We start from the raw sequence: 56,535 nt of genomic DNA, 5'->3' as shown, positions 1-56,535 counted from the left end.
GTCGTGCCGGGCCGGGTGCTCGTCGCCGTCCGCCGTCACGAGGACCACCTCGTCGGCGAGCGGCCGCAGCACCCGGACCACCGCCCACACCCCGCCGTCCGGCCCGGCCTCGACCGGGTGCGGCCCGAGCACCGCGTGCGGGTCGTGCGTGGTGCCGTGCGTGAGCGCGGTGAGCACCTCCGGGTCGACGGCGGGCGCTGCCGGCCGGCCGCCGGGCGGGACGCGTGAGCTGGCTCCGGAGGTCATTCACACACCTTGGCACCGCTGGCGCGTCGCCGCGTGCCGAGCGCACCTCCGGCGACGTTCGCCGCCCGGCCTACGCGCCGCCGTCGAGCACCCGGTCCACGGCGGCCAGCGGGATGTGCACCCAGGCGGGGCGCTGCCGCGTCTCGTAGACCACCTCGTACAGCGCCTTGTCCAGCACGAGCGCGCGCAGGACCAGGTCGGTCGTCGGCGGGTCCGTCTCCGGGCTGCCACCGCCGTCGCGGTAGGCGGCGACGAAAGCGTGCGCGGCCTCGTCGCGCCACGCCGCGGGCTCCGGGGCGCCGCCGACCGCGGCGGCGTAGTCGAACGAGCGCACCATGCCCGCGACGTCGCGCAGCGGCAGGTCGGGGACGGCGCGCTCGGCGACCGGCCGCTGCGGCTCGCCCTCGAAGTCGAGCAGCTTCCAGCCGGTCGCCCCGTGCAGGGCCTGGCCGAGGTGGAGGTCGCCGTGGATCGTCTGCAGGTGCGCCCGTGGCAGGTGCCGCCGCAGGTCGTCCAGCAGCGCCGTGATCCGCGGCAGCCGGTCGGCCAGGGCCGGCGCCTCGGCGACGGCGGTCGCGGCGCGCCGCCGCAGCCCCGCGACGAAGGCCGCCGGGTCCACCCGCGGGCCCGGCGGCATCGTGCGGCGCAGCGTCGCGTGCAGCTCGGCGACCACTCGCCCGAGGCCGCCCGCCAGGTGCGCGAACGACTCGCCGTGCGCCGCGTGCTCGCACGCCAGCTCGAACCCGTCCCGGGCGTCGGGTACCCGCTCGCTGACCACGGCGAGCGCCGTCTCGCCGGCGGCGCCGAGGTCGACCGTCGCGGCGCCCGGGACCGCCGGCTCCAGCGGCGGGGTGCTGACCTGCAGCGCGCCGAGGAAGCGGGGCACGCCGTCCCAGCCGGCCCGGGTGAGGGCCTGCGGCACGACGACGTCCGGGTGGGGGCCGGGCCCGACGGTGCGCAGGATCTTGAGGATCGCGCCCGCCCCGGACGGTGACGGCACCCCCGGCAGCAGGACGCTCGTGTTCGACTGCTCGCCGCCCACAGGGCGCCCGCCCGCCACGAGGTCGTCGTCGGGCACGTCGCCCGTCGCCACCCCCGCCGCGTGCAGGAGCGTGAGCCAGCACGACGGGTGCTCGCCGCCGTCGTGCACCGCGACGTCCCCGGTGGCGGTGCGCACCACCGCGATGAGGCCCGGGCCGGCATCGGCCGGCGGGGTGAGCACCAGGGGCACCTGTGCCACGACCCCACCGCCGGGCAGCCCCGCGCCGGTCAGTCGGACCAGCAGCAGCACGACGTCCGCCCCGTGGCCGCCCGCCGCGCCGGTCGCGTCGAACGTCACCGCGAGCCACGGCTCCGCGCGGACGTCGCCGGCGCCCGGGAACCAGCGCCGCCCGGGCAGCCAGGCCGCGAGGAGGTCCGCGACGCTCGGGTCCGGACCCTGCGCGGCTGACCGCACCGCGACCCCGGTCACCGCTCCCCACCGCCGTCGGACGGCCCCGGCGGGGTCAGCAGCAGCCAGTAGAAGTCGCGCGACCCCCACGTCATCGTCACCGTGCCGTCGGCGGCCACCGACGGGAAGCGGCCGCCGCCGAACAGGTCCGTGAGCGACCATCCCGCGAACCCGGGCAGGTGGACCCGGGTGGCGCGCGCCGTCGCGGCGAGGTTCGCCGCGACCAGCACCGTCTCGGTGTCGGAGGCCCGCGTGTACGCCAGCACGGCGTCGTCGTCGGCCTCCAGGGCCCCCAAGTCGCCCAGCCCGAACGCCGGGTGCAGCCTGCGCACCGCGAGCATGCCGTGCACCCAGTGCAGCAGGCTCGTGGTCTGCGCGAGCTGCGCCTCCACGTTCCGGTGCTCGTAGTGGTGCACGAGCGACTGCACCAGCGGCAGGTACAGCTTGCCCGGGTCGGCGGTGGAGAAGCCCGCGTTGCGGTCGGGCGTCCACTGCATCGGCGTGCGCACCGCGTCGCGGTCCGGCAGCCAGATGTTGTCCCCCATGCCGATCTCGTCGCCGTAGTACAGGCAGGGGGAGCCCGGCAGCGACAGCAGCAGCGCGTGCGCCAGCTCGATCTCCTTGCGCGAGTCGTCCAGCAGCGGTGCCAGCCGACGCCGGATGCCGACGTTCGCGCGCATCCGCGGGTCGGGGGCGTACCAGCCGTACATCGCGGCGCGCTCCTCGGTGGACACCATCTCGAGGGTCAGCTCGTCGTGGTTGCGCAGGAACGTGCTCCACTGCCCGCCGGGCGCCGGGATCTCCGGGGTGTCGGCGAGGATCTCCAGGAGCTGGCGCGCCCGCTGGTCGCGGATCGCGTAGTACAGGCGCGGCATCACCGGGAAGTGGAAGCACATGTGGCACTCGGGCTCGTCCGCCGTGCCGAAGTAGTCCACCACGTCCTCCGGCCACTGGTTCGCCTCCGCGAGCACGATGCGGCCCGGGTACTCGTCGTCGATCAGCCGGCGCACCCGCCGCAGGAACGCGTGCGTCTCCGGCAGGTTCTCGCAGTTGGTGCCCTCGGCCTCGAACAGGTACGGCACCGCGTCGAGGCGGAAGCCGTCCACCCCGACGTCGAGCCAGAAGCGCGCGACGTCGAGCATCGCCTCGCCCACGTGCGGGTTGGTGAAGTTGAGGTCCGGCTGGTGGCTGAAGAAGCGGTGCCAGAAGAACTGCCGCCGCACCGGGTCGAACGTCCAGTTGCTCGTCTCCGTGTCCACGAAGATGATGCGGGCGCCCTCGTAGCGCGTGTCGTCGTCGGACCACACGTAGAAGTCGCCGTACAGACCGTCCGGGTCGCTGCGCGACGCCTGGAACCACGGGTGCTGGTCGCTGGTGTGGTTCATCACGAGGTCCACGACCACCCGGATGCCGCGCGCGTGGGCCTCCGCGACCAGGTCGGTGAAGTCCGCCAGCGTGCCGTACTGGCCTGCGACCGACGTGAAGTCCGCGACGTCGTACCCGCCGTCCCGCAGCGGCGACGGGTAGAACGGCGGCAGCCACAGCGCGTCCACCCCCAGCCACTGCAGGTAGTCGAGACGGTGCGTGATGCCACGCAGGTCGCCGGCGCCGGCGTCGCCGGAGTCGGAGAACGCCCGCACCAGCACCTCGTAGAAGACGGCCCGCCGGTACCACTCGGGGTCGTCGGAGAGTCCGGGCTTGTCCAGCGGCGGCGGCACGGGCTGCCGGCGGGGCGGGATGGCCTGCACCGGGATCTGCCGGGTGATCGGGCGCGGGACGGCGGCGCCGGGCTGCCGCGGCTCCCCGGGGGAGCCGTGCGGCGGGACCGGCGCCGCCGAGGTCACGCCAGGCCCACCCGCAGCAGGTGCGCCACCTGGACCTGCGGGTCCAGGCGGACGTACGGGTGCGCGCCCCACGGGTACGCGGCACCCGACAGCTCGTCGTGCACGACGAAGAACGGCTGGTCCTCGACGTCCTCGGGGCGGGACAGGCCCAGCGCCTCCAGGTCGAGGAGCACCGTGGCCTCCTGCGTCGCCCACGGGTCGAGGTTGACCACCACCAGCACCACGTCGTCCTGCGTGCCGGGGTGTCCGGTACCCGCCAGGTGCTCGGAGCGCACCCGCCGGGAGAACGCCAGCACCTGGTCGTTCGTCGTCGGGTGGACCGTGAGGTCGCGCAGCTGCCGCAGCGCCGGGTGCGCGCGGCGGACCTCGTTGAGCCGGCGCAGCAGCGTCGAGATGCCGACGACCTCCGCCTGCGACCAGTCGCGCGGCCTGAGCTCGTACTTCTCGTTGTCGATCTGCTCCTCGACGCCCGGCCGGGGCACGTTCTCCACCAGCTCGTAGCCGGAGTAGATCCCCCACGTGGGGCTGCCCGTCGCGGCGAGCACCGCACGCACCGCGAAGCCTGCGACCCCGCCGTGCTGCAGGTACGGCGGCAGGATGTCGTGCGTCGTCGGCCAGAACGACGGGCGCAGCACCGACCCCTCGGGTCCCGAGACCTGCCGCAGGTAGTCCTCGAGCTCGGTCTTCGTGTTGCGCCACGTGAAGTACGTGTACGACTGGTGGAAGCCGATGCGGGCCAGCGTGGCCATCATCGCCGGCCGGGTGAACGCCTCCGACAGGAAGATCACGTCGGGCCGCTCCGCGTGCACCCGCGCCAGCAGCCACTCCCAGAAGTCGAGAGGCTTCGTGTGCGGGTTGTCCACCCGGAACGCGGTCACCCCACGGTCGATCCACAGCCGCACGATCCGCAGGATCTGGGTGCTCAGTCCCTCGGGGTCCGTGTCGAAGCTCAGCGGGTAGATGTCCTGGTACTTCTTCGGCGGGTTCTCGGCGTAGGCGATCGTGCCGTCCGCGCGGATCGTGAACCACTCCGGGTGCGCGGTCACCCACGGGTGGTCCGGCGAGCACTGCAGCGCCAGGTCGAGCGCCACCTCCAGGCCGTTCTCGCGGGCCGCGGCGACGAACGCGCGGAAGTCGGCCTCCGTGCCCAGGTCCGGGTGGATGGCGTCGTGGCCGCCGTCGGACGAGCCGATCGCGTACGGGCTGCCCGGGTCGCCCGGCTGCGGGTCGAGCGTGTTGTTGCGCCCCTTGCGGAACGACGTCCCGATCGGGTGCACCGGCGTGAGGTAGACGACGTCGAACCCCATCCCCGCGATCGCCGGCAGCCGGCGCGCCGCCGTCGCGAACGTGCCCGACCGCCAGGTGCCGTCCCTGCGGCGCACCGCGCCCTCGGACCGCGGGAACATCTCGTACCAGGCGCCTGCCAGGGCGAGCGGACGGCTCACCCGCAACGGGTACGTGGCGCTCGTGGTGACCAGGTCGCGCAGCGGGACACGGCGCAGCGCGTCCTTCACCGCGGCCGTCGTCGCCATCGCCAGCCTGGCCTCCGGGGGGCGGCTCGGGTCCGCGAGCTCGGTCGCGGCGTCGGCCAGCAGCCGGGCGTCCTCCGCGGTCCGGCGCGCCTGCAGCTCCGGCGCCATGACGCGCGCGAAGAGCCGCTCACCCTCGGCCAGGACGAGGTCGACGTCCTGGCCCGCCTCGAACTTGATCACCGCGTCGTGCGCCCACGTGCCGTACGGGTCCGACCACGCCTCGACGCGGAAGGCCCACTCGCCGACGGCGTCCGGCTGCAGGAACCCGCGGAACCGGTCCAGCCCGGGCGCGACGTCCGCCATCGGGGCCGTGGCGTGGTCCGTGCCGTCCGGCGCGACGAGCACCGCGGTCGCGCCGACGGCGTCGTGCCCCTCGCGGAACACCGTCGCCTCGACCGGCACGACCTCGCCGGCAGCGGCCTTCGCCGGCCAGCGCCCGCCCTCGACGACCGGGGAGACCTCGAGGACCGGGATCCGGCCGATCGGCGCGTGCGGTGTGGGCTGCGGAGACGTCACGGCTCCACGCTAGCCAGGCACCCTTCCTGACGCCTGCCGAGGTCGAACCGAGGGCTCGAGGTCGATGTGCGGGGCCTCGATCTCGAGCCCTCACCTCGACCTCGCGGCGCTCATCGCATGGTCGACCCGGGCCACCAGACGGGCCACGTCCCGCAGGTCGTCGAACGTCACCCGCAGGATCGTCCATCCGGACTCGACGAGGGCGTCGTGCCGGCGCTTCTCACGGAGCAGGGCGGCGCGCCCGTCCTCGTCGTACTTGACGGCGCCGTCAGCCTCGATGCCGACCCGGAGCCGGGGCCACCCCAGGTCGACCCAGAACGTGCCGGCCCAGGTCGGGACGTCGATCGCGTGCACCGGACGCGGAAGCCCGGCGTCCACCAGATGCCAGCGGACCAGGGACTCCAGCGGAGACTCCGACGCGCCGTCGGCAGCGGCGAGGACACGCCGGGCACGGCGGACCCCTCGCGCCCCGCCCGCGCCCGCGAGACGGTCGTCGAGCTCCGCGGAGGTGAGGCCGAGCGCCAGCGCCGAGTCGGCGACCACCACGGCGGACGGTTCCGGCAGCGTCCGCGCACAGTCCAGCACGGTGCGGCCGAGCGACGTGACCGGTAAACCGTCGACCACCGCGCGGTCGGCGTCGGGGACCGGAACGACGTGCCGGCGAAGCACGTCACCGGGCAGGCCCGGGGCAGGACGGGTGAGCTGCGTGACGTGCACCTGAGGTCCCGGCTGCCACGTCCAGCAGCCCCAGGCGACGGCGGCGCTCGTGTGGCTGAACCAGAACGGTGTGGTGAGACGCTCGGCGACGGCCCTCATGTGGGACAGGAGCTCCTCGCGACGCCGTCGGCCCGGGGACAGGGCCGGGTCGACCGTACGGACGTAGACGCCCCGGCGGAGCCGGACGAGACCGCGGTTGCGGACCTGCTCTCGGATCCAGCTCCGTCGCTCGGGTGCGGACAGAACGGCGTCGGGCAGCCGGGGCCTGGTCGGGACCGGTGCGCCGGGACGCCGTCGTCCCGGGCGGACCGAGGAAGGCTGTGTCGTCATGGCCCGATGGTGCCCGCGGAGGGCTCCGTTCGTCGGGCCGCGGCCGGAATCTGTGGATGGTTGCTCGCCGAGATCGAGGCGAGGGTTCGAGATCGAGGTCCGGAACATCGATCTCGAGCCCTGGGTTCGACCTCGGTGGCGTGTCAGGCGGCGGCCAGGGCGCGACCGGTGACGCGACCGGTGTGCAGGCACCCGCCGAGGAACGTGCCCTCCAGGGCGCGGTGGCCGTGCACGCCGCCGCCACCGAACCCGGCCGCCTCGCCGACGGCCCACAGACCCTCCAGGACGTCGCCGTCGGGGCGCAGCACCCGCCCGGACGGGTCGCACCACAACCCGCCGAGGGTCTTGCGGGACAGCACGGACAGCCGCACGGCCAGCAGCGGCCCGTCCTTCGGCGTCGTCAGGGGCCGCGGCTTCGCGACCCGGATCAGCTTGTCGACGCGGTAGTCGCGGGCGGCCCGGGTGGCGACGACCTGCGGGTCCTTGCCCAGGCCGGAGGAGACCTGGGCGTCGCGGGCGGCGATCAGCGCGGCGAGCTCGCCGGCGTCGACGTGCCCGCGTGAGCCGGGCGTCGCGTCGGTCAGCGCGTTCATCGCGGCGGCCAGCTCGGCGGGGGAGTCCGCCCACAGGAACTCGGGGGACTCGGCGGCGAACCGCGCCACCGGGCCGACGGCGCCCGGCAGCACCCGCTGCGCCAGGAGCTTCACGTCCCGGCCGGTGAGGTCCGGGTTCTGCTCCGAGCCGGACAGCGCGAACTCGGACTCCATGATCGCCTTGTTGAGCACGAACCAGGAATGGTCGTCCCCACGGCTCGTGACGTGCCGCAGGGCACCGAGCGCGTCGAAGCCGGGGAACAGCGGGGCGGGCAGGCGGTGGCCGTCGGCGTCGAGCCACAACGACGACGGGCCCGGCAGGATGCGGATCCCGTGGTTCGTCCAGACGGGGGAGTGCGCCGCGATCCCCTCCGGGTAGTGCCACATGCGGCCGGAGTGCACGAGGGCGGCCCCGGCGTCGGCGGCGTGGCCGAGCATGAGGCCGTCGGTGGAGTCCGGCACGCCGGAGAGCATGCGCTCGGGGAGCGTTCCCGCGCCGGGGTCCCAGTGGGCCCGCGCCAGGTCGTGGTTCGCGCCGATGCCGCCGGTCGCGACGACGACGGCGCCCGCGACGATCTCCTCGACGCGCGCGACGTCGCGGTTCGACGGCGTGCCGCGGCCGCCGAACGGGCGCCCGGCGAGGTCCTGCGCGGCCAGCACCTCGGCACGCACGCCGGTGACGGCGCCGTCCGTCGTCGTCAGCCCGACGACGCGGCGGCGGAACCGCACGTCGAGACGGCCCGCCGCCTGGGCGGCGTGCGCGGCGGCGACGAAGGGCGCGAGGATCGCGGGGCCGGTGCCCCAGGTGACGTGGAAGCGGGGGACGGAGTTGCCGTGCTCGATCCCGCCCGCGCCGACGGGGTAGCCGCCGCGCTCGGCCCACTGCACCAGTGGGAACCACCGCACGCCCTTACCGTGCAGCCAGGAGCGCAGGTCGCCGGCGGCGAACTCCACGAAGTGCCTGGCCCAGGCGTAGCCGTGCCGGTCCGGCCCCTCGCCGCGCTCGGCGCCCGCCTCGAACTGCGCGGAGCCGAGCCAGTCCGCCCAGGCGAGCTCGGCGGAGTCGTGCACGCCCATCGCGCGCTGCTCGGGAGACCCGACGAGGAACAGCCCGCCGAACGACCACCACGCCTGGCCGCCGAGGGAGGCGTGCGGCTCCTGGTCCAGCACCACGACTCGCTTGCCGGCGGCGGTGAGCTCCGTGGCGGTGACCAGCCCGGACAGCCCCGCTCCGATGACGACGACGTCAGCGTCCATGCGGGCAGTCTGGCAGACGCGCGCCCGGGGCGAGCGGCGGCACTACCGGCCCAGGAAGACCTCGACGCTCAGGGACTCGAGCGTCGGGCCGTCGTCGTCGTCGCCGTCGTCGGGCCGGTCGGGGTGGTCCCACGTCGAGCTCCACACGCGCTCCCACGTCGTCCCCGGGAGCGGGTCGGGCAGGGTGACGCCGGCGTCGTCGAGCCCGCCGTTGAGCACCAGCAGCACGTGTGTGTCGCCGTCCTCGGGCCCGGGCCGCAGCATCTGCACCACCCGCCGCCCGGTGGTCGCCCACGCGTCGCGGTCCATCGGGGTGCCGTCGGCGGCGAACCACAGCAGGTCGGGAAGGTCCTCGCCGGGACGCGGCGTGCCGAGGAAGAAGGAGTCGGCGCGCAGTGCAGGGTGCTCGGCGCGCAGCGCGAGCAGGAACCGGGTGGTGGCGAGCAGGTCCTGCGCGGGCTCGTCGAGGTCCCAGTCGATCCACGACAGCGGGCCCGCCTGCGCGTACGCGTTGTTGTTGCCGCCCTGCGTGCGGCCCAGCTCGTCGCCCGCGGTCAGCATGGGGGTCCCCGCGGCGAGCAGCAGGGTGGCGAGCAGGTTGCGCTGGGAGCGGCGGCGCAGCGGCACGACGGCGGACCACGGCTCGGTGGTCGGGTCGGCGCCGCCGGCGCCACCGTCGGGGGCGTGGCCCTCCACGCCGTGGTTCCAGGACAGGTTGTGGTCCGAGCCGTCGCGGTTGCCCTCGCCGTTCGCCTCGTTGTGCTTGTGGTCGAAGGCGACGAGGTCCGCGAGGGTGAACCCGTCGTGCGCCGTCACGTAGTTGACCGACGCCACCGGCCCGCGCATCAGCGGCGGGTCGGAGTGGCCGAACAGGTCGGCCGACCCCGCGAGGCGGGTGGTGAGCTCCCGCAGGCCGCGCATCTCGTGGCCGTGCGACCCCTGGCGCGGCGCGTCCAGCCAGAAGCCGCGGACCGAGTCCCGGAAGCGGTCGTTCCACTCCGCGGTCGGCGGCGGGAAGTTGCCCGTCTGCCAGCCGCCCGGGCCGACGTCCCACGGCTCGGCCACCAGCTTGAGCCCGGAGAGCACCGGGTCCGTCTGCAGCGCCACGAGGAACGGGTGGTCGGGGGTGAACCCGTGCTCGGCGCGCCCCAGCGTGGTGGCGAGGTCGAAGCGGAACCCGTCGACACCCACCACCTCGGCCCAGTACCGCAGCGAGTCCAGCGCCAGCTGCACCACGCGGGGGCGGCGGAAGTCCAGGGAGTTCCCGGTACCGGTCACGTCGGCCAGGGCGGCGGGGGACGCGCCGTCGTGCAGGTAGTAGCCCGCGTTGTCCAGGCCGCGCCAGGACACGTGCAGGTCGGAGGCGCCGCCCTCGCACGTGTGGTTGTAGACGACGTCCAGCAGCACCTCGATCCCGGCCTCGTGCAGCAGGTGCACCATGCCGCGCACCTCGTCCAGGACGGCGGCCGGCCCGGCGTCCCGCGCCGCGCGTGTGGCGTACGCGGCGTGCGGGGCGAAGAAGCCGAGCGTCTGGTAGCCCCAGTAGTTCGTGAGCCCGTGGGCCACCAGGCGCGGCTCGCTCGCCGACGCGTGGACCGGCAGCAGCTCCAGCGTCGTGACGCCGAGGGAGAGCAGGTGCTCGACCGTCGCGGGGTGGGCCACGCCGGCGTACGTGCCGCGCAGCTCGGCGGGCACGTCGGGGTGGCGCATGGAGAGGCCCTGCACGTGTGCCTCGTAGATCACCGTGTCGGCCCAGGGCACGCGCGGCCGGCTCAGCGGCGGCGGGCCGGGCTGCGAGGGGACGACGACGGCGTGCGGCACGAACGCGAGCGAGTCGCGGTCGTCGGGCTCGCCGTACTGCTCGGCGACCCACCAGCGGCCGTCGGGCGCCGGGGCGTCGCCGGGGTCGTCACCGCCGGGGTCGTCGCCGTTCAGGGCGCCGACCGCGCCCAGGGTCTCCGGCCCGTAGGTCAGCTCGCCCACCAGCCCGCGGGCGTACGGGTCCACGAGCAGCTTGGCGGGGTTGTGCCGGTGCCCCGCCTCGGGGTCCCACGGCCCGTGGGCCCGGAAGCCGTATCGCTGGCCCGGGCGCACGTCCGGGACGTGGGCGTGCCAGACGCCGTACGTCGGCCCGTCCAGCGCGACCCGGCGCTCCGCGTACCGGGCCGGGTCGCGGGTGTCGAGGGCCTCGTCGACGACGTCGACCAGGCACAGCTCGACGGCGGTGGCGTGCGCGGCCGCCACCGCGACGTCGATCCCGCCGTCCGGGGTGACGTGCACCCCCAGCGGCGGCACGTGGCTGCGACGCGCCGTCGGGCGCGTCAGCGGCGTGACCTTGGGGCGGGCCTCCATGGGCCCATCGTGACCCACGGTGACACGGACGACTACCCGTGCGCCGATCCTCGACGGCACGGGGCGGATGGGTTCGGCATCGTTCGTGGTGGATCTCTTGACCTGCCAGTAATGTCGGGAGACGGTCGGGGCCACGACGATCGGTGAAGGGTGTGACGATGATGCCGCTCGGGGTCGCGTTCGGAGTGGTCTTCATCGGCGTGGGCCTCGTGGGTCTCATCTGGAGTCGGGGCCTTGCCGCGCTCATGGGACGTCAGACCGAGCGTCTCTTACCGTCGTTCATGGCGCGTCTGGTGAAGGAAGCCCCGCTCGGACTCGACATGCGACGCAGAACGCTCGTCGTCGGTGCGGGACTCGTGGTGATCGGGGCGGGGATGATCCTCATCGAACCGGTCGTCGGATGACGGGTCCGGCGGCGGCCGGACACGCGCGAACCTTCGTGCGGGAGTCAAGGGCTCGTCGAACGGCGAGAGGCACGACACGTGGACGGACGGCACCCTGGGCTGATCGCGCTGGGCTGGTGGATGGTGGCAGTGGGTGCGGTGGTCTGGATGGTCCTCCTCATCGCCGACCTGAGGAGGCGGCGTGATCCCGAGTCGGGCCACGTCCGTTTCGCGGAGGTGCTCTACTCGCCCGGCCCGGTCCGGCTCGCGTGCCTCGGTCTGATCTTCGTGGGGTTCTGGTTGGCGGACGCGTTGTAGCGACACCGTGCCGGGCTGGTGAGGGACGGCGCGGGTACGTTGGCGGCGGAGGACCCGACCCCGGAGGGAGCCGCAGCGATGGAGATGGAGCACGAGCCGGACAACACCACGGTCCTGCACATCGGCCGCGAAGAGCTGGTGGTGCGGCAACGGTACGAGGTCGTGAGCATCGTCAACGACCTGCTGATCGGCACGTGGTTCGTGATCGGGAGCGTGTTCTTCTTCTTCGCCTCGCTGTCGACCGCGGGCACGTGGCTGTTCCTCGTCGGGAGCGTGCAGATGCTGGTCCGTCCCGCGATCCGCTTCCGGCGGCGCGTGCACCTCAAGCGGTTCCACCCGGAGCGGCCGGGGTCCGGCGATGGCGGCAACGACTTCTAGCCGCGCGGTGCGCGGCGGGGGAGAGTCCCGGTGATGCGGCTGCGGGTCGTGTGCGCCGCGGCCGACAGCGACGCCGTCGTGGCGATGCTCGACGGGGAGCCCGGCGTCGCGCACGTCTCGGTCGCGGCGGGCACGAGCCGGCAGCCCCCGGGTGACGTGATCGAGGCGTTCGTCGCCCGCGAGGTCGCCGAGGACGTCGTGCAGCGGCTCAAGGAGCGGGGCGTCGACCGGGCCGGGGAGATCGCGCTGCTGCCGGTGGAGCTGCTGATCTCCCGGACGGCGGACGCCGCAGAGCGCGAGACGCGGGGCGCGAGCGCGGACGCCGTCATCTGGGACGAGCTCGTCGCCACGACCGGGGACGAGAGCCGGCTCAACGGCGTCTACCTCGCGTTCCTCGTCATCGCGTGCCTCCTGGCCGCGGTGGGCGTCATGACGGACTCGGCGGTGACGATCGTCGGCGCGATGGTCGTGGGGCCGGACTTCGGCCCCCTGGCCGCGCTCGCCGTGGCGGTCGTGGGACGACGCCGGGCACTGGCGCGGCGGGCCGTGCTCGCGCTGGGCGCCGGGTACCCGCTGGCGATCGCCGTCACCGTGGTGCTGGTGGCGCTGGCGCGCCGGGCCGGCCTCGGCCCCGAGGATCCGCTCGGCAGCCTCGACCAGGTGGCCTTCATCGCCCAGGTGGGGCCGTTCTCGGTGATCGTCGCGCTGCTGGCCGGGGCTGCGGGCATGCTCGCCCTCACGTCGGCGAAGTCCAGCGCCCTCATCGGCGTCTTCATCTCCGTGACGACCGTGCCCGCCGCGGGCTACGCCGCGGTGGCCGCGGTCGAGGGCGACTGGGCGTCGTGCGGCCGGTCGCTGCTGCAGCTCGGCGTCAACCTGGTGGGGATCGTCGTGGCCGGGGCGCTCACGCTCCGGCTCCGCCGCCACACCGTTCCGACCGAGGGCCGCGCCCGAGCCCCGTGGCAGGGCGGTCACGGCGTCTGACCGGTCGTTCTCACGGCGAGGACGCCCGGACACGGCGCCCGCCGGCGCGGGTAGGCTCGGCAGCGTCGGCCGCGGTGTGTGCGGCCGGTCCCTCGTCGTGAGCTGGAGGTCGCGCCCGTGCGCATCGTCGTCGCCGTGAAGTACGTGCCGGACATCAACGCGGAGCGGAAGTTCGCGGACTGTCGGGTGGTGCGCGACCCGGCGGAGGGCACCCTCAACGAGCTCGACGAGAACGCGATCGAGGCCGCGCTGCGGATCGTGGAGGGCCTCGACGAGACGGAGCGCGAGGCGAGCGAGACCGTCGCCGTCACGGTCGCGCCGCCCGAGGGCGACGTCGCGCTGCGCAAGGCGTACCAGATGGGCGTGGACCGCGGCGTGCGCGTGTCCGACGACGCGCTCGCCGGCTCGGACTACTTCGGCACGACGGCGGCCCTCGCGGCGGCCGTGCGCCGGCTGGAGTCCGAGGCGCCGGTGGACCTCGTCGTCACCGGCATGGCGGCCTTGGACGGCCTCGGCTCGGTCGTGCCCGCGCTGCTGGCCGCCGAGCTCGGCCGCCCGGCGCTGACGTTCGCGAAGCAGGTGGGGGTCGCCGGCGGCACCCTGACGATCACCCGCGTCACGGACGAGGCCACCGAGACCCTCGCCGCGCCGCTGCCCGCCGTGCTGTCCGTCGCGGACACCGCGAACACCCCGCGGTTCCCGAACTTCAAGCTGATCATGGCCGCCCGCACCAAGCAGATCGAGGAGTGGTCGGCGGCGGACGTCGGCCTGGACGCCGCCGCCGTCGGCGCGGCCGGCGCCCGCACCGAGACGGTCGACGCGGCCCCGCGGCCCCCGCGGCCCGAGGTCGAGCTGGTCACCGACAAGGGCGAGGGCGGCACGGCGCTCGCCGACTTCCTCATCCGCAACGAGCTGGTCTGAGAAGGGGCCGCATCATGACGAACCGCACCGTCCTCGTCCTCGTCGACCCCGCGACCAGCTCGGAAGGGGTGCGCTCCTCCGTCCTCGAGCTGCTCACGCTCGGCCGGTCGCTCGGCCGGGTGGAGGCCGTCACGCTGGAGGCGCCCACCGTCGAGGCGCTCGCCCAGCTCGGCGCCTACGGCGTCGAGACCGTCCACCAGGCCGAGCTGCCCCCCGAGCAGCAGGGCGACGCCCGCCACCTGCCCGCCGTCGTCGGCGCCACGCTGGCCGCCGCTGTCCGGCTCACCGACGCCGACGTCGTCCTCGCGCCGTCGACGTTCGCCACCAAGGAGGCGACGGCCCTGGCCGCCCGCGACCTCGGCGCCGGCCTCGTCATCGACGCCTCCGGCCTCGCCGAGGACGGCGAGGGCGGCATCGTGGCGACCAAGCGCGTCTTCGCCGGGGCGTGGGACACCACCAGCCGCGTGCTCACCGACGTGGCCGTCGCGACGCTCCGCGCCAACGCCGTCGTCCCCGAGCCTGCCGAGGCCGCGGTGAAGACCGACGTCGAGGGCTTCGCCGTCACCGTGGACGCTCCGGCCGTGCGGGTCGTCGAGCGGACCGCCACGGAGCGCACGTCCGACCGGCCCACCCTGGAGGAGGCCGCCCTGGTCGTGGCCGGCGGCCGCGGCACCGACGGCGACTTCGGCCCCGTCACCGAGTTCGCCGACGCCCTCGGCGCCGCCGTCGGCGCCTCGCGCGACGCCGTCTTCGAGGGCTGGTTCGATCGCTACATCGGTCAGACCGGCGTCACGATCGCGCCGCGCCTGTACGTGGGCGCCGGCATCTCCGGGGCACCGCACCACCGCGGGGGCATGCAGGCGGCGCAGGTCATCGTCGCCGTGAACTCCGACCCCGAGGCCCCGATCTTCGAGATCTGCGACTTCGCCGTCGTGGGCGACCTCGCGACCGTGCTGCCGCAGGCCGCGGAGCGCATCAAGGCGCACAAGGACGCGCAGGCGGGCTAGCGCCGTGCCGCTCGACCCGCTCGTGCCGGCCCGGGGCGCTGTCCCCGCGGCCGAGCGCCGACGCGTGTCCCGGCAGCTGCTGCTCGACGGCTTCGGTCCCGACGCGCAGGCTCGGCTCGCCGGTGCGCGTGTGCTCGTGGTCGGCGCGGGCGGTCTCGGCTCGCCCGTCCTCGCCTACCTCGCCGCGGCCGGGGTCGGCACCCTCGGCGTGGTGGACGACGACGTCGTGGAGCCGTCCAACCTGCAACGCCAGCTGCTGCACGGCGCGGGCGACGTCGGGCACCGCAAGACGTCGTCGGCCGCCGCCACGCTGGCGGAACTACAGCCCGGTGTGCGGGTGATCGAGCACACCGAGCGGCTCGACGACCGCACCGCCCCCGGCATGCTCGCCGGGTACGACGTCGTCGTCGACGGCTCCGACACCTTCGCCACCCGGTACGCCGTGTCCGACGCCGCCGCACGGCTCGGCCTGCCGGTCGTGTGGGGCACCGTGCTGGCCTGGGACGGGCAGGTCGCCGTGTGGTGGTCCGCCGCCCCCGACGGGCGCGCGATCACCTACCCGGACGTGTTCGGGCCCCGGCCCGACGCGGAGGGGGAGTCGTGCGAGACCGTCGGCGTCCTCGGGCCCGCGTGCGGCGCCGTCGGGTCGACCATGGCGGCGGAGACCGTCAAGCTCCTCACCGGCACGGGCGACGTCGCCCTGGGCCGCCTGCTCGTCTACGACGCGCGGACGTCGGCCTGGGACTCGGTGGAACTGGCAGCGCCCGTGGCCGTGGCGGGCCGGGAGCCGGGAGACGTGTCGCGAGGCGTCCATCCGGCCGCTCGTTCCTCGCGACCTCCCGCCAGACCCATCCAGCCTCTCGACACGCCCCCCGCCTCCCGGCCCTCGGTGGGCCCCGCGGTCTCCGGCGCGGAGGTGTCCTCGTCGGACGCCGTCGGTGCGCTGGTGCTCGACGTCGGGCCGGCGCCGGGCGGCGGGCCGGACGGCGCGGTGTGGGCGCGGCTGGAGGACCTGGCGGCGGGGGAGTACCCGGACGCGCTCGCCGCGCACCCGCGCGACGCGCCCGTCGTCGTCGTGTGCCCGTCCGGGCTGCGCTCGCGCGGCGCGGCGCGGCTGCTGGAGGCCGACGGTTACGCCGACGTCCGTGTCGGCCTCTGAGACCTGTCAGGGTGAGCGCGATGCATACCTCGCGCTCACCCTGACAGCTCGCACGGGCCATCCAACTGTCAGACCCTGCGCGAGGTATGTGCCGCGCTCACCCTGACAACTCGGGGATCAGCCGCCGGCGAAGGGCGGCAGGAGGTCGAGGCGGGCGCCGGCGGGCACGAGGTCGGACACCTCGGCGCGGCGCCCGTCGAGCAGCACGGAGCAGCGGGCGAGCACGGGCGCGGCGGAGGGCGTGGCGGCGGCGAGCCGGTCGACGAGGGCGCCCACGGTGGTCCCGCCGTCGAGCGGCAGGGTCTCGGCGGACCGGCCCAGGGCGGCGCGCGCGGCGGCGAAGTACCGCAGCTCCACGGTGCCGGTCTCGGTGTGCGTGGTCGTCATCCTCAGCCTCCGATGGCGCTCATCGTGCGCTCGGGCTGCGTGAACCCGGCGTCGTTCATGCCGTGACCGGCGCGCTTGCCCCACATGGCCAGGCGCCACAGGTCGGCCAGGGTCCGGTCCGACGCGCCCGCGCGCAGCGGGCCGAGCAGGTCGGTCTCGGTGTGCGCGAACAGGCAGTCGCGCACCTCGCCCTCGGCGGTGAGCCGGGTGCGGCGGCAGTCGGCGCAGAACGGCTCCGTCACCGACGCGATGATGCCGACGCGGCCCAGGCGCTCGCCGCCCGCGCCGCGCACGACGAACCGCTCCGCGGGGGCGCCGTCGCGGGGCTCCTCGTCGGGCTCGAGCGCGAACCGCTCGCCCAGCAGCCCGCGCACCTCGGCGGCGGTCACCATCGCGGCCCGGTCCCAGGCGTGGTCGGCGTCCAGCGGCATCTGCTCGATGAAGCGCAGCTCGAATCCCCGCTCCAGGCACCAGGAGAGCAGGTCGGCGGCGTGGTCGAGGTTCACGCCGCGCACCAGCACGGCGTTGACCTTGACCAGGTCGAACAGCCCGGCGGCGGCGTCGATCCCCGCCAGCGTGCGTTCCAGGAACGGTCGGCGGGCCATCGTCGCGAACGTGTCCGGGTCCAGGGTGTCCAGCGACACGTTGATCCGGTCCAGGCCCGCCTCGCGCAGCGTCCGGGCCCGGTGCTCCAGCCCGACGGCGTTGGTGGTGAGGCTGATCTCCGGGCGCGGGTCCAGCGCGGCGACGTCCGCCACGATCTCGGCCAGGTCCTTGCGCAGCAGCGGCTCGCCCCCGGTGAAGCGCACCTGCCGCACCCCCAGGTCGGCCACGGCGATCCCCACGAGCCGGGCGATCTCCTCGCGCGACATCACCTGCTCGCGCGCCAGGGCGGGCAGGCCTTCGGCGGGCATGCAGTACGTGCACCGCAGGTTGCAGCGGTCGGTCAGGGACACGCGCAGGTCGGTGGCCACCCGGCCGAACGAGTCGACGAGCCCGGGCACCGCGGGCCGCTCGGACGGCAGCGCGACGGGACCCGTCGTGGGGGCGGCGGAGCGGGGCGCCGGCATGCCCAGGGAGACGACACCCATGCTCAGGACCCCCTGGAGGCGCCGGGCCCGTCGTCGTGCCAGGACAGGGCGCGGGCGGTGGCCCGCTCGACGGCGTCGCTCGGCTCGCCGCGGGCGGCCGCCAGCCCGGCGGCGTACCCCGCGACGTAGGTGGTGACGGGCGCGGCGGGCCGTTCGACCCGGTGGGCGGCGTCGCGGGCGAGGTCCAGCACGGCGCCGATGTCGACGGTCCCCGGGGGCAGGCCGAGCTCCGCCTCCAGGGCGTCGACCCAGCGGTCCAGCACGGTCGAGCCCGGCTCGCTCGCGCGGGTCGTCCGGTCGGTCATCGGGTCCCTCCTGACTGCTCGGTCCCGCGCTCGCTCACGGCTCGTCCACGCGGTCCACACCGTCGTGGGTCTCTACCGTAAGCCGTCGGACGTCGTCCCAGGTGTCGACGTCCACGCTCAGGCCGTCGGCGTCCGGCACGGCGACGCACGCCAGGTGGGCCATGAGCCGCCGCACGGACGCGCCGTGCAGGCCGTCGTCGTCGGCGGTCGCGTCGAGGGCGGCGCGCAGGGCGTCGTGCCGGTAGACGCCGACGAGCCACTGGTCGCGCCCGTCGCGCACGAGGTGGGCGCCGTCAGGCGCGTCGCCCGCCCCGGCCAGGGCGGTGCGCAGGAGCGGCACGGCGGCGCCCGCCCGGGGCACGTCGACGGCGAGGACGAGCACCCAGGGGGCCGGCGGCCCGTCGGTCCGCCCGCGCGTCAGCGCCCGGAGCCCGGCGTCGATCCCGGCCACCGGGCCGCCGTAGGGCGGTTCCTCGCGCGCGTGCACGACGTCGGGCGCGGCGGCGGGCGCGACCCGCGCCGAGACGGGGGTCGGTTCGGGCCCGACGACGACCGTGTGGGCGGCGCCGGCGCAGGCGGCGAGCGCGTGGTCGAGCAGCGTCGCGCCCTCGACGACGAGGGTCGGCTTCGGGACCCCGCCCAGGCGGCTGGCGCGCCCGCCGGCGAGCACGACGGCGTCGAACCGGTCGTCGTCGGCCCGGCCGGGCGGGGCGCCCGTCATCGCACGCCGTCCAGGGGCAGGACGTCGAGCGCGTCGCCGGGCTCGACCTTCGTGACGTCCGCGGGGACGAGCGCGAGGGCGTCGGCACCCAGCAGGGCGGAGGTCAGGTGCCCGCCGGTACGGGAGGTGGCCCGCTCGACGACGAGCCCGTCGGCTCCCGCCGCCGTGCGCACGGGGACGGCGTGCAGGCGGCCCGGCGGGCTGGAGAACCCGGCGAGGGCGCGGCCCCGCACCGTGCGCGAGGTGGTGTCGCGCCCGGCGAGCGCGTCGATCGCGGGGCGCACGAACAGCGTGAACGACACGAAGGCGCTCACCGGGTTGCCGGGCAGCGCCACCCAGGGGACGCCGCGCCAGCGGGCGAGGGCCTGCGGCCGGCCCGGGCGCAGGTCGACGGCGGCGAGATCGACGTCCGTGAGGCGCGGGTCGTCCGGACCCGGGGACTCCAGCACGGCCCGCACGACGTCCGACGCCCCGGCGGACACCCCGCCCGTCGTCACGACGAGGTCGGCGCCGGCCCTGACTGCGGCGTCGAGCGCGGCGCGCAGCGCGTCGGCGTCGTCGGGCACCGCGCCGGTGCGGACGGCCTCGGCGCCTGCGGCGCGCACGGCCGCCGCGACCAGCAGCGAGTTCGAGTCGGGGATCCGCCCCGCGTGCGCGACGCCGCCCGCGGCGACGAGCTCCGAGCCGGTGGACAGGACGGCGACCCGGGGGCGCCGCCGCACCGGCAGGGCCGGCAGCCCGGCCGACGCGGCCACGGACACCAGCGCCGGGGTCACGACGTCGCCGGCGACCGCCAGCGGGTCGCCGGGGCGCACGTCCTCCCCGGCGCGGCGCACGTGGTCGCGTGGCTGCCGCGCGAGCGTGACCTCCCGCTCCGTTGCTGGCCCTCCCGCGACGAAGCGCCCGGTGGAGGTGCGCTCCACCGGCACGACGGCGTCCGCCCACGCGGGCACCGGCGCCCCGGTCATGATCCGCACGGCTCCGTCGGCGTTGCGCCCACGACGACCGGGGGAGTCGCCGGCGCGGCGGTCGCCGACGACGGGCAGGGTCACCTCGCCGCCGTCCGGGGGCAGGTCCGCGAGGCGCACGGCGTACCCGTCCATGGCGGCGGCGTCGAACGGCGGGACGGTCGCGGCGGCGCGCACGTCGCCCGCGAGCACCCGCCCCGGCTCGCCGGCCGCGAGCTCGTCGAGCGGCACGTCCTCGGCGGGCAGCGGGGCCACGAGGGCCCGGACGGCGTCCCGGTGCGCGTCCACCGACCGGGACGCGGCGGGGGTGGGGCGTGCCGTCGGTGCCATGCCCCCCACCGTAGGCACGGTGTGTGTCGGCCGTGGGGCGGAGACCTCACCGCTGCCGGTACCGGGCTGTGCGGCGTCGGGCCGTACGGTGCCGACCCGCCCGGTCATCCGGCGTGGGCGCGCACGCGACGCCGCACCGGGCCGAGCGTGAACAGCAGCGTGAGCAGGGCGGTGAGGGCCAGCAGCCCGAAGCCGATGCCGTAGTCGCCCTGCGCCCCGTACACGGCACCCATGATGAGCGGCGGGATGAAGCCGCCGAGCCCGCCCGCGGCCCCGACCACCCCGGTCACCGCGCCCACCGTGCCCGGCGGGGACATCGTCGCCACCAGGGCGAACGTCGCCCCGGACGAGGCCCCGAGCGCCGTGGCCATGCCGAGGAACGCGACCGTGGCGAGGGGGATCAGCGGTGGCTGGGCGACGATGACGGCGGCGCACACCGTCACCACGGCGAAGCAGGCCACGGAGACGGGCACCCCACCGAGCCGGTCCGACAACGTGCCGCCGATCGGCCGGCACACGACCGCCAGCACCACGAACCCGGCGGTGCGGAACGACGCGTCGCTCGCCGAGAGGCCGTAGGCGTTCTCCAGGAAGGTCGGCAGATAGACCGAGAACGCGACGAAGCCGCCGAAGCCCACCGCGTACAGCCAGGACAGCTGCAGGGTGGCGGGTATCCGCACGGTCGACCAGGTGCGGGCGAGCATGCCGCCGCCGCTGCTCGGCGTCCAGGCCGGGGAGTCGCGCAGCACGGACCGCGAGACGAGGGCGAACGCCGCCAGTGCGGCGGCGACGATGAGGAACGGCGCGCCGTCGCCCCAGGCGTCCCGGATCGGCACCGTCGTGAACGCGGCGATCGCGGTACCACCCATGCCCGCGCCGAAGATGCCGATGGCGGTGCCGCGCCGCGTCGGCGGGTACCAGTTGTTGACGAACGGGACCCCGATGGCGAACGTGGTCCCGCCGAGGCCCAGGAAGAAGCCGCCGACGAGCAGCCAGGCCAGGTTGTTCGCGACGAAGCCGATGAAGAGCACCGGCAGGATCGTCAGCGCGCTGCACAGCGGGAACATCACCCTGGCGCCGTACCGGTCGGTGAGCGCGCCGATCGGTACCCGGCCGAGGGACCCGACGATCACGGGCACCGCCACGAGCACGGACACCTCGAAGTCGCTGAGGCCGTACCGCTCGCCGTAGCTGTTGCCCAGCGGGCTGAGCAGCGCCCAGGCCCAGAAGCAGATCGCGAAGCCGGCGGTGGCGAGCGCGAGCTGCGCCGTGCTGCCCTCGACGGCGGTCGCCGCGGGCGCCCCCGCCGAGCCGGTGGACGATGCCGAGGTCATGGTCTCCTCCTGGACGGGCCGGTGGTGGGGGGCGTCGTGGTCGGGTCCCAGCCCGCCCGGGGCGCCCGGGCCGCTCCGGACGCCTCCCGGGACCGGTAGACGACGTACGGGCGGAACGGGTACTGCACGGGCGCCGAGAACGCGTGCACCAGCCGGGTGAAGGGCCACACGGCGAAGAGCAGCATCGCCACCAGGAGGTGCGCCTGGAACGCGGCAGGGACGCCCGCCATGAGCGCCGGCTCCGGCTGCAGGTACCAGAGCGACCGGAACCACGGCGAGATCGTCTGCCGGTAGTCGTAGCCGTGGCCGCCCGCGAGGATCTGGGTGTGCACGGTCGCCCACGCGCCGGTGAGGATCGACCCGCCCAGCAGCACGTACATGAGCTTGTCGGTGCGGGTCGTGGCGAGGAACACCGGTCCGGTGGACCGGCGGCGGTAGACGAGGATCAGCAGCCCCGCCACGACGGCGAGCGCCGCGACCGATCCCAGCCACGTCGCGACGAAGTGGTACGCGCCCTCGGAGAGCCCCACCGCCTCGGTCCACTCCTTCGGGACGACCAGACCCATGAGGTGCCCGAGGATCACGAGCAGCAGCCCGTAGTGGAACAGCGGCGAGCCGAGCCGCAGCAGCCGCTTCTCGTACAGCTCGCTGGACCGGGTGGTCCACCCGAACTTGTCGTAGCGGTACCGCCAGACGGACCCCACCACCAGCACGGCGAACGTCACGTAGGGCACGACCACCCACAGCACGATCCCGGCGGGGTTCACGTCCACGGCAGCGCCTCCCCGTCGTCCCCGTACCCGCTGAGACCGACCAGCTCTGCCGGCGGGCCCGCGGCGACGAGGGTCGCCACCCGCTCGGCGGTGGCGTCGTCGACCGGCGGCAGGGTGAGGCACACGGCCTCGACGGCGGCCGTCCACGGCGAGCCGTGCGAGGCGAGCGCCGAGCGCAGCACCTCGATGCCGTCGCGGTGCGCGGCGAGCAGCGTCGCGGCGATGCGGGCGCCGTCGTCGCCGCCGACGGCGGAGAGCTCGAGCACGGTCGGCAGGTAGTCGGGCAGCTCGTCGCCGGTGGTCTCGAAGCCGGCGGCGCGGTAGGCCTCGACGAACCGCACGAGCGCCGCGCCACGCTTCCGGGTGTCCCCGGCCGCGTAGTACGACAGGTACATGGCGCAGCGGCGCTTCAGGTCGAACGTGGCGACGTAGTCGGCCTGCAGCTCGCGCGGGTCGCCGCCCGCGATCGCGTCCGCGAGGCCGGAGAGGCGCTCGCGGACCGGGGAGGGCAGGTCGTCGACGGCGTCGCGTGCGGTGGCGGCGGCCGCGCGGGCGTCGTCGTCGGGGTAGCGCAGCAGCACGGCGGCGGCCATGTGCGCGACGGCGCGCCGGGCGGGATCGAGCGGCACGGGCGCGAGCGGGGCGAGCCGGCGGGCCCGCACGCCGGGGCGGGGCAGGAACGCGAGCCTCATCGCGCACCTCCCGGAGAGCCGCCGGGGTCGTCGTGGGTGGCGTCCTGGCGGCCGCCGGGCAGGCTGCCCGGCGCGCCGGGCGGCTCGCCGCCTCCGCCGGGCGACGGCGAGCCGCCCGCGTCGTCGGGTGGGAAGAGGCCGGCCGGGCGGCCGTTGCCGTCCCAGTTGAGCAGGTTCACGCGGCCGGGCGTGGACGGGCCGTACGGGGAGTCGGCGGTCTGGCGTGCCGCCAGCGCGTGGAAGTTCTCGACGGCGACCGGCGTCGGCCGTCCGGACGACGAGCCGAACGGCCCGGCGCCGTCGGTGCCCTGGCCGCCCATGCCGGGCCCGCCGTCGACGTCGAGCGAGCAGGCCATCTCGTCCAGGTCGTGCGCGATCTCGGTGTGGGCGGTCGGGATGACGTACCGCTCGGAGTACTTGGCGATCGCGAGCAGCCGGTACATCTCCTGTATCTGGGCGCCGGTCATGCCGACGGCGGCGGCGTGCTCCTCGGGGAACTCGCGGCCGAGGTTGACCTCCCGCATGCCGGAGCGCATGGCGGCGAGGCGCCGCAGCACCCGCTCCACGGGCGCGGTGTCCCCGGCGCTGAACAGCCCGGCGAGGTACTCCAGCGGGATGCGCAGCTGCGAGATGGCGGCGAACAGGGTGCGCCCGTCCTCGCCGTCGTTGCCGGAGCTCGCCACGACGTCCACGACGGGCGACAGCGGCGGGACGTACCAGACCATCGGCAGGGTGCGGTACTCGGGGTGCAGGGGCAGGGCGACCTCGTAGTCGTGGATGAGCCGCCACACGGGGGAGCGCTGCGCGGCGTCGATCCAGTCGTCGGGGATGCCCTCGCTCCGTGCGGCCGTGACCACCTCGGGGTCGTGCGGGTCGAGGAAGACGGAGCGCTGCGCGGCCAGGAGGTCGCGGGTGTCCTCCGTCGCCGCCGCGGTACCGACCTTGTCCGCGTCGTACAGGACCAGGCCCAGGTAGCGCAGCCGGCCGACACAGGTCTCGGAGCAGACGGTGGGCAGGCCGACCTCGAGGCGCGGATAGCACAGCGTGCACTTCTCGGCCTTGCCGGTCTTGTGGTTGAAGTAGACCTTCTTGTACGGGCAGCCGGTGACGCACATGCGCCAGCCGCGGCACTGGTCCTGGTCGACCAGCACGATGCCGTCCTCGACCCGTTTGTACATCGCGCCGGACGGGCAGGAGGCGACGCAGGACGGGTTGAGGCAGTGCTCGCAGATGCGCGGCAGGTAGAACATGAACGTCTGCTCGAGCTCCTCGGCGACATGCTCGCTCATGTGCTTCAGGACCGGGTCGTCCTGCATCGTGGCCGTGGAGCCGCCGAGGTCGTCGTCCCAGTTGGCCGACCACCGGATGCTCATGTCGTCGCCGGTGAGCAGCGACTTCGGCCTCGCGACCGGGGTGTGCTCGCCCTGCGGGGCGCTGAGCAGCATGTCGTACTCGTACGTCCACGGCTCGTAGTAGTCGTGGATGGACGGCAGCCTGGGGTTGTGGAAGATCGTGGCGAGCTTCTTGGCCCGCCCTCCGGCGCGGAGCTTCAGCCTGCCCCGCCTGGTGCGTACCCAGCCGCCCTGCCACCGCTCCTGGTCCTCGTACGTGCGGGGGTAGCCCAGCCCGGGGCGGGTCTCGACGTTGTTGAACCACACGTACTCGGTGCCGGTGCGGTTCGTCCACGCCTGCTTGCACGTCACCGAGCAGGTGTGGCAGCCGATGCACTTGTCGAGGTTCATGACCATGGTCATCTGCGCCATGACCTTCATGCGCGGATCATCACGTGTAACGCACCTCCTGCGAGCGGCGCCGGATCACGGTGACCTCGTCGCGCTGGTTGCCGGTGGGGCCGAGGTAGTTGAAGGCGTACGTGAGCTGGGCGTACCCGCCGGCCAGGTGGGTGGGCTTGAGCAGGATGCGGGTCAGCGAGTTGTGGATGCCGCCGCGCAGCCCGGAGGTCTCCGCCAGCGGCACGTCCACCGTGCGGTCGGTGGCGTGGTGCATGTACACGGTGCCCTCGGGCATGCGGTGGGAGACGACGGCGCGGGCCACGACGACGCCGTTGCGGTTGACGGCCTCGATCCACTCGTTGTCCGCCACGCCGATCTTCTCCGCGTCCGCGGGGCTCATCCAGACGTTCGGGCCGCCGCGCGACAGCGACAGCATGAACAGGTTGTCCTGGTACTCGGAGTGGATGGACCACTTGGAGTGCGGGGTGAGGTACCGCACGGCGACGGCGGCGTGGCCCGTGGCGCGCCCGTCGTCGGAGATGCCCGGCGGGGGCGAGTCGCCGAACAGGCGGTGCAGGTCCAGCGGCGGGCGGTAGACGGGCAGCTGCTCGCCCAGCTCGATCATCCAGTCGTGGTCGAGGTAGAGGTGCTGGCGACCGGTGAGGGTGTGCCACGGCTTGAGGCGCTCCACGTTGACCGCGAACGCGGTGTACCGCCGGCCGTCGTGCTCCGACCCGGACCACTCCGGGGACGTGATGACCGACGTCGGGCGGGACTGCACGTCCGGGAACGTCACGCGCCTGCCCTGCTCGTCGGCGGCGAGGTCCGCCAGCCGCTGCCCGGTGCGCCTCTCGAGGTGCTCGAAGCCCTGCACGGCGAGGCGGCCGTTCGTGGTGCCGGACAGCGCGAGGATCGTCTCGCAGGCGTGGACGTCCTTGTCGAGCCGGGGGCGCCCGGCCGCGGGGCCGTCCGCGACCCGGCCGTTGAGGTCGCCCAGGCGGCGCACCTCCTCGTCCGGCATGAATGCCACGCCCTTGGTCGCCATGCCCTTGGTGTCGGTGAGCGGCCCGAGCGCCGCCATGCGCGCCGCGAAGGCGGGGTAGTCGCGCGTGACCACCTGCAGGCGCGGCATCGTCACGCCCGGCACCAGCTCGCGCTCGGTCATCGGCGCGCCCGCGTCGGTGAGGGTGCCGTGCGGCACGGCGAGCTCGTCGGGGGAGTCGTGCGCCAGGGGCGTCGCGACGACGTCCTCGCGCACGCCGAGGTGCGTCCCGGCCATCCGGGACACCTCGCGGGCCAGGGTGTGGAAGGTGTCGAAGTCGGTGCGCGTCTGCCACGGCGGGTCGATCGCCGGGTTGAACGAGTGCACGAACGGGTGCATGTCCGTGCTGGACAGGTCGTACTTCTCGTACCAGGTGGCCGCCGGCAGCACGACGTCGGAGAACAGGGTGGTGCTCGTCATCCGGAAGTCGAGGGTGACGAGCAGGTCGAGCTTGCCGCGCGGCGCCTCGTCGCGCCACGTCATCGAGGCCGGGCGCCGGTCCGGGCCGGCCTCGTCGGCCAGGACCGCGGCGTCCGTGCCGAGCAGGTGCTTGAGGAAGTACTCGTTCCCCTTGCCCGACGAGCCGAGGATGTTCGCCCGCCACACGGTGAGCACGCGCGGGAAGTTCGCCGGGTCGTCCGGGTCCTCGCACGCGAACCGCAGCCGCCCGGCCGCCAGCTCGTCGACGACGTGCCGCTCCGGTTCCTTGCCGGCCGCGCGGGCCTCGTCCACCAGGTCGAGGGGGTTGCGGTCGAACGTCGGGTAGCTGGGCATCCAGCCGCGCTGGGCGGACTCCACGAGCGCGTCCGCCGTCGTGCGCCCGGCGAGGTGCCCCGGGGCGAGCGGCGAGGCGAGGGCGTCGGCCGGCATGCCGTCGTACCGCCACTGGTCGGTGGCCAGGTAGAACCAGCCCGTGCCGATCATCTGCCGCGGCGGGCGCGACCAGTCCAGGCCCCCGGCGTACTGCGCCCACCCCGTGATCGGGCGGCACTTCTCCTGGCCGACGTAGTGCGCCCAGCCGCCGCCGTTGACACCCTGGCAGCCGGTGATCGTCGTGAGCGTGAGGAACGCGCGGTAGATCGTGTCCGAGTGGAACCAGTGGTTGGCACCCGCGCCCATGATGATCATCGACCGGCCGCCGGAGTCCTCCGCGTTGGCGGCGAACTCCCGCCCGATCCGGGCGGCGGCGGCCGCCGGGACGCCGGTGATCTCCTCCTGCCAGGCGGGCGTGCCGGGCGTCGACGCGTCGTCGTACCCGGTGGGCCACTCGCCGGGCAGGTCGTGCCCGATGTCGTCGGCCGCGCGCCGCACGCCGTACTGGGCGAGGAGCAGGTCGAAGACCGTCGTGACCAGGTGGCCGCCGACGCGCCGGGTCGGCACCCCGCGCGTGACGACGCCCGCGCCGCCCAGGTGCGCGGCCTCGTCGCCGCCGCCGTCCGGGAAGACGTCGAACCGGGGCAGCAGCACGGCCGCCGTGTCCTCGGCGCCCGGGCCGTCCGCCACCGACAGCAGCGGGTCCACGTCGCCCAGGTCGAGGTTCCACCGGCCCGCGTCGGCGTCGCCCCAGCGGTGCCCGAGGGTGCCGTTCGGCACGACGGGCGCGCCGTCGGCGTCGAGCAGCACCGTCTTGAAGTGGGCGTTGGCCTGCGCCGACGCGCCGGGCAGGCTCGCGTCGTCGAGGTCCGCGGCGGTGAGGAACTTGCCCGGCACGGACGCGCCGTCCTTCTCGTCCAGCCGCACCAGGAACGGCGCGTCCGCGTACCGCTTGAGGTAGTCCACGAACGGCGCGGTGCGTCTCTCGACGAGGAACTCGCGCAGGATCACGTGGCCCATCGCGATCGCCAGCGCGCCGTCGGTGCCGGGCTGCGGCGCGAGCCACGCGTCGGCGAACTTCGTGTTGTCCGCGTAGTCCGGCGAGACCGCCACCACCTTGGTGCCCCGGTAGCGCGCCTCGGCCATGAAGTGCGCGTCCGGGGTGCGGGTCACCGGCACGTTCGAGCCCCACATCATGAGGTACGACGAGTTCCACCAGTCCGCCGACTCCGGCACGTCCGTCTGGTCGCCGAACACCTGCGGGCTGGCGACCGGCAGGTCCGCGTACCAGTCGTAGAACGACAGCATCGTGCCGCCGAGGAGCTGCACGAACCGCGCCCCGACGCCGTGCGAGACCATCGACATCGCCGGGATGGGGGAGAAGCCCGCCACCCGGTCCGGGCCGTGCCGCCGGATCGTGTCCACGTGCGCCGCGGCGACGATCTCGGCCGCCTCCTCCCACGTGGCCCGCACCAGCCCGCCCTTGCCGCGCGCCGCCTTGTAGGCCCGGGCGGTGTCCGGGTCGGAGGTGACGCGCTCCCACGCGAGCACCGGGTCGCCGCCCACGGCGGCCTTCGCCGCGCGGTACGCCTCCAGCAGGACGCCGCGCACGTACGGGTAGCGCACGCGCGTGGGGGAGTAGGTGTACCAGGAGAACGCGGCACCGCGCGGGCAGCCCCGCGGCTCGTACTCGGGCGAGTCCGGGCCCACCGACGGGTAGTCCGTCTGCTGCGTCTCCCACGTGATGATGCCGTCCTTGACGTACACCTTCCACGAGCACGACCCCGTGCAGTTCACCCCGTGGGTGGAGCGCACCACCTTGTCGTGCGACCAGCGGTCCCGGTAGAAGACGTCGCCCTCGCGCCCGCCGGAGAGGAACAGCTGGCGCAGGTCGGGCGAGACCTCGCCACGCCGCAGGTGCTTGCCGAGCCGCAGCAGGACGTCGGCCGCCGGGGGCGGGGACGCCGCACCGGCATCGACGGACGGACGGGTCGTCGCCATGCGTGCTCCAAGGGCTGGGGGACCGGAGAGCCACTGCTTGGCATCATCGGGCCCCGCCGCAGGTCGTGCATGTCGAACGAACACCCTCACAGGGCTGCCCGCGTCGCTGTGCGTTCGTGCTCACGCGCATTTCACGCCTCGACCACCGGAGGGGAAACACCGGCTTCCTAGCGTCGGGGGCACCCGCCCGGCGCCGCCGGGCCCGAGCACTGGAGGACACGCGATGGCTGCTCCGACGACGGTGGCCGCACCGGCGGCACCCACCCCCGGCGCGCACGCCAGGCCGGGTCGCTGGATCGACCGCTGGGACCCGGAGGACCCGGTGTTCTGGCGCGACGGCGGGCGCCGCGTCGCCCGGCGCAACCTGGTGCTGTCGATCTTCGCCGAGTTCCTCGGCTTCTGCGTCTGGGCCGTCTGGTCGATCGTCGTGCCGCAGCTGCCCGGAGCCGGCTTCGCCCTCACCACCGACCAGATGTTCTGGCTCATCGCCCTGCCCTCCCTGGTCGGCGCGACGCTGCGGATCCCCTACACCCTCGCCGTCCCGGTGGTCGGCGGGCGCAACTGGACGATGGTCTCGGCGTCGCTGCTGCTCATCCCCGCGATCGCGATGACGGTCGTGGTGCAGCGCCCCGAGACGTCGTTCGGCGTCCTGCTGGCCGTGGCGGCGCTCGCGGGCTTCGGCGGCGGCAACTTCGCGTCGTCGATGGCGAACATCTCGTTCTTCTTCCCGGAGAAGGAGAAGGGCGCGGCGCTCGGCTGGAACGCCGCCGGCGGCAACGTGGGGACGGCGGCCGTGCAGCTCGCCGTCCCGCTCGTCATCGCCACCGGCGCCGGGGTGGCGCTCGAGCGGGCCGGGCTGATGTTCATCCCGTTCATCGTGCTCGCCGTCGTCCTCGCCTGGCGGTTCATGGACAACCTGTCCGCGGCGAAGGCCGACCCGCGCCAGTTCGGCGTCGCGGTCCGCGAGCCGCACACCTGGGTCATCTCGTTCCTGTACATCGGCACGTTCGGCTCGTTCATCGGGTTCTCCGGCGCGTTCCCGACGCTGCTCGCCGGCCAGTTCCCGGAGGTGGGCCTCTCCCTGGCATTCATGGGCGCGCTCGTCGGCTCCGTCACCCGCCCGCTGGGCGGGATCCTCGCCGACCGCCTGGGCGGCGCGGTCGTGTCGATCGTCTGCTACGCGGTGATGATGGCGGGCGCGATCGGCGCGATCACGGCCCTCGGGAACCACCAGTTCGTGCTCTTCTTCTCGTCGTTCATGCTGTTGTTCGTCGCCACGGGCGTCGGCAACGGGTCGGTGTACCGCATGATCCCTGCCGCCTTCCGGGTGGTGGGCGAGCGGCGCGGCCGCACGGACGCGGCCGGGCTGGCCGCCACGGCGAAGGCCGCGGCGGGCTGCATCGGCATCGCCGGGGCGATCGGGGCGTTCGGCGGCTTCCTCATCCCGCGCGGGTTCGCGGTCTCCTCCACCCTCACCGGCTCGCTCGTCGCCGCCCTGTGGCTCTACGTCGGCGTCTACGCCGTGATGGCCGTGGTCACGTGGGCGGTGTACGCGCGGCGGGGCACCGAGATGGCGGAGGCGCGGGTATGACCGCCGCGTCCGGCGTCCGGACGCACTGCTCCTACTGCGCCCTGCAGTGCGGGATGTCGCTCGCGCCGTCCGGTCCCGGCATCCCCGGGCCGGGCGGGCGGGCGGCGCTGCCCGTCGCCGTCGCCCCGCGCGACTTCCCGACCAACCGCGGCGGCCTGTGCCAGAAGGGGTGGACGAGCGCGACCGTGCTGCGTGCCGGCGACCGGCTCACGACGCCGCTGGTGCGCGGCGACGACGGCGAGCTCGCGCCGTCGTCCTGGGACGAGGCGCTGGACCTGGTCGCCGCGCGGGTGGCCGCGATCCAGGCCGAGGACGGCGCTGGCGGGGTCGCCGTGTTCGGCGGGGGCGGGCTGACGAACGAGAAGGCGTACGCGCTCGGCAAGTTCGCGCGGACCGTGCTGCGCACGCCGTTCATCGACTACAACGGCCGGTTCTGCATGGCGTCCGCCGCCGCGGCGGGCAACCGGGCGTTCGGCGTCGACCGCGGGATGCCGTTCCCCGTGACCGACCTCGACGGCGCCCAGGCGATCGTGCTGCTCGGGTCCAACGTGGCCGAGACGATGCCGCCGTTCGTGCAGCACCTCGCCGGTGCCCGCGCCGCCGGCGGCCTGGTCGTCGTGGACCCGCGCCGCTCGGCCACGGCCCGGCTCACGGACGACGGTCCGGACGGCGAGGCCGGGCTGCACGTGCAGCCCGTGCCCGGCACCGACCTCGTGGTGCTGCTGGCGTTGCTGCACGTCGTGCTGGCCGAGGGGCTCGCCGACCGGGAGTACCTCGACGCGCGGACCAGCGGGGTCGACGACGTCGCCCGCTCGGTCGCGGCGTGGTGGCCCGAGCGCGCGGAGACGGTCTGCGGGGTGCCGGCCGCCGAGCTGCGGCGCGTCGCCCGGCTGCTCGCGGACGCGTCCCCGTCGCGGGGCGGGCGCGGCGCCTACCTGCTCACCGGGCGCGGGGTGGAGCAGTCCACGCAGGGCACCGCGACCGTGACCGCGGCGATCAACCTCGCCCTGGCGCTCGGGCTGGTGGGCCGCGAGGGCTCCGGCTACGGCTGTCTCACCGGGCAGGGCAACGGGCAGGGCGGGCGTGAGCACGGGCAGAAGTCGGACCAGCTGCCCGGCTACCGCAAGATCGACGACCCGGCGGCCCGCGCCCACGTCGCCGGCGTGTGGGGCGTGGACCCTGACTCGCTGCCGGGCCCGGGACTGCCCGCCGTCGCGCTGCTGCGCTCGCTCGCCACGCCCGGCGGCCCGCGGGCCCTGCTCGTGCACGGGTCGAACGTGCTGGTCTCGGCGCCGGACGCCGACCGGGTGCGTGAGCGTCTGGAGGCGCTCGACCTGCTCGTCGTGTGCGACGTCGTGCCCTCGGAGACGGCGCTGCTGGCCGACGTCGTCCTGCCGGTCACCCAGTGGGCCGAGGAGTCCGGCACGATGACGAACCTGGAGGGCCGGGTGATCCGCCGGCGGAAGGCCACCGAGGCCCCGGGCGAGGCCCGCTCCGAGCTGTGGATCCTCGCAGAGCTGGCGCGCCGCCTGGCGCCCGCCGGCCTGCCGGCCGACGCGTTCCCCACCGACCCCGCCGTCGTCTTCGACGAGCTGGCGCTGGCCTCCGCGGGCGGCCCGGCGGACTACTCCGGGCTGAGCCACGCCCGCCTCGACGCCGACGAGGACGCCGCCGGCCCCGGCCTGTACTGGCCCTGCCCGGCCACCCCGCCCGAGTTGTCAGACCCTGCGCGAGGCATACGCCGCGCTGAGCCTGACAACTCGCACCCGGGGACCCCGCGGATGTTCCTGGACGCCTTCGCGACGCCGGACGGGCGGGCGCGCATGGTCGCCGTCGACCACGCCGGGCCCTCCGACGACGTGCGCGCCGACGCCCCGCTGTACCTCGTCACCGGCCGGGTGCTGCAGCACTACCAGTCCGGCGCTCAGACGCATCGCGTGCCCGAGCTGGAGGCGCTGGTGCCCGAGTCGTACGTCGAGCTGCACCCGCTGCTCGGCACGCGGGTCGGCGTGCCCGACGGCGCGGCCGCCCGGCTCACCACGGCGCGCGGCACCGCCGTCGCCACGGCCCGCTGGACCGACGCCGTGCGCCCCGACACCGTGTTCATGCCGTTCCACTGGAGCGGCGCCGGGAGCGTCAACCGGCTCACGACCGACGCCGTCGACCCGGTCTCGTCGATGCCCGAGTTCAAGGTGTGCGCCGTCAGCGTCGAGCCCTTCGCCCCCGCCGACCTGTCAGACCCTGCGCGAGGCAGCCACCGCGCAGGGTCTGACGCATCCCTGGACCAGGAGGTCCCCGCATGACGACGAGCCCGCTGCGCGTCCCGCACCGCATCGTGATCGTGGGGTTCGGCATGGTCGGTGTCCGCCTCGCCGACGAGCTCGCCCGCCGCGACACCGGCGGTGCCCTGGACGTGACGGTCCTGGGGGCGGAGCCCTACGAGCCCTACAACCGGGTGCTGCTGTCCGACGTCGTGGCGGGGCGCACGGACGTCGCCGCCATCGCGATGCCGCTGCCCGACGACGCCCGCACCACCGTGCGCCGCGAGGTCGCCGCCGTCGCGGTCGACCGCGTCGCCCGCGTGGTGCTCGCCGACGACGGCACGCGCCACCCCTACGACCACCTCGTGCTCGCCACGGGGTCGGCCGCCCGCGTGCCCGCGATCCCCGGCCTGGACGACGCGGCGACCGGCCCGGCGTCCGGCGTGCGGATGCCCGCCGGGGTGCACGCCCTGCGCACGCTGGACGACGCCCGCGAGATCGTCGCGGCCACGGTGAACACCCCGCGCGCCGTCGTCGTCGGCGGGGGAGTGCTCGGGGTCGAGGCCGCCCACGGCCTGGCCTCCCGCGGGCTCGACGTCACCCTCGTGCACCCCGGGCCGGCGCCCATGGAGCGCCAGCTCGCCCCCGAGGCCGGCGCCGTCCTCACCCACGGCCTCGAGGCCACCGGCGTCACCGTGCGCACCGGCGCACGCCCGAGCGAGGTCCTGGTCGTCGGCGGGCGCGCCGTCGGCGTGCGGCTCGACGGCGACGTGCGCGAGCCGGGCGAGGTGCTCGGCGCGGGGCTCGTCGTCCTCGCGTGCGGGACCGTGCCGGAGACGGCGCTGGCCCGGGCGGCGGGCCTGCCGGTCGAGCGCGGCGTCGTCGTCGGCCCCGACCTGGCATGCCCCACCGACCCGCGGGTGTACGCCGTCGGGGACTGCGCCCAGCCGCCGGAGGGGTCGCGCGGCCTGGTCGCCGAGGGGTGGGACCAGGCCCGCCGCCTCGCGGAGCACCTGGTGTCGCTCGCGGCGGCGCCGCTGCCCGCCGCCCCGCCCGAGCAGCGGGTACCCCGTCGCGAGCACCTGCGCCTGCCCGGCGACGGCGGACCGTCGATGGCCGTGCGGCTGGGGACGCTGCTGTCGTCGCGGGCGCCGTCGGCCCGTGGCGTGGACGCCCGGGGCACCGACGTCGTCAAGGTCAAGGCGGGCGACCTCAGCGTGGTGTCGATGGGCGTGGCCGGCGCCGGGGCGGGGACGGCTCCCGGGCAGCGGGCCGTCCGCCTCGCCGACCCCGCCGCGGGCCGCTTCGTCGAGGCGGTCGTCGCCGACGGCGTCCTGGTGGGCGCCACCTGCGTGGGCGACGCGCGCGTCGCGGCCGACCTGGTCGCCGCGTACACCCGCCGCACGCCCGCGCCCGTCGACCCGGCGTTCCTGCTGCTCACCCCGGTGATGCCGTCCGCCGCCCCGGCGACCAGCCCCGAGCAGATGCCCGACGACGCGACCGTCTGCCGCTGCAACGGCGTCACCAAGCACGACATCGCCGAGTGCGTCGCCGACGGCGCCGCCACCGCCGACGACGTGGCCGAGAAGACCCGCGCCACCACCGGCTGCGGCAGCTGTCGCGAGGCCGTCTGCGGGCTGGTGGACTGGCTGGACCGGTCGCGGCGCTCGGATGACACGTCGGCCGTGGAGGTCGCGGCCCCGCGATGATCCGTGACCCGACGGTGCCGCGCTCACACGTGCCGGTCGGTCAAGGTGCGTGCAGACCTCCGAACGGCCTCGCGCCGGCCCGACCTCATAGGCTGCCCGGATGGGCACGCATACCGAGACCACGGCCGGGGCCGGTCGCATCCGGAACATCGCGGTCGGTCTGCTGGTCCGCGACGGGCACGTGCTGGCGGAGGAGTACCCACCGATCCAGGGACACCACCGGTTCGTGCGTGCGATCGGCGGCGGTATCGAGTTCGGGGAGCGCGCCGCCGACGCCGTCGTCCGGGAGTTCCGTGAGGAGCACGGGGTCGAGGTGACCGTCACTCGTCTGCTCGCGGTGACCGAGAACCTGTTCGAGATCGTCGGTGTCCCCGGCCATGAGGTGGTGCACGTGTTCGAGGTGACCTGCCCGGAGCTGGAGGCGCTGCCGTCGAGTGCACGGCTGCGAGCACTCGACACCGACGCGTGGGCCTCCTGGTATCCGCTGGCCGACCTTCTGGCCGAGGACCCGCCGTTCTACCCGGCCGGGACGGCAGAGCTGGCAGCCTCGCTCGAAGGGTCCGAGGACTTGACGCGTCCGAGCGCATAGGGACGTCTGGCGGTGGCCTGGTGATCTTCGGGGACCTGGCCTGGAGAAGGCTGCGACGTAGCCGTCCTTGAACCTGGCCCTGTACTTTCTGTACTACAACGTATGACGATCATTCGGTGGTGGAGAGGGCTGACTGGTCAGAGTGCGGAACTCACACGACGCGACGGGCTACGGCGTCAACGGATGGCCGTCGAACTCGAAGGACCGCCGTCTGTACCGAGAGGGAGGAGCATCATGACGAAGGACATCGCTCAGGTCCTCGCCGCCGAGGCGCAGGCCGTCGAGGAGGCGGAGGAGCGCGGGGGTCAGCTTCGGGAGCTTTCCGAGGTCAAGGTGACCCGCGGCCATTCGCGTGCCCGTGTGCTTCAGATCCGGTTGAACGACGATGAGCTTGCCCAGCTCGAGAAGGTGGCCGACGAGCGGGGTCTTCCGACGTCGACGGTGGCGCGGGCGCTGCTGCTCCAGGCCATGGACGAGGGTCCTACCGTGCACAGCGAGGTCGAAGCGGCAGTGCGGCACGCGCTGCGGGCGACCCTGCGGCAGGACCTGCTCGCGCCGGCATCCTGACCTGGCCCGGGTCAGCCGGTCGACCGGTGCCAGGGCGACCGCGTCCACTCCAGCGTGTAGCGGAAGAACAGTCGCTGCCGGAACCGGGACCCAGGGAGCACGCGCCGGGCGGTCGCGGCGACCTCGCCGTACGTGTGCCCCGGGTCGCGCACGGGCATGGGCGGCCCGGACGCGGGGGCGGGCCGGGCGACCCGCGGGTGCTTGACCAGCCCCACGAGCGGGCTGGCGAACGACGAGACGAGGTCGACGGCGAGGTCGCGCCGGGCACCGATCCGGGCGTGGCCGACGACGAGCAGCCGGCCGCCGGGCGCGAGCACCCCGGCGGCGTGGCGCAGCGCGGCCTCGAGGTCCATGTGGTGCAGGGAGGCGACCATCGTCACGACGTCGAAGGAGCCGTCCGCGGGCACGTCCTCGAACCGCCTGTGCCGCACGTGGACGGCGTCGTCGCCGGCGAACCGCTCGCGTGCCAGGCCGGCCATCCCGGCGTCGGCGTCCAGGGCGACGACCTCGGCGACCTCCTCCCGCAGGCGCGCCACGAGCCGGCCCGCGCCGCAGCCGACGTCCAGGGCCCGGCGCCGGCGGGGCGGCAGCCGGCGCAGGATCCAGGAGTGGAAGTGGTCGTTGTGGTTCCACGGGTGCCGCGCGTTGACCCGACCGAGCCAGCGTCCTCCGGCGCGGACCAGCGGGTTCGTCGTCGTGCGCGGGTCGGCCACCATGACGCCCGAGGGTAGCGAGCCTGCCGGTCAGCGCGGCAGTTCGCGATCCGATCGGCAGTTCGGACTGCCGATCGGATCCGGGAGTGCCGCGGTGATCGCCGGGGACGCCCCTCGCGACTCACGACCGCCGCCCCTGTCGCGTGAGGCAGATGTTCCCGACAGGTAACCGCTGCCTGACGGTGGCGACACGGCGGCTTCCTAGCGTCGGGGCATGAGCAGCGAGCCCCCCACCCCAGCCCGGACCGCGGGCGCCGACGGCCGGCGCCACGTCGTCGTCGTCGGCGGCGGCATGGTCGCCCACCGCTTCGTCGAGGCCCTGCGTGCGCGGGACACCGATGGCGCGTGGCGGGTCACCGTCTTCGCCGAGGAGCCGCGCAAGCCGTACGACCGCGTGGGCCTCACGCGCTACTTCGAGGTGCGCGACGCCGACGAGCTGAGTCTCGGCACCCCCGAGCTGTGGGACGACCCGCTCGTCACCCTGCACCGGGACTGCGCGGTCGAGTCGATCGACCGGGAGGCGCGGACGGTCACGGACCGGCTCGGCCGGGTGCACGCGTACGACGATCTGGTGCTGGCGACGGGCTCGAACGCGGCCGTACCGCCGATCGAGGGCGCGGACCTGCCGGGCGTGTTCGTGTACCGCACGATCGACGACGTGGCGGCGCTGCGCGGCTGGGTGGAGGCCAAGCGGGAGGCCAGCACGGTCACGACCCGCCGCGGCCCGCTCGCCAAGCCGGTGCGCGGCGCCGTCGTGGGCGGCGGCCTCCTCGGGCTCGAGGCCGCCGGCGCGCTCAAGGCGCTCGGCGCGCAGGCCACCGTGATCCAGTTCGGCACCCACCTCATGGACGTGCAGATCGACCTGGGCGGCGGCGAGGCGCTCAAGCGGCTCATCAACGACAAGGGCATCGCGGTGCGCTGCGACACCGCCACGCAGGCGATGCGCCCCCACCGGCGCACCGGGCACGTGGGCCGCATGGACTTCGCCGACGGCGGCCGGCTCGACGTCGACGTCGTCGTCCTGGCCACGGGCGTGCGCCCCCGCGACGAGCTCGCCCGCGCCGCCGGGCTGGAGATCGGCGAGCGCGGCGGTGCCGTCGTCGACGACCGCTGCCGCACCGCCGACGAGCACGTGTGGGCGATCGGCGAGGTGGCGTGCATCGGTGGCCGCTGCCTCGGCCTCGTCGCACCCGGCAACACGATGGCGGAGGTCGTCGCGGACCGGCTGCTCGGCGGCGACGCCGAGTTCCCCGGCGCGGACACGGCGACCAAGCTGAAGCTCTCCGGGGTGGACGTCGCGTCCTTCGGCGACGCGCACGGCCGCACCGAGGACTCGATCGAGGTCGTGTGGGCCGACCCGACGGCCGGCGTCTACAAGAAGCTCGTCATGTCCGACGACGCGTCCACGCTGCTCGGCGGGGTCTTCGTGGGCGACGCCGCCCCGTACGCGTCGCTGCGGCCCATGCTGGGGGCCGAGCTCCCCGGCGACCCCGGCGCGTTCCTGCTGCCCGAGGGCGCCGGAGCGGCCCCGGACCTGGAGCTGCCCGACGACGCGAACGTCTGCTCCTGCAACAACGTCTCGGCCGGCACCATCCGCGGCGCGGTGACCGACCACGACTGCACCTCGGTCGGCGACGTCAAGAGCTGCACGAAGGCCGGCACCACCTGCGGTGCCTGCCTTCCGCTGGTCACGAAGCTCACGAAGACCGAGATGGCCCGCGCGGGCCTCGAGGTGAGCAGCGCGCTGTGCGAGCACTTCGCGCTGACCCGCGCCCAGCTGTTCGACGCGGTCCGCGTCGCCGACCTGCACTCGTTCAGCGACATCATCGAGCGGTTCGGCGTGGTCCCCGAGGGCGCCGAGAGCGCCGGTCGCGGCTGCGACATCTGCAAGCCGGTCGTGGCGTCCATCCTCGCCAGCCAGGGCAACGGGCACATCCTCGCCGGGGAGCAGTCCGCGCTGCAGGACACCAACGACCACATGCTCGCCAACATGCAGAAGGACGGCACCTACTCCGTCGTGCCGCGCATGCCGGGCGGCGAGGTCACCCCGGAGGGCCTCATCGTCGTGGGCCAGGTCGCGAAGGACTTCGGCCTGTACACGAAGATCACCGGCGGGCAGCGCATCGACATGTTCGGCGCCCGGGTCGAGCAGCTTCCGCAGATCTGGAAGCGCCTCGTCGACGCCGGCTTCGAGTCCGGCCACGCGTACGGCAAGTCGCTGCGCACCGTGAAGTCGTGCGTCGGCTCCACCTGGTGCCGGTACGGCGTGCAGGACTCCGTCGGCATGGCCGTGGAGCTGGAGCTGCGGTACCGCGGGCTGCGCAGCCCGCACAAGCTCAAGCTCGGCGTCTCCGGCTGCGCCCGCGAGTGCGCCGAGGCCCGCGGCAAGGACGTCGGCGTCATCGCCACCGACAAGGGCTGGAACGTCTACGTCGGAGGCAACGGCGGCCAGACGCCGAAGCACGCGAGGCTCCTCGCCGAGGACCTCGACACCGCGACCCTGCTGCGCACGATCGACCGGTTCCTCATGCTGTACATCCGCACCGCGGACCGCCTGCAGCGCACCGCGCCCTGGGTCGAGGAGTACGAGGGCGGACTGGACGCCATCCGCGAGGTGGTGCTGGAGGACTCGCTGGGCATCGGCGCCGACCTCGACGCCGCGATGGCCGCGCACGTCGAGGGCTACCAGGACGAGTGGAAGGCCGTCCTGGAGGACCCGGAGAAGCTCGCCCGGTTCGGGTCGTTCGTCAACGCCCCGGCGACGCCCGACCCGGCGCTCGCGTACGTGCCGGAGCGCGGGCAGAAGCGCCCCGCCACCCCCGACGAGGTCGCCGCCGGCGCGGCCGGCCCCGTCGACCCCGAGCTGGTCGCCGTCGTCGACGGCCCCGTCCTCGTGACCGGACCCACCCTGGAGGTGCGCGCATGACCCTCGCCACGCAGCAGGACACGCAGCGGGACACGGGCTCGGCCCCGCCGCCCGGCCCCGGCTGGGAGGCCGTCTGCCCCCTCGACGCCCTGGTCCCCGAGCGCGGGGCGGCCGCCCTGCTCACCCGCCCGGACGGCACGGAGGTGCAGGTCGCCCTGTTCCGCCTGCTCGACGGCGCCGTGCACGCCGTGCAGCAGCTCGACCCGTACGCCGGCGCGCACGTCATGTCCCGGGGCATCGTCGGCACCCGCCGCGGCACCCCCACCGTCGCCGCGCCCGTGTACAAGCAGGTGTTCGAGCTGGCCACCGGGCGCTGCCTCGACACGGGCGGCAAGGAGCCGAGGCCGGGGCTGTCGGGCGACCTCGCGTCGTACCCGGTCGCCGTCGTGGACGGCGTCGTGCGCGTGAGGGTCGGATGACCACCGGGCCGGGGCGGGTCACCCTCGTCGGCGCGGGCCCCGGCGCCGCCGACCTGCTGACCTACCGCGCCTGGCGCGCCCTGACGCGGGCCGACGTCGTCGTGCACGACCGCCTCGTGCCGCTGGAGGTCCTCGACGACCTCGGCCCGGACGTCGAGGTGGTCGACGTCGGCAAGGCGCCGGGTCACCACAAGGTGCCGCAGGAGGGCATCAACGCCCTCCTCGTGGAGCATGCGCTGGCGGGCCGGCACGTCGTGCGGCTCAAGGGCGGCGACCCGTTCGTCTTCGGCCGCGGGGGAGAGGAGTACGCGGCCTGCGCCGCGGCCGGCGTCGCGGTCGACGTGGTCCCGGGGGTCTCGTCGGCGCTCGCGGTCCCGTCGCTGGCGGGCGTCCCGCTGACCCACCGGGGGCTGACGACGGCGTTCCACGTCGTCACCGCGCACACGCGCGGCGACCGCCCCGGCCGCGACGACGTGCTCGACGACGTCGCCGTGTCCTGCGTCACCCGCCGCGCGGCTACGCTGGTGATCCTCATGGGGGTGTCCGCCCTGCCCCAGGTGGTCGCGCGGCTGCGCGACGCCGGCGCGGACCCGGCCACCCCCGTGGCGATCGTGGAGCGCGGGTCCACGCCCGAGCAGCGGGTCACCCGTGTCGAGCTCGACCTCGCGGCCAAGCGGGCCGACGAGCTCGGCGTCCGGGCCCCGGCCGTGATCGTGATCGGGGACGTGGCGGCCGAGGGAGTGCTGGAGGGTGCGGGTGTCGAACCGGGCGCGGGACGAGGCGCGGGACGGGCAGGTGGCTGAGGCCACCCGGCCCGCGCTGGGGCAGGTCATGGCGGGCTGCACGGTGCTGGTCACGGCGGACCGGCGTTCCGGCGAGCTCGCCGCCGCCCTCGAACGGCGGGGCGCCACCGTGCGGCACGCGCCCGCGCTGAGCATGATCCCGCACGCCGACGACGACACCCTGGTCGCCGCCACGCGCACGCTCGTCGCCGACCCGCCCGACGTCGTCGTCGCCACCACCGGCGTCGGATTCCGCGCCTGGGTCGAGGCCGCCGACGCCCACGGGCTGGCGGGCGACCTGCTGGGGGTGCTGGGCGGCTCGCGGATCGTGGCGCGCGGCCCCAAGGCGCGGGGCGCGATCCAGGCCGCCGGCCTGCAGGCCGACTGGGTCGCCGAGTCCGAGACGTCCGCCGAGGTGGCCGAGGTGCTGCTCAGCGAGGGCGTCTCCGGCCTGCACGTCGCGATCCAGCACCACGGCGCGGGCGCCGACGGCCTCGACGACGTGTTCGCCAAGGCCGGCGCGCGGGTCTCCCCGCTGGTCGTCTACCGCTGGGGGCCGCCGCCGGACCCGGAGGCCGTGGCGGCGTCGGCGCGCGACGCCGCGGCCGGCGAGATCGACGCGGTCACGTTCACCTCCGCGCCGGGCGCCGAGGCGTGGATGCGGGTCGTGGAGGCGCAGGGCGTTCTCGACGACGTCGTGGCACGGTTCGCGGACGGGTCGATGGTCGCGGCGGCCGTCGGGCCGGTCACCGCCCGGCCCCTGGAGTCCCGCGGCGTCCCCACGCTGCAGCCCGAGCGCGGCCGCCTCGGCGCGCTCGTGCGCGCCCTCGTCGGCCACTACGAGCACATCGAGTCGGTCGCGCTGGCCACGGTCGCCGGGCCGCTCACCATCCGGGCCCGCGTCGCGGTGCTGGACGGTCGGGTGCTGCCGCTGTCGCCCACCGGGGTCGGGCTGCTGCGGCTGCTCGCCGCCGCGGGCGGGGACGTGGTGCTGCGCGACCGCGTCCTGGACGTGCTCCCGGGGGACTCGCGCGACACGCATGCCGTCGAGGTCGCCGTCGCCCGGCTGCGCGAGGCGGTGGGCCGGCGCGACCTCGTCAAGACCGTCGTCAAGCGCGGCTACCGGCTGGAGCTGGAGCACCGCGCCTGACGCCGGGACCGGCACGACGACCTGCGGTAGCGTGCGAGCGCATGAACGCGTTCCTCGTGGTCCTGATCGTCGTCGGCGCCCTCGTCGTCCTCGTCGTCGGTGCGGTCGTGGGCTTCTTCGGCTGGACGCGGTGGAAGGTCCGGCAGGGCCTGGCGACCCAGCGCCGCGAGGCCCCGTCCTTCCCGGCGTGGGGCTCCGAGCGGGGCCTGACCTATGCCGAGCGCGACGACGAGCTCCTGCTCGGCAAGGGGCTGGAGGCGTACAACCCGTTCCGGTTCTTCGCGGTCCCGGGGGCGACCTTCCGCGTGGCCCACGTGTTCCGCGGACGGGACACCGCGGACGACCTCGCGCTCTTCCAGTTCAGCGCCTACGCCAACCCCGCCCCGGACGCGCCCGCCAAGGGGACGCTGACCGTGGCCACCGTGCGGCTGCCCCGCCCCGTGGAGGCCGCCTTCCTCCGTCCCGCGGCGCAGGGCGAGCCGGCGGTGCACGCGCAGGGCGAGCGGGCGACGTGCTACCTCAACGGCCCGCTCACCCTGGAGAAGGCCGCCGCCGTGCGCGACCGGCTCGCCGCGTACGTCGAGGGCGTCGGGCGGGCGGCCTGACCGTCGCGCCGGCACCTCCGTGGCCGGAACCGGACACGACACCGGCCGGTGACCTGCAGTAGCGTCACGCGCATGAACGCGTTCACGGTGGTCCTGGCGGTCGTCGGTGGGCTCGTCGCCCTGGTCGTCGTGGTGGCCGTGGTCTTCTTCGGCTGGATCCGGTGGCGGAACCGGCGAGGCCTCGCGCGGCAGCGCTACGAGATCCCGTCGTTCCCGGCGTGGGCGCAGGAGCGGGGGCTGTCGTACACGGAGTTCGACAACGAGCCGCTCGAGGGCATGGAGGAGTACGCCCCGTTCCGGAACTTCGCCACGCCGGGGGCGTTCTGCCGGGCGTTCCACGTCTTCGAGGGGAACCACGCCGGCCACGACATCGCCGTCATGCAGCTCACCGTCTACGCCGCGCCCCACCCGGACACCCCGGCCAGCGCGCGGATGACGGTGGCGACCACGCGGCTGCACCGGACGGTCGCCGATGCCGTGATCGCGCCGGAGCGCCGCGGCCTGCCGAGCGTGCACGCCCGCGGCGAACGGGCGACGTCCTACCTCAGCGGCCCGCTCACCCTGGCGCGCGCGGAGGCCGTCGCGGACCGGCTCGCCGCGTACGCCGAGGGCGTCCGCCAGGCCGCCTGACCGTCGCGTCACCCGGGGTAGACGTCCACCTCCGCGGCCTTCACGGACAGCCAGACCTCGGTCCCGGGCGTGAGCGCGAGGTCCGCCACCGAGCGCGGAGTGACGTCGGCGGCCAGGTGACCGGTGCGGACCCGGACGAGGTCGCCGTGCGGCTCGAGGGTCTCGACGCGGCCCCGGAACGTGTTGCGGGGCGACCCGGCGTGCGGGGCGAGGTAGACCGACACGGCGGACGGTCGGAAGACGGCCGTCGCGGGCGCGCCGGCGCGGATCCCGGCGCCGCCGGGCGTGCCGTGGCCGTGGACGACCTCTCCGGCGGGCGTGACCAGACCGTCCGGGCCCCAGGTCCCTGTCAGCAGGTTGAGCCCGGCGATCCGCGCCGCGAACGCGCTGCGGGGCCGGGTCAGCACCTCGGCGGTGGTCCCGCGCTCCACGACCCGGCCGTGCTCGACGACGGCGATCTCGTCCGCGAGGACCAGGGCGTCGAGCACGTCGTGGGTCGTGACGACCGCCGTCCGCCCGGCGAGCAGGCCGCGGAGCGTCTGGCGCAGCGCCGGGGCCACGTCGACGTCCAGCGCCGCCAGCGGCTCGTCCAGGAGCAGCAGCCGAGGACGGGCCGCGAGTGCGCGGGCGACCGCGACGCGCTGGGCCTGGCCGCCGGAGAGCGTGGCCGGTCGGCGGTCGGCCAGCGGGGTCAGCCCGGTCCGGCCCAGCCACTCGTCCGCCAGGCGGGCGGCGTCCCGGCGGCCGCGCCCCTGGGAGCGCGGTCCGAACGCCACGTTGTGGCGCACCGACAGGTGCGGGAACAGCAGCGGGTCCTGGGCCAGTAGGGCCACCGACCGGTCGTGCGCCGGCACCCACGCGCGCACGCGCCCGGCGGTGGCACGCACCAGCGTGCGGCCGTCGAGCGTGACGTGCCCGTCCCGCGGCCGCAGCGTGCCCGCTGCGAGGCCGAGCGTCGTCGACTTGCCGGCGCCGTTCGGCCCGAGCAGCGCGAGCGTGCGCCCCGCGGCGAGCTCCAGCTCCACGTCGTACCCGCGGCCCGGCAGCGTCGCGGCGAACGCGAGGGTCACGGCGTGCCCCCGCGTTCCCCGCCGTGCTGCCGGGCCCGGTAGGTCAGGCCGATGACGGCGACGGCGACCACCACGAGGAGCAGCGACAGGGCGACGGCGGCGTCGGGGTCGGTCTCGCGCTGCAGGTAGATCTCCAGCGGCAGCGTGCGGGTGGTGCCCTGCAGGCTGCCGGCGAACGTGATCGTGGCGCCGAACTCGCCGAGCGCGCGGGCGAAGGAGAGCACGGCCCCCGACAGCAGGCCGGGCCAGACCAGCGGCAGCGTCACGCGGCGCAGCACCGTGGTCGGCCGTGCCCCGAGCGACGCCGCGACGGCGTCGTACCGGCCGCCGGCGGTGCGCAGCGCGCCCTCCAGGCTCACCACCAGGAACGGCAGCGCGACGAACGTCTGCGCGAGCACCACCGCCGTCGTCGAGAACGCGACCTGCAGCCCCGCGACCTCCAGGGTCTCGCCGAGCAGCCCGCGGCGCCCGAACGTGTACAGGAGCGCGATGCCGCCCACGACGGGCGGGACGACCAGCGGGAGCAGCACGAGCGACCGCAGCACCCCGAGCCCGCGGAACCGGCAGCGGGCCAGGACGAGCGCCATCGGGATGCCGAGCACCAGGCAGGCCAGGGTGCTGGCGGCCGCGGTCCGCAGGCTCAGCGCCAGGGCCGTGCGGGCAGACCCGCTGGTCACCAGGGCCCAGAAGCTCGACCAGTCGACGCGCGTGGCCATGGCGACGAGCGGCAGCAGCACGAGCAGCCCGCCGAGCACGGCGGGGACGAACGCCCAGCGCGGGACGCCGGCGGCGACCACGCCGTCGTCGGCACGGCGCCGTGCCGGGCGGGCGGCGACGGTCGCCCGGCCGCTCACGGCGCGCCGAACCCGTACGAGGCGAGCGTGGCCTGCCCCGCGTCGTCGAGCACGGCGGCGACGAGCTCGTCGGCGAGGGCGGCGTGCGGGCTGCCCGCGACGGTGGCGATCGGGTAGGTGTTCACGGCCGCCGCCGACTCGTCGAACGCGATCCCGTCGACGTCGTCGCCCGCCGCGGTGACGTCGGTGACGTAGACGAGCCCGGCGTCGGCCTCGCCCGCCACCACCTTGGCGAGCACGTCCGTGACGCTCTGCTCCTCGCTGACGGGGCTCAGCTCCACCCCCGCGTCGGCCTCGACGGCGGTGGTGGCGGACCCGCACGGCACCGCCGGCGCGCACACGACGACGTCGAGCGCCGGGTCCGCCAGGTCGGCCAGGGTGGTGACGCCGGCCGGGTTGCCCGGCGGGACGGCGATCTCGAGGGTGTTCGTCGCGAAGTCCCGGGGGGCGGTGACGAGGTCGTCCGCGGCGAGCGCGTCCATGACCGGCCTGTTCGCCGACGCGAGGACGTCGGCCGGCGCCCCCTCGCGGACCTGGGCGGCGAGGCTGGAGGAGCCGGCGTAGCTGACCCGCACGTCGACGCCCGGGTGCGCGGCCTCGAAGTCGGCCGCGACCGGTTCGAACGCCTCCCGCAGCGACGCGGCGGCGAACACGGTGAGGGTGGCTTCGTCGCCGTCCCCCGCCGCGGGGCTGCCGCAGCCGGCCAGCGCGGTCATCACGACGACGGCGCCCGCGACCCCGGCGCGGCGCGCCCTCACGACGCCTCCGGGGCGGAGGCCTCGACCACCACGGTCGTCGACTTGATGACGGCCACCGCGACCGACCCCCGCTCGAGCCCGAGGTCGCGCACCGCCTCGCTGCTCATGAGCGACACGACACGGAACGGCCCGCACTGCAGCTCGACCTGGGCCATGACGGCGTCCACCTGGATGTCGGTGACCAGGCCGACGAAGCGGTTGCGCGCGGAGCTCCGCATCCCGCCCGGCAGCCCCGGCGGTGTCGCGTGCTCGCGGGCGACCATCGCCACCTCGTACCCGTCGACCACCTTGCGGCCGGAGTCGTCCGTCGAGGCGCGCAGCAGCCCCCGGTCGATCCAGCGGCGCACGGTGTCGTCGCTGACCCCGAGGTAGACGGACGCCTCGGAGATTCTCATGTGCGGCATACCGGCGATGCTACTGCCGCATCTGCGGCGAATCCAGGGCCGATGTCCCGCATCCGCGCACCGCCTGGGGGCGCGATGGAGCGGTGTCGCGCCGACTAGGCTGGCGCGCGTGCATGACGACGTGACGACGGCCCGGCCGGCGGCCGGGCACGGCACCGGCCACCCGGTCCGCCGGTCCGTGGGCGACCACGCCGCGGCGGTCCGCGACCTGGTCGCGCCCGCGCTGGCCGCCGCCCGCGGCTCGGGTACGGAGACGGTGGAGGTCGCCGCGCTGCTCGCGCGGGCGGCGTCCGGCGCGGCGCCGTTCCCGTGCGTGCTCGCGCGCGACACCGTCGCCGCCGTCGCGCTGCCGGGCTTCGACAACTCGCAGATGGACGGGTACGCCGTGCGCGCGGCGGACCTCGCCGCGGCCGGCGCCGGCACCCCGGTCGAGCTGCCCGTGGGGGCGCCCGTGCCGGCGGGCACGCAGCCGCCTCCGCTGGACCCCGGGACGGCGGCGCCGGTGATGACGGGGGCCCCGGTCCCAGCCGGAGCGGACGCGGTCGTGCGGATCGAGGACGCGGACCCGCCCCGGTTCCCCGAGCCCTCGCCGGACCCCACGACCGTGGTGCGGTTCGCCGCCCCGGTCGAGGCGGGGACGTTCGTGCGGCGCGCGGGCTCGGACGTCGCCGTGGGCGACCTGCTGCTGCCGGCCGGCACGCCGGTCGGCGGTGCGCAGCTCGGGGCGCTGGTCGCCGCAGGTGTCGCCACCGTCGACCTCGCCCCGCCGCCGCACGTGCTCCTCGTCTCGACCGGCTCGGAGCTGGTGCCCGCCGGCGAGCGGCCCGGCCCGGCCCAGGTGCACGACGCGAACGGCGCCGCTCTCACCGCCGCCCTGGCCGCGTCGGGTGCCCGGGTCACCCACCGCGTGGTCCCCGACGTCCCCGACGCCCTGCGCCGTACCCTCGCCGAGGCACCCGGGGAGGTGGTGCTCGTCGTCACCACCGGCGGCGTCTCCGCGGGGGCGTACGAGGTGGTGCGCCAGACCCTCGACGACGCGTGGTTCGGGCACGTGGCCGTGCAGCCGGGTGGACCGCAGGGCCTCGGCACGGTGACGCTCGGGACCGGCCGCGACGTGCCGCTCGTGGCGTTCCCCGGCAACCCGGTGAGCGCGTTCGTGTCGTTCGAGCTGTTCCTGCGCCCCGTGCTGGCGCGCGCCACCGGGGCGGAGCCCGCGCGCCGCGCGACGGGCCGGGCACCGCTCGCCGAGCCGCTCGACTCACCGCCCGCCCTGCACCAGGTGCGTCGTGGCAGGCTCGACGACGACGGCCGCGTGCGCATGGTCGGCGGGCCGGGCTCGCACCTGCTCACCCACCTCGCCGCCGCGACGATCCTCGTGCACGTGCCGCCCGGCGTCGCCCACCTTCCGGCCGGCGACCCCGTCGACTACTGGGAGCTCCGATGACCGACCTCACCCACTACCGCTCCGACGGCGCCGCGCACATGGTCGACGTCTCCGCGAAGGACGTCACGCGGCGCGAGGCCACGGCGACCGGCGTCCTGCGCACGCGTGCCGACGTCGTCGAGCGCATCGTGAGCGGCGACCTGCCCAAGGGCGAGGCGGTCGCCACGGCGCGCGTCGCCGGGATCATGGGGGCCAAGCGCACGCCCGACCTCGTGCCGCTGTGCCACCCGCTGCCGATCTCCGGCGTCGAGATCGACGTCGTCCCCGCCGGCGACGACCCCGGCGCCGTCGAGATCACGGCCACCGTGCGCACCACCGGGCGCACCGGCGTGGAGATGGAGGCGCTCACGGCCGTCACGGTCGCCGGGCTCACGCTCTACGACATGATCAAGGCCGTCGACAAGGCCGCCGTGCTCACGGACGTGCAGGTCGTGGCGAAGTCGGGCGGGAAGTCCGGCGACTGGTCGCGCCCCGCGGCGCACGAGACCCGGGAGGACGCATGACCGGCACGCACGACCACCCCCACCTGGACGGGGACGCGGGCCGCCGCGCCGCCGTCGTCGTCGCCTCCGACCGCGCGGCGGCGGGGGAGTACGAGGACCGGTCCGGGCCGGCGGCCGTGGAGTGGTTCGCGGCGCGCGGGTGGCGGACCTCGCCGCCCGTCGTCGTGCCCGACGGCGACCCCGTCCGCGAGGCGATCGCGGCGCTCCTCGTCGCCGCCCCCGACGACGTCCCCGACGTGGTCGTCACCAGCGGCGGCACGGGGCTCGCCGCGCGCGACGCGACCCCCGAGGCGACCCGCGCCGTGCTGGACCGCGAGGTCCCCGGGATCGCCGAGCTGGTGCGCGCACGCTCCCTGGTGCCCACCGACCCCGCCAAGCGCGCCGTCCCGGCGGCCGCGCTGTCCCGCGGCGTCGCCGGGGTCGCCGGGCGGACGCTGGTCGTCAACCTTCCGGGGTCGGTGGGCGGCGTGGTCGACGGACTCGACGCGCTCGCCGACGTCCTGGAGCACGCCGTCGACCAGCTGCGCGGAGGCGACCACCCGGCCGGCCCGCGCGGTAGCGCGGGAGGCACTACCGCGGCGGGCGCGCCGGCGCAGGTGCTGCGCGCGGACGTCGTCGAGACCCCCCTCGACGGCCTGCTCGGCGAGCTGAGCGAGCTCGTGCGGGACGACACGTGCGGCGCGGTCGCCACCTTCGTCGGCCACGTCCGCGACCACGACGAGGGTCGCGGCGTCGTCGCGCTGCACTACGAGGCGCACCCGGACGCCGCCGCCGTGCTGCGCCGGGTCGCGGACCGGGTCGCCGGCCGGACGGCCCGGGAGGCGGGCGACCGCGTGCGCGCCGCGGTGGTGCACCGCACCGGGGACCTCGGCGTCGGCGACGTGGCCGTCGTCGCCGCCGTCGCGAGCGGGCACCGGCAGGCCGCGTTCACCGCGCTCGCGGACCTGGTCACCGAGCTCAAGGCCGAGGTGCCGATCTGGAAGGAGCAGGGCTTCGACGACGGCAGCAGCGAGTGGGTGGCCTCGCTCGGATGACCTGCCGGGACGCGGGTGAACCGGCCGGTCACCCGGTGTTCACCTGACGGTCGGCACGGCGACGGCGCCAGGCCACGGAGCCTCCCTAGCGTCGGGCGCGACCCCAGGGTCACCCCCAGCCCTACGTCAGGAGAGCTACCGATGACGATCGCCCCCGAGTCGCGCCCGCTGCTGGAGCTGGCAGACGTGCACCCGTACGCGCGTGGCAAGCGCAGCGCGGTCACGTGCCGCCTGAAGTGCGCCGACGCCTGCTCCCACCCCGCGCCCAACGAGTCCGCCAACGAGTACTTCCGGGACGTCGCCTCGCGCGCCCTGTCCCGCCGGGTGATGCTGGGCGGCCTCGCCGCCGCGGCCGCCACCGTCGTGGTGGGGTCCCAGGTCGCCGGCGCCCCGGCGGCGGAGGCCGCCGCGGCGACCGGCCGGGGCCACGGCAAGGGCCTCGCCTTCGGCCCGATCACACCGCAGCCGGCTGCCACCGACGCCTTCGTCGTGCCCGAGGGCTACGAGTGGTCGCCGATCATCCGCTGGGGCGACCCCATCCTGCCCGGCGGGCGCGCGTTCGACGTCGCCCACCAGACGCCGGAGCAGCAGGCGAAGCAGTTCGGCTACAACTGCGACTACCTCGACATCCTGCCGGACGACCCGGACGGCGTCCGCACGCGCGGGCGGACGCGGCGCGGCCGCCGCGGCCTGCTCGTGAGCAACCACGAGTACACCAACGCGTCGATCATGTTCGACGACTCGTACGACGCGGCGACGCGCCGGGCCATCGAGCGTGCCGCGTGGGGCATGTCCGTCGTCGAGGTGACGCGTGACGACGAGGGCGCGCCGTGGACGTACTCGCGGATCAGCCGCTACAACCGCCGCATCACCGTCGACACCGAGTTCACCGTCGACGGCCCGGCGGCAGGCTCGCGGCTCATGAGGACCGTCGAGGACCCGACGGGCACGCGCGTGCGCGGCACCCTGAACAACTGCGCGGGCGGCACCACCCCGTGGGGCACGGTCGTCTCGGGCGAGGAGAACTTCCACGCCAACCTGCGGGTGAACGGCAAGGACCCGCGCGACGAGCGGTACGGCCTGCGCAACGAGCCCACCGGCTACGGCTGGGAGCTCGACGACCCCCGGTTCGACGGCAACAACCCGGGGTACGAGTACGAGAACCACCGCTTCGGCTGGGTCGTCGAGGTGGACCCGTACGACCCCGACGAGCCGCCCGTGAAGCACACCGCGATGGGCCGGTTCAAGCACGAGGGCGCCAACGTCATCCTGTCGAGGAACGGTCACGCCGTCGCCTACATGGGCGACGACGAGCGCTTCGACTACGTCTACAAGTTCGTGTCGGCCCAGACCTTCCGCAAGGGGCGCAGCCGCTGGGCGCGCCGCCACAACAAGACGCTGCTGAGCGAGGGCGACCTGTACGTCGCGCGGTTCTCCGGCGACTCCCCGGCCGGGGAGATCGACGGCACGGGCGCGGTCCCCTCGGACGGCTCGTTCGACGGCACCGGCGAGTGGGTCGCGCTCGTCAAGGACGGCGAGTCCCAGGTCGAGGGCATGAGCGTCGAGGAGGTGCTCGTCTTCACCCGCCTCGCGGCCGACGCCGTCGGGGCCACGAAGATGGACCGGCCCGAGGACGTCGAGCCCAACCCGGTCACCGGGCGCGTCTACGTGGCGTGCACCAACAACTCCAACCGTGGCAAGGACGGGTACGCCGCCGCGGACGAGATGAACCCGCGCACCGTCAACCGTGACGGGCACGTCGTGGAGATCGTCGAGGACCGTGGCGACCAGACCGCCACGACGTTCCGGTGGAACCTGCTGCTCGTCGCGGGCGACCCGAGCGTGAACGAGTCGGCGTACTTCTCCGGGTTCCCGGTCGAGAAGGTGTCGCCGATCTCCTGCCCGGACAACCTCGCGTTCGACGCCGAGGGCAACCTGTGGATCTCCACCGACGGCCAGCCCTCGACGATCCAGAAGTGCGACGGGCTGTTCAAGGTGACGCTCGACGGACGCCGGCGCGGGAACGTCGAGCAGTTCCTGTCCGTGCCGCGCGACGCCGAGACCTGCGGCCCGGTCGTGGACTCGCGCGACGCGATGGTCTACGTGAACGTGCAGCACCCGGGCGAGGACGGCTCGTTCGGGGCGCAGAACTCGTACTTCCCGGACTACCTCGAGGAGGGCGAGGACGTGCCGGCGGGCGCCTGGCGCGGCCCGCGTCCGTCGACGGTCCAGGTCTACAGGGCCGACAAGGGCCGTGGGCCCTGGAAGGATGGCGACCACGGCCACGGGGGGTGGGACGGTCCCGGACCGTTCCCGTGGTCGCGGGGCTCGCGGGGCCGGCGCTGACCTGAGGAGGCGCACGGGCACCGCGAGGTAGCGCAGGGCCGCCGCGAGCGATCGCGGCGGCCCTGCACTCGTCCGGGAGCACGGTTCGGGCGGGCGCGCCGGAGTTCGTAGACTGGGGCACCGTGACCGACGCCTTCGGCACCGGGGAGACCGGGGCCTACCTCGACCACGCCGCCACGACGCCCATGTCGCGCGCGGCGCTGGAGGCGTACGTCGCCGAGGCGGGGCGCACGGGCAACGCGAGCTCCCTGCACTCGGCCGGGCGCGCCGCCCGCCGGGCCGTGGAGGAGTCGCGCGAGACCGTCGCGGGCGCGCTGGGCGCCCGCCCCAGCGAGGTCATCTTCACCGCCGGGGGCACGGAGTCCGACAACCTGGCGATCAAGGGCATGTTCTGGGGCCGGCGCCGGCAGGAGGCGCGCCGCACCCGGGTGCTGGTCTCCGCCGTCGAGCACCACGCCGTCCTCGACCCGGCGTTCTGGCTCGCCGGGCACGCGGGCGCGGACATCGTGCTGCTGCCGGTGGACGGCGACGGGCGCCTCGACCTGGCGGCCCTGCGCGCCGAGCTGGCCGCGCACGCCGACGAGGTCGCCCTCGTGTCGGTGATGTGGGCGAACAACGAGGTCGGCACGCTGCAGCCGGTGCGCGACGTCGTCCGGCTGGCGCACCAGCACGGCGTGCCGGTGCACACGGACGCGGTGCAGGCCGTGGGGCAGGTGCCGGTCGACTTCGCCGCCTCGGGCGTGGACGCCATGACGCTCACGGGGCACAAGCTCGGCGGCCCGCCGGGCGTCGGGGCCCTGGTCGCGCGCCGCGACCTGCACCTCGAGGCGGTGCTGCACGGCGGCGGCCAGGAGCGGGGCGTCCGCTCGGGTACGCTCGACGTGCCCGGGATCCGCGCGTTCGCCGTGGCGCTCGCCGAGGCGGTCGACGCCCGCCCGGAGCGCGCCGCGGTCCTCGCCGAGCTCCGCGACGCGCTCGTGGCAGGGGTCCGGCAGGTCGACCCGGAGGCGGTGCTGCGCGGCCCCGAGCCCGACGCCCCGTCGGACGGGCACCCGGACGACGCGCCGCCACGGCTGCCCGGCAACGCCCACTTCACCTTCCCCGGCGCCGAGGGCGACTCGCTGCTGTACCTGCTGGACTCGGCGGGCGTCCAGGCCTCGACGGGCTCGGCGTGCCAGGCGGGCGTCCCGCAGCCGTCGCACGTGCTGCTCGCCATGGGCGTGGCCGAGCTCGAGGCGCGCGGGGCGCTGCGCTTCTCCCTCGGGGCGACGTCGACCGAGGCCGACGTGGAACGGCTCGTCGCCGCGCTGCCCCGGGTCGTCGAGCGGGCGCGCGCAGCCGGCCTGGTCTCCGGGCCCGCGGGGGCGGGGGGACCGGCATGAGGGTGCTGGCCGCCATGTCCGGCGGGGTCGACTCGGCCGTCGCGGCGGCGCTCGCGGTGGAGGCCGGGCACGACGTCGTGGGCGTGCACATGGCCCTGAGCCGCAACCGTGACCAGTTCCGCACCGGCTCGCGCGGCTGCTGCTCCATCGAGGACGCCGGCGACGCCCGGCGCGCGGCCGACGTGCTCGGCATCCCGTACTACGTGTGGGACCTGTCCGAGCGCTTCTCCGAGACCGTCGTCGCCGACTTCCTGTCCGAGTACGAGGCGGGCCGCACCCCGAACCCGTGCGTGCGCTGCAACGAGCACATCAAGTTCACCGCGCTGCTGGACAAGGCCACGGCGCTCGGGTTCGACGCCGTCGCGACCGGGCACTACGCGCGGGTCGTGACGCGCGACGACGGGACGCGCGAGCTGCACCGGTCCCCGAACACGGAGAAGGACCAGTCGTACGTGCTGGCGGTCATGGGGCCGGAGCGCCTGGAGCGCGCGATGTTCCCGCTGGGCGGCTTCGCCTCGAAGGACGAGGTGCGCGCCGAGGCGGAGCGTCGAGGCCTGTCCGTGAGCGCCAAGCCCGACTCCTACGACATCTGCTTCGTCGCCGACGGCGACACCCGCGGCTTCCTGCGCGAGCGGCTCGGCTCCCGGCCGGGCGAGGTCGTCGACACGGACGGCAACGTCGTCGGCGACCACGACGGCGCGTACGCGTACACCGTCGGGCAGCGCAAGGGCCTCGGGCTCGGGCGTCCCGCCCCGGACGGCCGAGCGCGGTACGTCGTCGACGTGCGCACGTCGTCCAACACGGTCGTCGTGGGCCCCGCCGAGCTGCTCAGCGTGGACACCGTCGCCGCGGAGAAGGCCGTGTGGCTGAGCCCGGCCCCCGGGCCGGGGGAGTGGCTCGACGCCGAGGTGCAGGTCCGCGCGCACGGCACGCCCGTCCCCGCGCGCGTCCGCGCCACGGCCGGCACCCCCGGCCGCGGCGACGACGGCGCCACCGTCGTCGCCGCCGACGGCGTGCCCGGCATGGAGGTCCACCTCACCGGCGAGACGCTGCGCGGCGTCGCGGCGGGCCAGTCCGTCGTCGCCTACCGCGGCACCCAGGTGCTCGGGCAGGCGACGGTCGCCCGCGCCTGGCGGGCCTGAGCCCTCTGCCGGACCGGCGGCCGAACCCGCCCGTCAGTCCCGCGCGAGCCGCTGCCGGTGCGCCTCGTACAGCACGATCGACGCCGCGTTCGACGCGTTGAGGGAGCTCGCGCTGCCGGCCATCGGGATCGCGACGGTCACGTCCGCGGCCTCCCGCCACCCCTTCGACAGCCCGGCGGTCTCGTTGCCGACGGCCAGCAGCACGGGGCCGGTGAGGTCCACGTCGCCCGGCGCGGCGTCGCCGTCCTCGTCGGTCGCGACCACCGTGACGGGACGCCCGGCGTCCCGGTGCGCGGCGAGCCAGGCCGTCACCTCGCGGTGGGACGCCGCGCGCACGACCGGCAGCGCGAACAGCGACCCGGTCGACGCGCGCACCGCCTTCGGGTCGTACGGGTCGGCCGCGTGGCCGGTGACGACGAGCCCGTGGGCGCCGAACGCGTCGGCCGACCGCACGACGGCGCCGACGTTGCCCGGCTGCGTGGGCCGGTCGAACACGACGCCGAGGAAGTCCCCGCCGACGCCGATGCGGTCCAGGTCGTCGGCGGGCATCGCCACCACGGCGACGAGCTCGGTGGCGCCCGGCTCCTTCTCCGCCAGCTCCGCCAGCAGGTCCGGCGCCATCGCGATGCTCTCGGCGCCCGTGGCCCGCAGCACGTCCTGCGCCCAGGCGGACAGCCGCCGGCCGTCCTCGTGCAGCAGGGTGCGCACCGGCCAGCCGTGCTCCACCGCGAGGGTGATCGGCCGCACGCCCTGCACCAGGAACTCGCCGGCGCGGCCGCGCTTGGTGCGGTTCGTGCCGAGCGTGGTCAGCAGCTGGAACCGGGCGTTGCGCGTGGTGATCCGCACGGGTACGGCCTTTCGTCGTGGGGGTGCGCTCGCAGTCTAGAGTGGCGCCCCATGGTGACGGTGAGCGGGCACGGACCCTGGCCGGGCGGCGACGCGGACGTGCTGACGGCGCAGCTCACGGTGCTCGACGACCTGGCGGCCCTGCCCACGGGCGTCGATGCCGTGGGCTTCCTCACCCGGCTGACCGACCGGGGGCCGGGAGCGGACGCCGTCGGACGCACGGGCGCCCTGCTCGCCGGGACGCCCGTCGAGCTCGGCCCGCACGGCTGGAAGCTGGCCGACCGGCCCGGCGCGGACGAGCGGCGGGCGGCCGCGCTGCTGCGGGAGGACGTCGAGGCGCTCGCGGTCGCGGCCGCGGGGTACGCCGGCCCGCTGGCCACCGAGGTCCTGGGGCCGTGGACGCTCGCCGCCGAGCTGTGGTCCGCCCGCGGCGACCGCGTCCTGGCGGACGTCGGCGCCCGGCGCGACCTGGGCCAGGCGCTGGCCGCCGGCCTGACCGATCACCTGACGACCCTGCGGTCGCAGGTGCCGGGCGCCGACCCGGTCGTCCAGCTGGCGGAGCCGCTGCTCGGACAGGTGCACGCCGGCGTGCTGCCCAGCTTCTCCGGCTACTCCCGGATCCGGGGCGTGCCCGGCCCCGACGTCGTCGAGGGCCTCGAGCCGGTCGTCGCGGCGGCGCACGCCGCCGGCGCCCGCGTCGTGGTGCACCTCGGCGCGACGTGGGTGGGCATCCCTGCGGTCGCGCTGGCGGGCGCGGACGCGATCGGCCTCGACCTCGCCGACCTGGGCCCGCGGGGCTGGGACGAGCGGGCGTGGGAGCGTGTCGCGCGGGCGAGCGAGCGCGGCATGGGGCTGTGGGCCGGGCTGCCCGCGCCCGAGGTGTCCCAGTGCTCGGGCCCGCAGCTCGGCGAGCTCGTCCGCCTGGTCGCCGAGCCCTGGCGGCGGATCGGGCTGCCCGCCGGCGGGCTCGCCGCTGTCACCGTCCTGTCGGCGCCGCGCCGGGAGCTCGCGGGCGTGGACGCGCACCGCGCCGAGCTCGCGAACCTGGGCCGGGTCGCGGAGGCGCTCGCCGAGCGTGCGGAGGGCTGACCAGGACCGACGCGCCGCGCGCGTCGCGCCGGTCCCGCGGCGATTTGCCTGCGTACGCTACGACAGGGCATCGTCGCCCCGCCGGAGCGCCGGTCTCCGGCAGTCCGCACCCACCGACCCGTGAAGGGACCGTCGTGACCAGGCTGCGAGCCGTGCTCTTCGACCTCGACGGGGTGCTCACCCCGACCGCCGAGCTCCACATGCGCGCATGGGAGCGGCTCTTCGCGCCCTGGTGTCGCGCCCACGGCCTCGCCCCGTACGAACCCGCGGACTACTTCGCGCACATCGACGGCAAGCCGCGGTACGACGGCGTCGCGACGTTCCTGGCGTCGCGGGGCGTCGAGCTGCCCCGGGGCACGGCGGACGACGCGCCGGGGGAGGACACCGTCTGCGCCCTGGGCAACCGCAAGGACGCGATCGTCAACGACCTGTTCGCCACGGAGGGGATCGCCCCGTACCCGGGGTCGGTACGCTTTCTCGACGCCGTCACGGCCGCCGGCGCGCTGGTGGCCGTGGTGTCGTCGTCGCGCAACACGCCGGCCGTGCTGCAGGCCGCGGGCCTCGCGGACCGCTTCGAGGTCGTCGTGGACGGCAACGTCGCGTCCGCAGAGGGTCTGCCGGGCAAGCCCGCGCCGGACACCTACCTGCGCGCGGCCGAGCGCCTCGGGGTGCGCGCCGAGGAGGCGGTCGTGGTCGAGGACGCCCTGTCCGGGGTCCAGGCCGGCGCCGCGGGCGCGTTCGGCCTGGTGCTCGGGGTGGACCGCGGTGTCGGGGCGGACCTGCTGCGCTCCGGCGGGGCGACGGTGGTCGTGACCGATCTGGGGGAGCTCGACGCGGCGGTCCTGGACCGCCCGGCGCGGGCGCACGTGAACGAGGGGGCAGACGAATGAGGCACCGGACCGCCGACGAGCAGCGGGTGGTCGACCGGGTGAGGTTCCCGGTCGACCCGTGGCGGCTGGTCGAGTCCGAATACCGGTCGGACGACCTGGGCGTCACGGAGACGCTCTTCGCCGTGGCCAACGGGTACCTGGGCATGCGGGGGAACCTGGAGGAGGGGCGCGAGTCGCACGCCCACGGCACGTTCGTCAACGGGTTCCACGAGACGTGGCCGATCCAGCACGCGGAGGACGCGTACGGGTTCGCCAAGGTGGGCCAGACGATCGTCAACGTCCCGGACGCCAAGGTGATCCGCCTCTACGTGGACGACGAGCCGCTGCTGCTGTCCGTCGCCGACCTCGCCGAGTACGAGCGCGCGCTGGACATGCGCGACGGTGTGCTGCGCCGCGCGTTCCTGTGGCGCACGCCGTCGGGCAAGCGTGTGCGGGTGCGCTCGGAGCGCATGGTGTCGTTCGCCGAGCGGCACCTGGCCGTGATGACGTTCGAGGTGACGCTGCTGGACCACGACGCCCCGGTGGCGATCGCGTCGCAGATCCTCAACCGGCAGGACGGCTCGGACGAGTACCACGTGCCGGCGGCGTCGCTGGGGGAGGGGTTCGACCCCCGCAAGGCGGAGCAGTTCACGCACCGGGTGCTGCAGCCCGAGC

The 56,535-nt window shown here is 75.3% G+C and carries 50 protein-coding genes (2 of these 50 running past the window's edge); 27 read left to right on the top strand and 23 right to left on the bottom strand.

The window, feature by feature from the left end; translation table 11 throughout:
- The 7 genes from glgB to glgX all read right to left on the bottom strand — a co-directional run.
- Window positions 1–246: the start of a 1,4-alpha-glucan branching protein GlgB gene (glgB, locus tag EYB28_RS15280; protein WP_166849565.1), read on the bottom strand. It extends 2,016 nt beyond the left edge of the window; the window shows 246 of its 2,262 coding nt (coding positions 1–246); it begins with the start codon at window positions 244–246; its stop codon lies off the left edge, out of view.
- Window positions 247–316: 70 nt separating this feature from the next.
- Complete coding sequence (locus EYB28_RS15275; protein WP_166849563.1) at window positions 317–1,717, bottom strand: maltokinase N-terminal cap-like domain-containing protein; 1,401 nt, start codon at window positions 1,715–1,717, stop codon at window positions 317–319.
- Entirely contained in the window at window positions 1,714–3,444 is a 1,731-nt protein-coding gene (gene treS, locus EYB28_RS15270) for a maltose alpha-D-glucosyltransferase (protein ID WP_240930749.1), read from the bottom strand. Before treS ends, EYB28_RS15275 begins: the two co-directional genes overlap by 4 nt.
- Before the next feature lie 92 nt (window positions 3,445–3,536).
- Window positions 3,537–5,588 carry an alpha-1,4-glucan--maltose-1-phosphate maltosyltransferase gene (locus EYB28_RS15265; protein WP_166849561.1) on the bottom strand — a complete coding sequence of 684 codons (2,052 nt, stop codon included), beginning with the start codon at window positions 5,586–5,588 and terminating at the stop codon, window positions 3,537–3,539.
- A gap of 90 nt (window positions 5,589–5,678) precedes the next feature.
- Entirely contained in the window at window positions 5,679–6,404 is a 726-nt protein-coding gene (locus tag EYB28_RS15260) for a hypothetical protein (RefSeq protein ID WP_166849559.1), read from the bottom strand.
- 374 nt (window positions 6,405–6,778) lie between these two features.
- The gene (locus EYB28_RS15255) at window positions 6,779–8,485 is read right to left on the bottom strand and encodes an FAD-binding dehydrogenase (protein ID WP_166849557.1); all 1,707 of its coding nucleotides are present in this window, start codon (window positions 8,483–8,485) and stop codon (window positions 6,779–6,781) included.
- 42 nt (window positions 8,486–8,527) lie between these two features.
- Entirely contained in the window at window positions 8,528–10,837 is a 2,310-nt protein-coding gene (gene glgX / locus EYB28_RS15250) for a glycogen debranching protein GlgX (protein ID WP_166849554.1), read from the bottom strand.
- 158 nt (window positions 10,838–10,995) lie between these two features.
- On the opposite strand from glgX, the gene EYB28_RS15245 reads away from it, so the two are divergent.
- The 7 genes from EYB28_RS15245 to EYB28_RS15215 all read left to right on the top strand — a co-directional run bounded on the left by EYB28_RS15245 (window position 10,996) and on the right by EYB28_RS15215 (window position 15,987).
- On the top strand, window positions 10,996–11,241 hold the full coding sequence (locus EYB28_RS15245; RefSeq protein WP_166849551.1) for a hypothetical protein: 246 nt from the start codon (window positions 10,996–10,998) through the stop codon (window positions 11,239–11,241).
- A gap of 78 nt (window positions 11,242–11,319) precedes the next feature.
- Window positions 11,320–11,538 carry a hypothetical protein gene (locus EYB28_RS15240; protein WP_166849548.1) on the top strand — a complete coding sequence of 73 codons (219 nt, stop codon included), beginning with the start codon at window positions 11,320–11,322 and terminating at the stop codon, window positions 11,536–11,538.
- 78 nt (window positions 11,539–11,616) lie between these two features.
- Entirely contained in the window at window positions 11,617–11,916 is a 300-nt protein-coding gene (locus EYB28_RS15235; RefSeq protein ID WP_240930582.1) for a YrhK family protein, read from the top strand.
- Between the two features lie 33 nt (window positions 11,917–11,949).
- Window positions 11,950–12,900, top strand: coding sequence for a DUF389 domain-containing protein (locus EYB28_RS15230; RefSeq protein ID WP_166849545.1), 951 nt, complete (start codon window positions 11,950–11,952; stop codon window positions 12,898–12,900).
- A 117-nt stretch (window positions 12,901–13,017) separates the two neighbouring features.
- Window positions 13,018–13,821, top strand: a complete 804-nt coding sequence (locus tag EYB28_RS15225) for an electron transfer flavoprotein subunit beta/FixA family protein (protein ID WP_166849542.1) — start codon at window positions 13,018–13,020, stop codon at window positions 13,819–13,821.
- A gap of 14 nt (window positions 13,822–13,835) precedes the next feature.
- Window positions 13,836–14,828 carry an electron transfer flavoprotein subunit alpha/FixB family protein gene (locus EYB28_RS15220; protein ID WP_166849539.1) on the top strand — a complete coding sequence of 331 codons (993 nt, stop codon included), beginning with the start codon at window positions 13,836–13,838 and terminating at the stop codon, window positions 14,826–14,828.
- Window positions 14,829–14,832: 4 nt separating this feature from the next.
- Window positions 14,833–15,987 (top strand): HesA/MoeB/ThiF family protein, encoded by a 1,155-nt coding sequence (locus EYB28_RS15215; RefSeq protein ID WP_166849536.1) that lies wholly within the window; start codon window positions 14,833–14,835, stop codon window positions 15,985–15,987.
- Window positions 15,988–16,104: 117 nt separating this feature from the next.
- Here the strand turns inward: EYB28_RS15215 and EYB28_RS15210 are convergent, their stop codons facing one another.
- From EYB28_RS15210 to EYB28_RS15170, 10 genes are all read right to left on the bottom strand, one after another.
- A complete protein-coding gene (locus EYB28_RS15210; protein WP_166849534.1) occupies window positions 16,105–16,374 on the bottom strand; it encodes a MoaD/ThiS family protein in 270 nt (89 codons plus the stop codon).
- 2 nt (window positions 16,375–16,376) lie between these two features.
- On the bottom strand, window positions 16,377–17,465 hold the full coding sequence (gene moaA / locus EYB28_RS15205) for a GTP 3',8-cyclase MoaA (protein WP_370459488.1): 1,089 nt from the start codon (window positions 17,463–17,465) through the stop codon (window positions 16,377–16,379).
- Window positions 17,466–17,467: 2 nt separating this feature from the next.
- A complete protein-coding gene (locus tag EYB28_RS20150; RefSeq protein ID WP_205710937.1) occupies window positions 17,468–17,770 on the bottom strand; it encodes a DUF6457 domain-containing protein in 303 nt (100 codons plus the stop codon).
- Between the two features lie 34 nt (window positions 17,771–17,804).
- Window positions 17,805–18,491: a molybdenum cofactor guanylyltransferase gene (locus tag EYB28_RS15200; RefSeq protein ID WP_205710936.1), complete on the bottom strand. Its 687-nt coding sequence runs from the start codon at window positions 18,489–18,491 to the stop codon at window positions 17,805–17,807.
- Window positions 18,488–19,789 (bottom strand): gephyrin-like molybdotransferase Glp, encoded by a 1,302-nt coding sequence (glp, locus tag EYB28_RS15195; protein WP_166849531.1) that lies wholly within the window; start codon window positions 19,787–19,789, stop codon window positions 18,488–18,490. Before glp (EYB28_RS15195) ends, EYB28_RS15200 begins: the two co-directional genes overlap by 4 nt.
- 104 nt (window positions 19,790–19,893) lie before the next feature.
- Window positions 19,894–21,123 carry a nitrate/nitrite transporter gene (locus EYB28_RS15190; protein ID WP_166849528.1) on the bottom strand — a complete coding sequence of 410 codons (1,230 nt, stop codon included), beginning with the start codon at window positions 21,121–21,123 and terminating at the stop codon, window positions 19,894–19,896.
- Window positions 21,120–21,896, bottom strand: a complete 777-nt coding sequence (gene narI / locus EYB28_RS15185) for a respiratory nitrate reductase subunit gamma (RefSeq protein ID WP_370459487.1) — start codon at window positions 21,894–21,896, stop codon at window positions 21,120–21,122. Before narI ends, EYB28_RS15190 begins: the two co-directional genes overlap by 4 nt.
- The gene (gene narJ, locus EYB28_RS15180) at window positions 21,887–22,588 is read right to left on the bottom strand and encodes a nitrate reductase molybdenum cofactor assembly chaperone (RefSeq protein ID WP_166849525.1); all 702 of its coding nucleotides are present in this window, start codon (window positions 22,586–22,588) and stop codon (window positions 21,887–21,889) included. The genes narI and narJ overlap by 10 nt, the downstream gene beginning before the upstream one ends.
- Window positions 22,585–24,360: a nitrate reductase subunit beta gene (gene narH, locus EYB28_RS15175; protein WP_166849523.1), complete on the bottom strand. Its 1,776-nt coding sequence runs from the start codon at window positions 24,358–24,360 to the stop codon at window positions 22,585–22,587. The genes narJ and narH overlap by 4 nt, the downstream gene beginning before the upstream one ends.
- Window positions 24,361–24,370: 10 nt before the next feature.
- Window positions 24,371–28,177 carry a nitrate reductase subunit alpha gene (locus tag EYB28_RS15170; protein ID WP_166849520.1) on the bottom strand — a complete coding sequence of 1,269 codons (3,807 nt, stop codon included), beginning with the start codon at window positions 28,175–28,177 and terminating at the stop codon, window positions 24,371–24,373.
- Window positions 28,178–28,400: 223 nt separating this feature from the next.
- On the opposite strand from EYB28_RS15170, the gene EYB28_RS15165 reads away from it, so the two are divergent.
- From EYB28_RS15165 to EYB28_RS15145, 5 genes are all read left to right on the top strand, one after another.
- Window positions 28,401–29,768: an MFS transporter gene (locus tag EYB28_RS15165; RefSeq protein ID WP_166849517.1), complete on the top strand. Its 1,368-nt coding sequence runs from the start codon at window positions 28,401–28,403 to the stop codon at window positions 29,766–29,768.
- Window positions 29,765–32,071, top strand: coding sequence for a molybdopterin oxidoreductase family protein (locus EYB28_RS15160; RefSeq protein WP_166849514.1), 2,307 nt, complete (start codon window positions 29,765–29,767; stop codon window positions 32,069–32,071). Before EYB28_RS15165 ends, EYB28_RS15160 begins: the two co-directional genes overlap by 4 nt.
- The gene (locus tag EYB28_RS15155; RefSeq protein ID WP_166849511.1) at window positions 32,068–33,738 is read left to right on the top strand and encodes an FAD-dependent oxidoreductase; all 1,671 of its coding nucleotides are present in this window, start codon (window positions 32,068–32,070) and stop codon (window positions 33,736–33,738) included. Before EYB28_RS15160 ends, EYB28_RS15155 begins: the two co-directional genes overlap by 4 nt.
- A 100-nt stretch (window positions 33,739–33,838) precedes the next feature.
- Window positions 33,839–34,327, top strand: a complete 489-nt coding sequence (locus EYB28_RS15150) for an NUDIX hydrolase (protein ID WP_166849508.1) — start codon at window positions 33,839–33,841, stop codon at window positions 34,325–34,327.
- A gap of 234 nt (window positions 34,328–34,561) precedes the next feature.
- Window positions 34,562–34,894, top strand: coding sequence for a CopG family transcriptional regulator (locus EYB28_RS15145; RefSeq protein ID WP_166849505.1), 333 nt, complete (start codon window positions 34,562–34,564; stop codon window positions 34,892–34,894).
- 11 nt (window positions 34,895–34,905) lie between these two features.
- Here EYB28_RS15145 and EYB28_RS15140 read toward each other — a convergent pair whose 3' ends face one another.
- Window positions 34,906–35,610, bottom strand: coding sequence for a bifunctional 2-polyprenyl-6-hydroxyphenol methylase/3-demethylubiquinol 3-O-methyltransferase UbiG (locus EYB28_RS15140; protein WP_166849502.1), 705 nt, complete (start codon window positions 35,608–35,610; stop codon window positions 34,906–34,908).
- Window positions 35,611–35,821: 211 nt separating this feature from the next.
- Between EYB28_RS15140 and nirB the strand changes: the two genes are divergently transcribed.
- The 6 genes from nirB (at window position 35,822) to EYB28_RS15110 (ending at window position 42,119) form a co-directional block, all read left to right on the top strand.
- The gene (gene nirB / locus EYB28_RS15135; protein ID WP_166849499.1) at window positions 35,822–38,533 is read left to right on the top strand and encodes a nitrite reductase large subunit NirB; all 2,712 of its coding nucleotides are present in this window, start codon (window positions 35,822–35,824) and stop codon (window positions 38,531–38,533) included.
- Window positions 38,530–38,952 (top strand): nitrite reductase (NAD(P)H) small subunit, encoded by a 423-nt coding sequence (locus EYB28_RS15130; protein WP_166849496.1) that lies wholly within the window; start codon window positions 38,530–38,532, stop codon window positions 38,950–38,952. The genes nirB and EYB28_RS15130 overlap by 4 nt, the downstream gene beginning before the upstream one ends.
- Window positions 38,949–39,755: a uroporphyrinogen-III C-methyltransferase gene (gene cobA / locus EYB28_RS15125; protein WP_166849493.1), complete on the top strand. Its 807-nt coding sequence runs from the start codon at window positions 38,949–38,951 to the stop codon at window positions 39,753–39,755. The genes EYB28_RS15130 and cobA overlap by 4 nt, the downstream gene beginning before the upstream one ends.
- A 28-nt stretch (window positions 39,756–39,783) precedes the next feature.
- On the top strand, window positions 39,784–40,884 hold the full coding sequence (locus tag EYB28_RS15120; RefSeq protein WP_166852503.1) for a uroporphyrinogen-III synthase: 1,101 nt from the start codon (window positions 39,784–39,786) through the stop codon (window positions 40,882–40,884).
- Window positions 40,885–40,925: 41 nt separating this feature from the next.
- The gene (locus tag EYB28_RS15115) at window positions 40,926–41,489 is read left to right on the top strand and encodes a hypothetical protein (RefSeq protein WP_166849490.1); all 564 of its coding nucleotides are present in this window, start codon (window positions 40,926–40,928) and stop codon (window positions 41,487–41,489) included.
- Between the two features lie 72 nt (window positions 41,490–41,561).
- Complete coding sequence (locus tag EYB28_RS15110) at window positions 41,562–42,119, top strand: hypothetical protein (protein ID WP_166849488.1); 558 nt, start codon at window positions 41,562–41,564, stop codon at window positions 42,117–42,119.
- A gap of 8 nt (window positions 42,120–42,127) precedes the next feature.
- Here the strand turns inward: EYB28_RS15110 and EYB28_RS15105 are convergent, their stop codons facing one another.
- Genes EYB28_RS15105 through EYB28_RS15090 form a run of 4 tightly spaced genes read right to left on the bottom strand, consistent with a single transcriptional unit; the run spans window position 42,128 to window position 45,205 of the window.
- Entirely contained in the window at window positions 42,128–43,189 is a 1,062-nt protein-coding gene (locus tag EYB28_RS15105) for a sulfate/molybdate ABC transporter ATP-binding protein (RefSeq protein ID WP_166849485.1), read from the bottom strand.
- Entirely contained in the window at window positions 43,186–43,986 is an 801-nt protein-coding gene (locus EYB28_RS15100; protein ID WP_240930748.1) for an ABC transporter permease, read from the bottom strand. The genes EYB28_RS15105 and EYB28_RS15100 overlap by 4 nt, the downstream gene beginning before the upstream one ends.
- Before the next feature lie 53 nt (window positions 43,987–44,039).
- Window positions 44,040–44,759 carry a molybdate ABC transporter substrate-binding protein gene (modA, locus tag EYB28_RS15095; RefSeq protein ID WP_166852498.1) on the bottom strand — a complete coding sequence of 240 codons (720 nt, stop codon included), beginning with the start codon at window positions 44,757–44,759 and terminating at the stop codon, window positions 44,040–44,042.
- A gap of 38 nt (window positions 44,760–44,797) precedes the next feature.
- Window positions 44,798–45,205: a molybdopterin-binding protein gene (locus tag EYB28_RS15090; protein ID WP_166849483.1), complete on the bottom strand. Its 408-nt coding sequence runs from the start codon at window positions 45,203–45,205 to the stop codon at window positions 44,798–44,800.
- A gap of 109 nt (window positions 45,206–45,314) precedes the next feature.
- Here EYB28_RS15090 and glp (EYB28_RS15085) point away from each other — a divergent pair, with 109 nt between their 5' ends.
- The 6 genes from glp (EYB28_RS15085) (at window position 45,315) to mnmA (ending at window position 53,056) form a co-directional block, all read left to right on the top strand.
- Window positions 45,315–46,649 carry a gephyrin-like molybdotransferase Glp gene (gene glp / locus EYB28_RS15085; protein ID WP_240930581.1) on the top strand — a complete coding sequence of 445 codons (1,335 nt, stop codon included), beginning with the start codon at window positions 45,315–45,317 and terminating at the stop codon, window positions 46,647–46,649.
- A complete protein-coding gene (gene moaC, locus EYB28_RS15080; RefSeq protein WP_166849478.1) occupies window positions 46,646–47,152 on the top strand; it encodes a cyclic pyranopterin monophosphate synthase MoaC in 507 nt (168 codons plus the stop codon). Before glp (EYB28_RS15085) ends, moaC begins: the two co-directional genes overlap by 4 nt.
- A complete protein-coding gene (locus EYB28_RS15075; protein WP_166849476.1) occupies window positions 47,149–48,186 on the top strand; it encodes a molybdenum cofactor biosynthesis protein MoaE in 1,038 nt (345 codons plus the stop codon). The genes moaC and EYB28_RS15075 overlap by 4 nt, the downstream gene beginning before the upstream one ends.
- Window positions 48,187–48,327: 141 nt before the next feature.
- Window positions 48,328–50,532, top strand: a complete 2,205-nt coding sequence (locus EYB28_RS15070; protein ID WP_166849474.1) for a PhoX family phosphatase — start codon at window positions 48,328–48,330, stop codon at window positions 50,530–50,532.
- A gap of 185 nt (window positions 50,533–50,717) precedes the next feature.
- Window positions 50,718–51,914 (top strand): cysteine desulfurase family protein, encoded by a 1,197-nt coding sequence (locus EYB28_RS15065; protein ID WP_205711048.1) that lies wholly within the window; start codon window positions 50,718–50,720, stop codon window positions 51,912–51,914.
- Window positions 51,911–53,056, top strand: coding sequence for a tRNA 2-thiouridine(34) synthase MnmA (mnmA, locus tag EYB28_RS15060; protein ID WP_166849471.1), 1,146 nt, complete (start codon window positions 51,911–51,913; stop codon window positions 53,054–53,056). The genes EYB28_RS15065 and mnmA overlap by 4 nt, the downstream gene beginning before the upstream one ends.
- 33 nt (window positions 53,057–53,089) lie before the next feature.
- On the opposite strand, the gene EYB28_RS15055 is transcribed toward mnmA, so the two are convergent.
- Window positions 53,090–53,902 (bottom strand): RNA methyltransferase, encoded by an 813-nt coding sequence (locus EYB28_RS15055; RefSeq protein WP_166849468.1) that lies wholly within the window; start codon window positions 53,900–53,902, stop codon window positions 53,090–53,092.
- 51 nt (window positions 53,903–53,953) lie between these two features.
- On the opposite strand from EYB28_RS15055, the gene EYB28_RS15050 reads away from it, so the two are divergent.
- The 3 genes from EYB28_RS15050 to EYB28_RS15040 all read left to right on the top strand — a co-directional run.
- Window positions 53,954–54,991, top strand: coding sequence for a hypothetical protein (locus EYB28_RS15050; protein WP_166849466.1), 1,038 nt, complete (start codon window positions 53,954–53,956; stop codon window positions 54,989–54,991).
- Window positions 54,992–55,125: 134 nt separating this feature from the next.
- A complete protein-coding gene (locus EYB28_RS15045) occupies window positions 55,126–55,881 on the top strand; it encodes an HAD family phosphatase (protein WP_166849463.1) in 756 nt (251 codons plus the stop codon).
- A protein-coding gene (locus EYB28_RS15040) for a glycoside hydrolase family 65 protein (protein ID WP_166849461.1) crosses the window boundary here: on the top strand, window positions 55,878–56,535 show its 5' end (the start). Its footprint extends 1,820 nt past the window's final position; 658 of the gene's 2,478 nt are visible here — the first part of the coding sequence; its start codon is at window positions 55,878–55,880; its stop codon lies off the right edge, out of view. Before EYB28_RS15045 ends, EYB28_RS15040 begins: the two co-directional genes overlap by 4 nt.

This window comes from Isoptericola sp. BMS4, from assembly GCF_011634835.1.
Classification (GTDB): domain Bacteria; phylum Actinomycetota; class Actinomycetes; order Actinomycetales; family Cellulomonadaceae; genus Isoptericola.
This window is presented reverse-complemented; position numbering and strand designations above follow the sequence as displayed.

What these genes read in the sequence shown, in the direction of transcription:
- moaC (WP_166849478.1), top strand. Translation starts at nt 46,646, where the DNA reads ATGACCGACCTCACCCACTACCGCTCCGACGGCGCCGCGCACATGGTC.
- EYB28_RS15075 (WP_166849476.1), top strand. Translation starts at nt 47,149, where the DNA reads ATGACCGGCACGCACGACCACCCCCACCTGGACGGGGACGCGGGCCGC.
- moaA (WP_370459488.1), bottom strand. Translation starts at nt 17,465, where the DNA reads ATGGGTGTCGTCTCCCTGGGCATGCCGGCGCCCCGCTCCGCCGCCCCC.
- glp (WP_166849531.1), bottom strand. Translation starts at nt 19,789, where the DNA reads ATGGCACCGACGGCACGCCCCACCCCCGCCGCGTCCCGGTCGGTGGAC.
- EYB28_RS15155 (WP_166849511.1), top strand. Translation starts at nt 32,068, where the DNA reads ATGACGACGAGCCCGCTGCGCGTCCCGCACCGCATCGTGATCGTGGGG.
- EYB28_RS15210 (WP_166849534.1), bottom strand. Translation starts at nt 16,374, where the DNA reads ATGACGACCACGCACACCGAGACCGGCACCGTGGAGCTGCGGTACTTC.
- EYB28_RS15220 (WP_166849539.1), top strand. Translation starts at nt 13,836, where the DNA reads ATGACGAACCGCACCGTCCTCGTCCTCGTCGACCCCGCGACCAGCTCG.
- EYB28_RS15050 (WP_166849466.1), top strand. Translation starts at nt 53,954, where the DNA reads ATGGTGACGGTGAGCGGGCACGGACCCTGGCCGGGCGGCGACGCGGAC.
- EYB28_RS15260 (WP_166849559.1), bottom strand. Translation starts at nt 6,404, where the DNA reads ATGAGGGCCGTCGCCGAGCGTCTCACCACACCGTTCTGGTTCAGCCAC.
- nirB (WP_166849499.1), top strand. Translation starts at nt 35,822, where the DNA reads ATGAGCAGCGAGCCCCCCACCCCAGCCCGGACCGCGGGCGCCGACGGC.
- EYB28_RS15145 (WP_166849505.1), top strand. Translation starts at nt 34,562, where the DNA reads ATGACGAAGGACATCGCTCAGGTCCTCGCCGCCGAGGCGCAGGCCGTC.
- EYB28_RS15115 (WP_166849490.1), top strand. Translation starts at nt 40,926, where the DNA reads ATGAACGCGTTCCTCGTGGTCCTGATCGTCGTCGGCGCCCTCGTCGTC.
- EYB28_RS15120 (WP_166852503.1), top strand. Translation starts at nt 39,784, where the DNA reads ATGGCGGGCTGCACGGTGCTGGTCACGGCGGACCGGCGTTCCGGCGAG.
- EYB28_RS15140 (WP_166849502.1), bottom strand. Translation starts at nt 35,610, where the DNA reads ATGGTGGCCGACCCGCGCACGACGACGAACCCGCTGGTCCGCGCCGGA.
- glgX (WP_166849554.1), bottom strand. Translation starts at nt 10,837, where the DNA reads ATGGAGGCCCGCCCCAAGGTCACGCCGCTGACGCGCCCGACGGCGCGT.
- EYB28_RS15235 (WP_240930582.1), top strand. Translation starts at nt 11,617, where the DNA reads ATGGAGATGGAGCACGAGCCGGACAACACCACGGTCCTGCACATCGGC.
- EYB28_RS15255 (WP_166849557.1), bottom strand. Translation starts at nt 8,485, where the DNA reads ATGGACGCTGACGTCGTCGTCATCGGAGCGGGGCTGTCCGGGCTGGTC.
- EYB28_RS15230 (WP_166849545.1), top strand. Translation starts at nt 11,950, where the DNA reads ATGCGGCTGCGGGTCGTGTGCGCCGCGGCCGACAGCGACGCCGTCGTG.
- EYB28_RS15170 (WP_166849520.1), bottom strand. Translation starts at nt 28,177, where the DNA reads ATGGCGACGACCCGTCCGTCCGTCGATGCCGGTGCGGCGTCCCCGCCC.
- mnmA (WP_166849471.1), top strand. Translation starts at nt 51,911, where the DNA reads ATGAGGGTGCTGGCCGCCATGTCCGGCGGGGTCGACTCGGCCGTCGCG.
- narJ (WP_166849525.1), bottom strand. Translation starts at nt 22,588, where the DNA reads ATGAGGCTCGCGTTCCTGCCCCGCCCCGGCGTGCGGGCCCGCCGGCTC.
- EYB28_RS15160 (WP_166849514.1), top strand. Translation starts at nt 29,765, where the DNA reads ATGACCGCCGCGTCCGGCGTCCGGACGCACTGCTCCTACTGCGCCCTG.
- EYB28_RS15110 (WP_166849488.1), top strand. Translation starts at nt 41,562, where the DNA reads ATGAACGCGTTCACGGTGGTCCTGGCGGTCGTCGGTGGGCTCGTCGCC.
- EYB28_RS15245 (WP_166849551.1), top strand. Translation starts at nt 10,996, where the DNA reads ATGATGCCGCTCGGGGTCGCGTTCGGAGTGGTCTTCATCGGCGTGGGC.
- EYB28_RS15200 (WP_205710936.1), bottom strand. Translation starts at nt 18,491, where the DNA reads ATGACGGGCGCCCCGCCCGGCCGGGCCGACGACGACCGGTTCGACGCC.
- EYB28_RS15090 (WP_166849483.1), bottom strand. Translation starts at nt 45,205, where the DNA reads ATGCCGCACATGAGAATCTCCGAGGCGTCCGTCTACCTCGGGGTCAGC.
- modA (WP_166852498.1), bottom strand. Translation starts at nt 44,759, where the DNA reads ATGACCGCGCTGGCCGGCTGCGGCAGCCCCGCGGCGGGGGACGGCGAC.
- EYB28_RS15130 (WP_166849496.1), top strand. Translation starts at nt 38,530, where the DNA reads ATGACCCTCGCCACGCAGCAGGACACGCAGCGGGACACGGGCTCGGCC.
- EYB28_RS15165 (WP_166849517.1), top strand. Translation starts at nt 28,401, where the DNA reads ATGGCTGCTCCGACGACGGTGGCCGCACCGGCGGCACCCACCCCCGGC.
- EYB28_RS15150 (WP_166849508.1), top strand. Translation starts at nt 33,839, where the DNA reads ATGGGCACGCATACCGAGACCACGGCCGGGGCCGGTCGCATCCGGAAC.
- EYB28_RS15190 (WP_166849528.1), bottom strand. Translation starts at nt 21,123, where the DNA reads ATGACCTCGGCATCGTCCACCGGCTCGGCGGGGGCGCCCGCGGCGACC.
- cobA (WP_166849493.1), top strand. Translation starts at nt 38,949, where the DNA reads ATGACCACCGGGCCGGGGCGGGTCACCCTCGTCGGCGCGGGCCCCGGC.
- narH (WP_166849523.1), bottom strand. Translation starts at nt 24,360, where the DNA reads ATGAAGGTCATGGCGCAGATGACCATGGTCATGAACCTCGACAAGTGC.
- EYB28_RS20150 (WP_205710937.1), bottom strand. Translation starts at nt 17,770, where the DNA reads ATGACCGACCGGACGACCCGCGCGAGCGAGCCGGGCTCGACCGTGCTG.
- EYB28_RS15065 (WP_205711048.1), top strand. Translation starts at nt 50,718, where the DNA reads ATGTCGCGCGCGGCGCTGGAGGCGTACGTCGCCGAGGCGGGGCGCACG.
- EYB28_RS15070 (WP_166849474.1), top strand. Translation starts at nt 48,328, where the DNA reads ATGACGATCGCCCCCGAGTCGCGCCCGCTGCTGGAGCTGGCAGACGTG.